This is a genomic window from Mesorhizobium sp. WSM4816, from assembly GCF_055811535.1.
Genome location: NZ_JBVVQR010000003.1, coordinates 1 through 55,757 on the forward strand (window position 1 = coordinate 1; position 55,757 = coordinate 55,757).

Here is a 55,757-nt window from a genome sequence, read left to right on the forward strand (position 1 = left end):
GGCCGGCCGGCGGGGATTCTGGGCGTGGGCGGTTGGGAGCTGGTGCCTCTTGGCGTCCAGCCGCTCCAGCATGCAACTGACCATTGCTTGGCATCAGGCCATCGCCTCCTGACAGTCGAAGCTGGGCGAAATCGCGGGCCAAACTTGCATGGCGTAGAGACCCTGCACATGGCCAAGTACCCGAACTCGCCGCCAGGCAATTAGTCGTGCAGATGCAACTCAGAACTTGCGGCTCAAATGCGACGAGCCTGCCAGCCCGAACCGCCACTCGACATCCACAGCCTTGGAGATGCCGATCCGGCGTCCCGTCAAGATGGAGCTGGCTCTGTCCGACGATAGCTTGAACTGGAACGGGAGCTCGTCCAATGGCAGCCCGTCATATGATGCATCGACAGCAAGCGCCCGGCAAAGGCGACCGGGTCCCGAACAAAGAAATCGAAGGTCATCAACGCCGCGATTGGCCCGCATCAGGTCGAGCTTTGATTGCGGTTCGATCGCGCGCACAAGGACAGCACTACCGGGAAGGCAGACGGCATTCAGGCACCAATGCAGACCATAGGAGCGATAGACGTATGCGCTCCCTGGGGCGCCGAACATTGCGCTGTTTCGCGAAGTCCGCCCACAAAAACTGTGTGAGGCTGGGTCATCGGCGCGATAGGCTTCCGTTTCGACGACGATCCCGCCCACGCCGTGCACAAGAAGCGTCGCGCCAATAATATCGCGAGCGACAACGCAGGCGTCCCGGGCAAAGAACTGACGGTTCGTGATCAACGCCTGCACCAGATCACGACCGCGCCGAAACGTGGGGCCATCAAAAACGTTCCCGCTCTGGCTGCAAAAGGCCAATCCACCAAGGCCAAACTCGCGATCATCAGCATCGCGGCGCTTCCTGCTGAACTCGGATAGGTCTGATCGCCAATGTATGCGGGTCGATTGGTTATTCAACAGCGCCTAGAGACCCAGAAGACCGTGCCTGGCGCGTTTGCGATACCGCCTGGGTTAGGTGGCCCGGAGAAACTCTTCGTGCGCTGCTCAGGAGCAATACCACGAGGGAACGTGACAGGCTCTGCGATCGTTGAAGGCTTTTGATCGAGCCATATCATGCCATCGACCTCGATACGAAAAATGGCCTACGATCCCGACAGCAGAATCCTCTCGGTGTGGTTCGTCGCCAGCGACAAGCGTTACGAGTTTGAGGAAGTGCCGCCGGCGACCTTCGCCGCGTTCAAAGCCGCCTTTGCGAAAGGCCGCTTTTTTAACGAGCACATCCGCAATCGCTTCCGGTACCGTCAGGTTGCGGCCGGCAACGATGCAAGCTGTTGAACATTCCAACGGCCGATTGGTGGACGCAGCGCAGCCGGCGCGCGTAGGATTTTCTTACGATCCCCGCCCACGCTGCAAGAAGTCGTAGTAGGCACGCTGCACCTGGCGCCATCCAATCAGCCGCGGTCCTTGGTCCAATCGAATCGACGGCCGATGTGCAAAGGTCGAGCGTGGAATAGCTGTGCGGTTTGGGGGTGCGGGATTTTAGGCGCTTGATTGCTTGCTCACGTATCGTCTGCGGCAATGCGATCCAACAGCTTACGGGATGCCAGTATCAGGCGGCAGGACCATATTCCTATTGGCTCAGCAAGGGGCGACTGAGAATTTTCCCCAAGGCTAGTTCTCTGCCTCAAGCGATTTTCGCGCAACTGAGCGCAGCGCGCATCTCTGCTACTTTTTTCTGTCGCCGATCTTGTCCGGTCTGGACAGTATATGACGCGACGCTAATTTGATGCCGATGGCACCTTTTCTGTTGAGCCTCGTTTCGATTTTATTTTGCTGCACGCATCTCCAAGCGCAAGCGTGGCAGCTTTTTGGCGTCAGGCAGTTTGGCTTCATATTCGATGTTCCCCCTGGCTTTGTCCTGACACAGCGTTCGGACCAGGGCGCGGAATTTCGGGGCGAAAACGATGCCGTTCTTACCGTGTGGGGCGCAAGGCTCGGCGAGCACAGTTTTCGCGCCGAGATCGAGCACCGCATGGTCGAGGATGAAAAGGAGGGCTGGAAACTGACTTATAGGCGCGTCACGCCCAGACGGGCCAGCTACTCGGGTATCAAGAACGAACAGATCCGATATGTCCGCGCCATTGCGGTCTGCAACGACCGTGCCGCGCTCTTTGTCATAAATTACAGCAGCGATGAAAAAATCCCGTACGATCCGATTGTGGTGCGAATGGTGCGATCACTGAAGGCGGAAGGTTGCTGAGAACCGTTAAACAGTCCATCCATTTCAAACCCGTCGTGGCGCTTTCCGCCGTTGCTTCGAAGACTGATCGTCAGCCGGTCCAACGCCATCCTTCTTCACAATCATTCCTGACTACGAAGGCCCGCAGCGGGCGCGCAATCGCGATTAGAAGCCAACCTTCTACCAGAGTTGGGCGCGGGCGGTAGTAGCGAAAAGTCCTAAGCGCTGCCGTCCGTCTCGCTTTCCTCATCGATCCTCCGGACCGGCAGATAGGTGTTCGCTTCCAGCCATTCGCGCAACACGATCAGAACGAGTTCCGACCGGCCAGACACCCCGGCACGCCGTCAGTCGCACGCGGCGGGCGGTTTGCTCCAGTCCGGAAATTCCGATTTGGAGGCCGCCATTGCATAGCTGCTGCGGTCAGGCTTGCCTTCACAACCCTCGCCCAGGCCAGGCCGGACACCCGCGCCATGACCTGCCAACAGACGCAGGCGCTGATCCAGAGCCATGGCTCGGCGGTGCTGACCACCGGCCCGAACACCTATGCCCTCTACGTCCGCCGGTATAGCAATGCGTGCGACTGGTCGGAAACCCCAGCGGTAGGGTTTGTGCCGACGCTCGATGGCCAGTGCTTGGTTCATCGATGCAGAGAGCCGCTCTACACTCCTCCCGGCTGACGGTGACGAGCATAGCTATTCTGCTGCGCCTTTCGGCAGGAAGCCCCTTAGCTTCAAGGTCGTCCAGTGAGTTTCTCGACATAGGCAGCGACCATGCGCCTGTCTGCCTTTGGGTCCTTGGAACGGAGTCGCATCATCGGCGTTACCGGCCAGCCAAACGCTGCCAACGATAGGAGGAACGCGCGTGATCGAGTTGACCGAGACGGAAAAGCGCTTTCTCAAGCGCGTTGATACCATCACTCACGTTCCCTGGTCGAACAAAGTCACAGCCGCAGATGCCAAAGGCAAGCCCATGCGTATCGCAAGGGCAACGTTTGTCCGATTAAGAGACGACGGCATCATCATCCGATCTACTAGCGACCTGACCTCGAACACCTACGTCATTAACCCTGCACCCGTGACGCCACAAGTGGAGGAAGTGCAGGAAGCGTCCTGATCGGGCGGGCACGGGCGGCGCGTCAATCCTTCTTCAGCCGCTGCCGGCCGCTTCCGCCGAATACCTTGCCGCGCTCGAGGAAATCGCGTGGATCGCTGCGGAATGGAAACACCGCTGGCCGCTCGCGCCCGACGAAATCACCTCCGCGCGGGGACTACATAGATGGCGAGCGTGATATCTCCGGGCGGTTCCTTAAACGCCCAGGAGAAGAGCACGTCCGTTGTGTCCGTGATATCCGAAACCTCGCCGCCATAGTGGCCTGGGACCGCCCGCTGCGAAGCAACGCGAGTGAGGCTATGCGAGCTAGGCGAGCGGCCTGGCTCGCAAGAGCAAAGAGAGAGCTCAAGATTGGCAAGCTCTATCAGGTTCAAACCGCCCGCCTTCGCAAGACTTCAGGGATGGACCAGGCGAAGGCGAGGGCGGCGGCTGCGAAGAAGTCACTTTCAGATCTGGTGACCGCTATCATGGAGCAGCCCGGAACGACCATGGAGGGGATGCTGATCAAGGCGCAGGCGGTCACCACCTTCAATAAGTCGATTGCGAGCAAGTTCTACTTGGACGGCGAGCGTTGGGCTGAACAGTTGGCAGCGTCGGTTCTCCAGTTGGCTTCCACAGGGGACGCATCAGCATGAGCGCCGGCATCAAGACGAAGGCGCTGGCTGCATTTGTGCAACAGTGCCTTGATCCGCTGCCCGATGCCGTCCTCATCGACACGCACCACAACCAGCTCATGCGTCAGGCGCGCCGCCTCCCTTGGCGCAAGGCTGATGCTGTCACCAGCCTGACAAGAGCGGAAACGGATTACTGGTGCGCGAAAAGCATTCACGCGATGTACGTCCTAGAGGACGAAAATCGATCTAGCGTCTATTCTCACAAACGGACGCTCAGCGTCGAAAGGAGCCGGCAAGCTGTGGCGGATCAAATCCGAGTTCCAGCACCCGATCTCCTGGCGGTCCAGTCGAAGCGAGAAGCCGCAAAGGACCGCTATCTGCCGATCGGCGAGGACGAAGTCGCCAAGCTCATCGCGGCGGACGAGGCGTTTCTTGCAGCGCATCCGATCACGAAGCAACCCCGTAGAAAGAGCGACCATCACTGAACCGGACAAAAACTATCATAGCCCGCTGCCTCACGGTGGCGGGCTTTTCTTTGCGTGAACCTCCAATTAGGATTGACACCTAGCGGCATTTCTCCCTCGCCCCGTCATGACCGAACCGTAACCTCGACCGGCAAGGGGGAGCGCTGGTTTTGCAGCGAGGCAGAAGCCCGAGCGGCCGGCTGGCGAAAAGCGCGACGGTGGCGTTCGCCTTGCTCCTGTCCCGCAGCTATTGCGCGACTTTGGTTCCGTTGACGCCCGGCAATCATGGAAGGCCGAGGGGCGAGTGATCGAGTTCCGGTTCCCATAGCACACTAGCCCAGCACTAAGCCTGCAATCAAAACGGCAAATCCGATAGAAAGCGGGACCGCCAAAAGCCAGCCCGCCTCCAAAACGCTATTTTCTTGCCGATCCATAACAGTCTCCTCTTTGATGCTGCCCCTGATTACGAAAGCCATTGGGAGCGGTTCGGTTCCGACGATTTTGCCAAGGACCCGGGGAGATGGCACCACCGGGTGCTCGCGTTCGTCCTCACCATTCGCGTGTTCGGCATCGCATCGCGTCGCGTCAGGTCGACGCTGTTCGAACCGCTCGCGCGGTGATAAGCGGTTGAGGATCTGAGTCCTGCTTAAAGGTACCGCAATTGCTCATCGCGTTCGCCATATCTGTAGGTCTCGCACTGGTAACGGTTCTGATGCACTATGAAGTGCTAAATATCGCCGGAACGATGAGGCGTCGTTTTTCACTTCCGATGCGGGTTGATCTGCTGCTCTTGGTCGTCGCAGCAATCATTGCTCACGTGGTGGGGATCTGTCTTTTCGCGCTCGCCTACGCCTGGATGCACCACCATCCAGACCTTGGAGGTCTCGCAGGCTTGTTTTCCGGAAGCGCAGCGGATTTCTTCTATTTCTCGGTTACCTGCTACACGACGATCGGCTTTGGCGAAGTCTATGCCACTGGGCCGATGCGAATCGTTGCTGCCTTGGAGGGTCTCAACGGACTCGTCCTGATCGCTTGGTCAGCATCGTTCGCATACGCATCGACTTCGGATCTGTGGAAGCGGAAGCAAGACTGACGCGCGTTGCAGAGGTCGTGTTCCTTCGTCATAGCTGTTCGCGCCGAAAGGTGCGGCGGGCTTTTTCGTTCGGGCGCCAAGGAGCTTGTAACCGTTTACCTGAATGTTCCCCATAGGGGCTTATTCAAAATTTCGCCACTGCACCGCTATCAGAACGGCCCGTTGCTATAGCGTGGTAATCGAGGCCATTACCAATGGCTTAGCCCATTTTAAATAACGGGGTTCCCAGTTAATCCACTGCCGCTGATAAACAGCAGGGAAACAGCGAGCAGCCTGCGGCCCAGACCCTTTTGAACCTTTTGAGTGTTCCCTGTAGGGCGCCCATAGAAAATTTCGGCCAGCTGATAGGCGATGCCTCTCTGGTGCGGCTTACGGCGCTCTAGGCACCTCAAAGTGGTCCCGTCGCCATCGCGATCCAGCTTGGAAATGTGCGGAACCGTACGAAGCGGATTGCACGGCAACCAACGCGGTGGCCGGGCATTAATTTAGCAAAGCATCAAATAGGAAAGCATCGGGAGGAAGACCATGCTGCACCTTAACATGCCTGGCGAATTTGAGGTCGGCGATGAGGTTGCGCTAGCAGGTACCGTCATCTCCATTCTCCCTAGCGGCCGAGCTAGAGTGAGCATTCCATCCTATGACCATCCTTACACGCTAGAGCCGCCACCCAAAGCACGGGCCGGCGACCGAGTAGTTCTTGTTGGGGACGTCACCCGCATCGATCGCGGAGCAGACAAACTCACCGTGCGGATTGACTGCGGCGGCGTGATTACGGTCGACAGGTCGGCAATCACTCGGCTGAGGAAGCACCGCCGGGCTTCAGCCGGTTGACGCTACGGCGACACAACGGCCTGCGCTCGTCGGCATACGGAACATGCAAGCGTATCGTGCCTCAAGCCAATCTAACTTCGTGGGACCTAGGCCCGCGCTAAAAAGTCCGAACATTTCCCATCCCCTCGCCTTTCGGCAAATCTGGCGGAAAACGGAGACTAGGCAAATTTTGCGACCCCCAAAAAGCGCCTCGGGGTGCCCCGGCGGTGCCCCGAACGATTTCAGGGCAACAGGCCCCCGAGGGGGAGAATGCTAATCAACTGAAATCATTATAGAACTTTTGGTGGAGCCAATCGGAATCGAACCGACGACCTCTTGAATGCCATTCAAGCGCTCTCCCAACTGAGCTATGGCCCCACTCCGGCAGTCAACCGGCGCCGTTGCCGGCGAAGAGATCCGGCGCGGGTTGAGACCGCGCCGTTAGTGCAGGCGGCTTCTAACCCCGCCTTCCGTCAATATCAAGCCTTTAAGAGCCGCTTTTTATCAAGAACCCGCGAAAGTCGGCGGGCGCTGTGTGAGAGGCCGGATCAGACTTCGTCGTCGTCGTCGCCGACGCCGATCATGTCGGCGACATCGTCGTCCTCTTCCTCTTCGTCGGCGAGGAAGGTATCGTCGTCGTCGCCGAGGTCCACATCGTCCTCGTCATCGCCGAGATCGGGAAGATCGTCGGGCTTCGCATCCTCGTCGGCCTCTTCGAGCGAGACGACCTCGACGCCCTCTTCCTCCTCGGCGTCGACTTCCTTCTCGGCAACTTCCTCTTCCTCCTCAAGGGCGGCAATCTTGCCTTCCTCGAAATAAGAGCGGGGATAATTCTTGCCGGTATAGGGCGAGACGATCGGATCCTTGTTCAGATCGTAGAATTTTTGACCCGTCTCGGGGTCGATGCGTTTGGTGCCAAGTTCGGGTTTTGCCACAGCAAGCCTCGTCGATGAAAGTTTGGTCCCCATAACCACAGTTTACGGCGCTGTCAAAGCCTAAAGCCAGCGTCACAAATCCCCGCGTTGAGCGACCTCTTGCAAGGGGATGACCATTTCCGCCCGCCGTGATACGAGACCGCGCAAACCAGAAGAAAAAGGCCGGCCACCGGCGTTTTTCACCCAAGGAAAACCCATGTCGCATACTGCCGCCCCGAAACCGGCCACCGCCCGTAAATCGCCAGCGCTTTCAGGCACAGCACGGGTGCCCGGCGACAAGTCGATCTCGCACCGCTCGTTCATGTTCGGCGGCCTCGCCTCCGGCGAAACCCGCATCACCGGCCTGCTGGAAGGCGAGGACGTGATGCGCACGGGCGCCGCGATGAAGGCAATGGGCACGCATATAGAGAAGCGCGGCGCTGAATGGGTGATCCGCGGCACCGGCAACGGCGCGCTGCTGCAGCCGGAAGGCCCGCTCGATTTCGGCAACGCCGGCACCGGCTCGCGCCTCACCATGGGCCTGGTCGGCACCTACGACATGGAGACGACCTTCATCGGCGACGCCTCGCTGTCCGGCCGGCCGATGGGTCGCGTGCTGGAGCCGCTGCGCCAGATGGGCGTGCAGGTGCTGAAGGCGACGCCCGGCGACCGCATGCCGATCACGCTGCGCGGCCCCAAACACGCCGCGCCGATCACCTACCGCGTGCCGATGGCCTCGGCCCAGGTGAAGTCGGCGGTGCTGCTCGCCGGGCTGAACACGCCCGGCATCACCACCGTCATCGAGCCGGTGATGACGCGCGACCACACCGAGAAGATGCTGAAGGGATTCGGCGCCAATCTGTCGGTCGAGACCGACGAGCGCGGTGTGCGCCACATCTTCATCGAGGGCCAGGGCAAGCTCACCGGCCAGACGATCGCTGTGCCGGGCGACCCGTCATCGGCCGGATTCCCGCTGGTGGCGGCGCTGATCGTGCCGGGCTCGGACATTACAATCGAAAACGTGCTGATGAACCCGACCCGCACCGGTCTTTTGTTGACGCTACAGGAAATGGGCGCCCGGATCGACGTTCTCGAGCCGCGCAATGAAGGCGGCGAGGATGTCGCCGATCTGCGGGTGCGCTACTCCGAGCTGAAAGGCGTCACCGTGCCGCCCGAACGGGCGCCGACGATGATCGATGAATATCCGGTGCTTGCTGTCGCGGCGAGCTTTGCCGAGGGCGAGACGCTGATGCAGGGACTGGAAGAGCTGCGGGTGAAGGAATCGGACCGGCTGTCGGCGGTCGCCGAAGGGCTGAAGCTCAATGGCGTCGACTGTACCGAGGGCGAAGCCACACTGGCCGTGCGTGGAAAACCCGGCGGCAAGGGGCTTGGCCAACATCCGAACGGAAAGAGCACCATCGTCCAGACCCATCTCGACCACCGCATTGCCATGAGCTTTCTCGTCATGGGACTGGCAACGGAAAAGCCTGTCACCATCGACGACCAGGCGATGATCGCGACCAGCTTTCCGGAGTTCATGGGGCTTATGAAGGGCCTGGGGGCGGAGATTGATTGATGCTGCGAGACTGGCCAGTGTTAGCGGGCTGTCTTGGGGCCGCGTTGGTCCCTTATCTGATCGAAGGCGTCGTTTTCAAAAAGCGTGTCGGCATTTTTGCTGTTCTTTTTTGGCTTTTGGCCCTGCAATTTTTGACCATGTACCTGTTCGCCTATGCAGGCGAGTTTCTAGAAAATAACGACTGGGTCTTTCTTGCAGTAATTTTCAAAGCGTTTGGAGCAATGGCCTTTATGACAATTGGCGTAATACCTTTCATTGCGTTGCCATTATCGGTTTTGATCGCCTTGGCGGTACTGGCGTTCCGTCTGTTTAGGCAAGCTAGATGAGTCCAACCTTCACCATCGCCATCGACGGCCCAGCAGGCGCGGGCAAAGGCACCCTTGCCCGCCGACTGGCCGACCATTACCGGCTGAACCTGCTCGACACCGGCCTCACCTATCGCGCGGTGGCGCATGCGCTGCTTCGGCTCGGCCTGCCGCTCGACAATGTCTCGGCCGCCGAGACCGCTGCCCGGCAGGTCGACCTGGCCAAGCTCGACCGGTCGGTGCTGACGGCGCATGCGGTCGGCGAAGCGGCTTCGAAAGTGGCTGTCATCCCTTCGGTGCGGCGCATACTGGTCGAAAAGCAGCGCGAATTCGCCAAGGCGCCGCCGGGCGCCGTGCTTGACGGCCGCGACATCGGCACCGTGGTCTGTCCCGACGCCGACATAAAACTCTATGTGACGGCGAGCGCCGAGGTGCGGGCACAACGCAGGCTGGCCGAGATCGAGAGCATCGGCGGCACCGCCGATTTCGACGATATCCTCGCCGATATCCTGCGCCGCGACGAGCGCGACATGGGTCGCGCCGACTCGCCGCTGAAGCCGGCCGCCGACGCGCACTTGCTCGACACGTCGGAAATGGCTATAGAGGCCGCGTTCCTGGCGGCCAAGGCGATCATCGACGACGTTCTGGCCAAGAGAAACAAAGCCTGAGCCGGGTTTCCTGCCGTTGCCGATTGCCGGCGGCGAAAAGATACCCATATCGGGCACGAACCAGCCTGCCAGCATTCTTCATGCGCCGGAATTGCCGCTTAGGCGGCCAAGGGCTTTTTTGAGGCCCGGAACGCCGGCAGGCCAACGCAACGCTAACCCACGGCGCCCGCCCCGCTTGAGATGCGGGGCATTCCAGGAGAAACTATGTCAGTTGCAAATCCCACTCGCGATGATTTCGCGAGCCTGCTCGAAGAATCTTTTTCCGCCGGCCATTCCGGCGAAGGCCAAGTCGTCAAGGGCACGATCACTGCGATCGAAAAGGACATGGCAATCATCGACGTCGGCCTCAAGGTCGAAGGTCGCGTGCCGCTGAAGGAATTCGGCGTCAAGGGCAAGGATTCGACGCTTAAGGTCGGCGACACGGTCGAGGTCTATGTCGAGCGCATCGAGAACGCGCTTGGCGAAGCGATGCTGTCGCGTGAGAAGGCCCGCCGCGAAGAGAGCTGGGTCCGTCTCGAAGAGAAGTTCACCAAGGGCGAGCGCGTCGAAGGCGTCATCTTCAACCAGGTCAAGGGCGGCTTCACCGTCGATCTCGACGGCGCCGTGGCCTTCTTGCCGCGCAGCCAGGTCGACATCCGTCCGATCCGCGACGTCTCGCCGCTGATGCACAATCCGCAGCCTTTCGAGATCCTCAAGATGGATCGCCGCCGCGGCAACATCGTGGTGTCGCGCCGCACCGTGCTCGAGGAGAGCCGCGCCGAACAGCGTTCGGAAATCGTGCAGAACCTCGAAGAGGGCCAGGTGGTCGAGGGCGTCGTCAAGAACATCACCGACTATGGTGCGTTCGTCGACCTCGGCGGCATCGACGGCCTGTTGCATGTCACCGATATGGCATGGCGCCGCGTCAACCATCCGACCGAAATCCTCAACATCGGCCAGACGGTCAAGGTGCAGATCATCCGCATCAACCAGGAAACCCACCGCATCTCGCTCGGCATGAAGCAGCTCGAGAGCGATCCGTGGTCCGAGATCGGAACGAAATTCCCGATCGGCAAGAAGATCAAGGGCACCGTCACCAACATCACCGACTACGGCGCATTCGTCGAACTGGAGCCGGGCATCGAGGGTCTCATCCACGTTTCGGAAATGTCGTGGACGAAGAAGAATGTACATCCCGGCAAGATCCTGTCGACGACGCAGGAAGTCGACGTGGTGGTGCTCGAGGTCGATCCGGCCAAGCGCCGCATCTCGCTCGGCCTCAAGCAGACGCTCGAGAACCCGTGGCAGGCTTTCGCCAGCAGCCATCCGGTCGGCAGCCAGGTCGAGGGCGAGGTCAAGAACAAGACCGAGTTCGGCCTGTTCATCGGCCTCGAAGGCGATGTCGACGGCATGGTCCATCTTTCCGACCTCGACTGGACGCGTCCGGGCGAGCAGGTGATCGAGGAGTACAATCGCGGCGACATCGTCAAGGCGCAGGTGCTCGACGTCGACATCGACAAGGAGCGCATCTCGCTCGGCATCAAGCAGCTGGCCAAGGATACGGCCGGCGAGGCGGCGACCTCGGGCGAACTGCGCAAGAACGCGGTCGTCACCTGCGAGGTCACCGGCGTCAAGGATGGCGGCCTGGAAGTGCGGCTGGTCGACAGCGGCATCGAGACCTTCATCAAGCGCTCCGACCTCAGCCGTGACCGCGACGAGCAGCGCCCCGAGCGCTTCACGGTCGGCCAGAAGGTCGATGCCCGCGTCATCGCCTTCGACAAGAAGACCCGCAAGCTGCAGGTCTCGATCAAGGCGCTGGAAATCGCCGAAGAGAAGGAAGCGGTCGCCCAGTACGGCTCGACCGACTCCGGCGCTTCGCTGGGCGACATCCTGGGCGCCGCGCTGAAGAAGCAGGGTAGCTAGGTCCACTAACGCCGCGTCTCGCGCGGCCTGTTAAAAAACCCCGCCGGAGCGATCCGGCGGGGTTTTGTTTGACCATGGTCAGAGCATCGTAACCCCAAACCTGGCAAACCGGTTTTGGGAGATCCGCGCTCAAACAAAGAGATATATCAGGCCCTGCCGTAAAGCGGCACCAGTGTGCCGCTCATCGCCAGATTGGCCGGCGAAGCGAGGTAGGCGATCGCTTCCGCTGCCGCTTCGAGGCTGACCCATTTGCCGAAATCGGCGGCCGGCATGTCAGCCCGGTTGGCCGGCGTATCGAGGGTCGAGGGCGCGACCGCATTGACCAGGATGCCCTTGCCCTTGAGTTCTTCCGCCATCGCCACCGTCATTGCCGCGACCGCTGCCTTGCTGGCGGCATAGGCGATCATGCCGGAACCGCGCCGCAGGTCGAGCCCGGCACGCGCCGAGATATTGACGATGCGGCCCGACACGGAAGATTCCAGCATTGAGCGGATCGCCGCGCGGCAGCACAGGAAGGTGGTGCGGGCGTTGGTGTCCATCATTTCGGCAAAAGACGCGGGCTCGATCTTCTCGACCGGCGCGGCGGTGAAGCCGCCGGCCAGATGGATGGATGCCCACAAATCCGTAACACTGGCGAAGAACGCATCGACCTTGGCGGGATCGGCGAGATCGACATTGTGCGCCAGCCTGACACGCTCATGTGCCGGGAAGGGAAAATGCGCGGGCGCGGCGGCATGGGCGTTCGGCACATGGCAGATCGCGCCCTGCTCCAGCAGTTTGCCGACAACCGTGCCACCGAGCGCTCCGGTGCCGCCGGTCACCACAACATGCCTGCCGTCCAGTGTATCCGTCATCTACGACCGCTCCTGTCACTCTTATGCCGCACCGCCGCCGAAGGTCGCGCCTTTCGCGCAATCACTCAACCGAAATCTTGATGACGCAGCGCCGCTTGTGCGCGTCAGAACGTCGGCCATCCGACGCGGATCGCGTTCCCAGGCAGACGCTGCCACAGCACTCAATCGATGGTGATCTCGATGACATACGGCAGTTGGGTCGCCCGCGCGCGCTTGAGTGCGTCTGCCAGATGACCGATGCCGGCGAGCCGCTCGGCGGCAATGCCATAGGCCTCGGCCAACTTGCAGAAATCAGGCGGCGCCGGCGAGACGCCGACCGGCTCGACGCCGACATCGAGCATCGAGGTTTCGATTTCGCGATAGCCGAGATTGTTCCAGACGACGAAGATCACCGGCGCCGCAGCGTCGAGCGCGGCGCCCAGTTCCGGCAGCGTGAACTGGAAACCACCGTCGCCGGTGAGACAAACGACCGGCGCATCAGGCACGGCAAGGGCTGCGCCGATCGCCGCCGGCGGACCATAGCCCAGCGCGCCGAAGCCGGTGGCGGCGTTGAACCAGCCGCCCGGACGGTCGTGATCGTAATAGAGGTTGGCGGCATAGACCGGCTGGGTCGAATCGCCGACGATGATCGAACCCGGCAATGCATCGCGGATCATCTCGACGGCGCGGGTTTGCGCCTGGAGGGCCGGGGCCATTTCGGCAAAGGCTGCTTGCCTTGTCGCAGCGGCGCGAGACTGGCCGTCGCCCGATGGCGGCTGGTCCGTACCAATCTCGACAACCAGCGCCTCGAGTGCTGCGCCGCAATCGGCATGGATCGAAATCCGGGCGGGCCGGCGGGCAAGCTGGTCGGCGCCGATGTCGATGCGGATCAGATTGGACGGCAGGACAAAGCCACCGTCGCCATATCCGTCGTAGTCGGTCGGGCCGAATTCGGTGCCGGCGGCAATGACCAGATCGGCCTCGGCCATCAATGCACGCACCGCCTTCAGACTGGGGCTGGCCGGCACGCCGAGCGGATGGCGGTGCAGCAGGCCGCGGGCATTGGCCGTCTGGACAACCGGCGCTCCCAGCCTTTCGGCAAGGCGCTGCAACGGCGCTTCGGCTCTCTTGGCGCCGCCGCCGGCAAGGACCAGCGGGCGGCGGGCAGCCGCGCAAAGTTTTGCCGCCTCTGCTATATCAGCCGGATTCGGCTCGGGCGGCGCGACATTCGTCAGCAAAGCGGCGATGCCGCCGGCCGGCTTGACCATGATATCGGTCGGGATCTCGATGTGCACCGGGCCCGGACGCGACGACGAAAACAGGGCGAAGGCGCGGGCAAGAACGCCCGGCAGTTCTTCGGCGTCGGTGACACGGTGCGAAAACAGCGCGACCTTTTCCATCATGCCGCGCTGGTCGGGCAGTTCGTGCAGATGGCCAAGGCCTTTGCCCAGTGTCGGCGTGGCGTTGACGCCCGAGATCACCAGCATCGGAACCGAATCGGCACGGGCCTGGCCCATGGCGGTGATGGTGTTGGTCAGCCCCGGTCCGGTGATGACGAAGGCGATGCCGGGCCTGCCGCCGGCGCGCGCATAGCCGTCGGCCATGAACCCGGCGCCCTGTTCATGACGCGGGGTGACGTGGCGAATCTTCGAGCGCGCCAAGCCGCGATAGAGTTCGACCGTATGCACACCCGGAATGCCGAAGACCGTATCGACATCATGGGCTTCGAGCAAAGTGATGAGCGCTTCGCCGACTGTCGTCATTGCCTGAGCACCGGACGTGTGAGGCAGGTCGGTCCGCCCTCGCAGGCGATGCACAGTGCGTCCGCCTCGAAGGTTGAAACCCTGCAGCCGGCGGCCGCCATGGCCGCCGCCGTCTTCGGGAAGCCGGCAACGGCGATCACCTCGCGCGGCGCGGTCGGCAGCACATTCAGGCTGAGGCCGTTGGAGGCGAAGAACTCCCCGGCGTCGCCTTCGACCAGGCGAATGCCTCGCGCCCGCAGCATCTGGTAGAAGGCAGCCGGCAAAAGCGGTGCATAGACCAGCGCCAGATCGTCGGCGAGCGGACTGATCACCGACATCAGATGCAGGCAGGCGTCCTCGCCATGCCAGAGCGGCAGGTCGTAGCCATAGACCTGAATACCCTTGGGGGTGAGCAGGTTGGCGAGTTGCTGGATGCCGTCCTGGTTGGTGCGCACACCGCGGCCGACGGCCAGGGTCCCTGAATCCACCCAGACGCAATCACCGCCCTCGACCTGTCCGGGAGGCTCGATGCGGCCGAGGATTGGTACGCCCATGCGCTTGTAGGCCGCCTCGTGCAGGCCGGGCTCGGCACGGCGCAGCGCCTTGCCCATGGCGAGGATGATGGCGCCGTGGTCGGTCATCAACGATGGATCATGCGTGAAGACCGAATCGGCAAGCCCGTCATCGGCGTCGGTCAGCCATTCGATCGCGGCGCCGGACGCAAGAACCAGCGTCGTCAGCGCCTCATGCTGGGCGGCGGCCTTTTGCGGATCGAAGCCCGCACCATAGTGCCATTCCGATGCTTTGGCGCGGGCCATAGCGCTTGCGGCGGACCGCATCAGCACGCGCTGCAGGGGCCCGGCCATGGACTGCGACCCGTATTCTTTTGCCAACAAGTGCTCCTTAAACGCCCATCCCAGCCAATAGCCACTCAGCGAGCCGTGATCAATGGTCCAAAAAGCATGGTTGACGGAGGCAAGCGGAACGGTACATCTTGAAAATGAGAAGTCTGTCCAGTGATGGTAATGGGTAAAAAATTCCAGCAGCGACGGGTCCAGCCACTTCGTGAGGCACCCCAAAGGTGATAGCGCAAGGCACGGCCCCCGCCCTGAAGCACACGGCGCAGAACGACGCTGCCGAAGCCATCCATGTCGAGAACCTGCATAAAAGATTCGGCGAACTGCATGTGCTGAAGGGTGTTTCGCTGTCGGCGCGCGACGGTGAGGTCATCGCCATCATCGGCGGCAGCGGCTCGGGCAAATCGACGCTGCTGCGCTGCATCAATTGCCTGGAGAACCCGACCAGCGGCATCGTTCGCGTCAATGGCGAAGAGATCCGGATGAAGGCCGACAGCCACGGCCACACCGTTCCCGCCGACCGCAAGCAGATCGAGCGCATCCGCTCCAAGCTCGGCATGGTCTTCCAGAATTTCAATCTGTGGAGCCACATGACGCTCATCGAGAACGTCATCGAGGTTCCGGTGCATGTTCTGGGCGTCAAGCGCGATGTGGCCATCGCCGATGCGGAAAAGCTGCTTGCCCGCGTCGGCCTGGCCGAAAAGCGCGATGTCTATCCGGCCTATCTGTCAGGCGGCCAGCAGCAGCGTGCGGCCATCGCCCGGGCGCTGGCCATCAATCCGCGCGTCATGCTGTTCGACGAGCCGACCTCGGCGCTCGACCCGGAACTGATCGGCGAGGTGCTGAAGGTGATCGGCGACCTGGCACGCGAAGGCCGCACCATGGTGCTGGTCACCCATGAGATGAAGTTCGCTCGCGAGGTCGCGACACATGTCGTCTATCTCTACAACGGACTGGTCGAGGAAGAAGGGCCGCCGGAGCAGATTTTTGGCGCGCCGAAATCCGAAAGGCTGAAGCAATTCATCCGCAACATCGGTTAAGCCGAGGCGGATGAAAACGGGAACAACAACAAACTGGGAGTATTGATATGAAGACGGTTCTGAAGACATTTGCCGCAGCGCTTCTGCTCGGCGTCGCCGCGATGAGCATGGCAAAGGCCGAGCCGGTCAAGATCGGCGTCGCTGCCGAACCCTATCCGCCGTTCACCTCGCCGGATGCTTCCGGCAAATGGGTTGGCTGGGAGATCGAATTCATCGACGCGGTCTGCGCCGAGCAGAAACTCGATTGCGTCATCACCCCCGTCGCCTGGGACGGAATCATCCCGGCGCTGACGACCAAGAAGATTGACGTCATCGCCAGTTCCATGTCGATCACCGACGAGCGCAAGAAGACGATCGACTTCTCCGACAAATATTACAACACCCCGACAGCTATCATCGGACCGAAGGACCAGAAGTTCGGCGCTACCCCGGAAGATCTCAAGGGCAAGATCATCGGCGTCCAGGTTTCGACCGTGCATGCCGACTACGTCAAGAAGCACTTCACCGAAGCCGCGGAAATCAAGGAATATCAGACCCAGGACGAAGCCAATCAGGATCTTGCCGCCGGCCGTGTCGATGCCGTGCAGGCCGATTCCATCGCGCTCGATGCCTTCCTGAAATCGGATCAGGGCAAGCAATGCTGCGATCTGAAGGGCACGGTCGCGCCGGATCTGGCGATCCTCGGGCCCGGCGTCGGCGCCGGTGTCCGCAAGGAGGACACCGAGTTGAAGGAGAAGATCAACGCCGGCATCAAGGCGATCCGCGCCAACGGCAAATATGACGAGATTTCGAAGAAATACTTCGATTTCGACATCTATGGCGCCGACCCACAGTCGAATTGACGGCGTGCATCCCCGAGCGAACAACCACGCGGCGCAGACAGCGCGCCGTGTGGCTTCGTCGAGCTCTACCTATGCAAGCTTTCCGCTGACGGCATCGCCCGTGGTTTTGGCGCCAGCAATTCGGGGGCGACGCTGATCGACGCATTTCTTCCGGCCTCTGTGGCCCGCATCATCGAACTGCTTTCGCCGACGCCACCCGGGTGGGGCGGAACGCTTCTGGTCGGACTGCTCCACTCGGTCGAGATCGCTGCCGGTGCGTTCGGTCTCGGCCTCGTCATCGGCATTTGCGGTGCGTATGGCAAGCTCTATGGCGGGCCTGTGGTGCGCGATCTGCTGGCAGTCTATACGACGATCGTCCGCGCCGTGCCGGAGCTGGTGCTGATCCTGCTGCTCTATTATGCCGGCACCGATTTGATCAACCAGTTGCTGACGGCAATGGGATATCAGCGCATCGATATCAGCGGGCTGGTGGCCGGCATTGCCGTGCTCGGCTTCGTCCAGGGCGCATATTCGACCGAGGTGATGCGCGGCGCGATCCTTGCCATCCCGCAGGGACAGATCGAAGCCGCGCGCGCCTATGGCATGTCTCCCGGCCTGCTGCTGCGACGCATCACGCTGCCGGCGATGCTGCCTTTCGCCATACCCGGCCTTGCCAATCTCTGGCTGATCGCCACCAAGGACACCGCCCTGCTGGCGGTCGTCGGCTTCTTCGAACTGACATTGGCCACCCGGCAAGCGGCGGGCGTGACCAAAGCCTATCTTACCTTCTTCCTCGCCGCGGGCGTGATCTATCTTCTGTTGACGCTGGTCTCCAATCTGATCATCGGCCGCATCGAGGTCTGGGCTCGGCGCGGCATGCCCTCGCTCAAGGAGGCGCGTTGATGGCTGTCGAAGCGACCATCGTCAACGTAGCCGCCCGCGCGTCGCTGTGGTTGCAGCCGCACCGCATCGTGCTGATTGTGACTGGACTGGGGCTGGTTTTCGCGGCCGCTTTTTTCATGCGCTGGGACTGGCTGCCGCAATATTACGAAATGGCGCTTGTCGGCCTCTGGCGCACGCTCTGGATCCTCGCCGTCACCTGCACACTGGGCTTCCTGCTCGCCGTGCCGCTCGGGCTGGCGCAGGCTGCCGGCCCGTTCTGGCTCGCGGCGCCTGCAAAGGCCTTCTGCACCGTCATCAGGGGAACGCCACTGCTGCTGCAGCTCTGGCTGCTCTACTATGGGCTCGGCTCGCTGTTTCCACAGTACCCATGGGTACGCGAGTCCTGGATGTGGCCGTATCTCAGGCAAGCATGGCCCTATGGCGTCCTGGCGCTGACCTTGTCCTTCGCCGGTTACGAGGGGGAAGTGATGCGGGGTGCCTTCGCCGGCGTGCCGAAAGGACAGTTGGAAGCGGCGCGCGCCTTCGGCATGAGCCGCTGGAAGATCCTGCGGCGGATCTGGCTGCCACAAGCCTTCTACCGGGCGCTGCCGACGCTGACCGGCGAAACCGTGCTGCAACTGAAATCGACGCCGCTGGTGGCGACCATCAGCGTGATCGACATATTCGCCGTCTCGTCAAAGGTGCGGCAGAGCACTTTCCTCACCTATGAACCCTTGCTGCTCCTGGCGTTGATCTATATGGCGATCACCGGCATCCTGGTCTTCGCCCTCGGCAAGATCGAGGCGCGGATCCCGAACAAGATTGGTTGATAGGGGAGTAGGGGAGTAGGGGAGTAGGGGAGTAGGGTCAGCCACTATTCACACATACACATTTCCATCCTATTCGCATCACGCTCACTATTCCCCTATTCCCCTATTCCCCTATTCCCTTACTCCCCTACTCCCCTAGGATCGCTACGATGCAACTCAGTCTCGACCAGGCGACAGGGCTGTGCCGGATGGCGGCGCTCGGCGCCGGCGCCAATGAGGAAGCGGCGCAGTCGCTTGCAGCCTCCGTGGTGGCGGCCGAGGCAGAAGGTCTGTCGACGGTCGGACTGTCGCATTTCATCGACTATCTCGAAGCGCTGGAGGCCGGCCGCATCGATGGCAAGGCCGAGCCGGTCATCACCAGGCCGGCTTTGGCGATCTATCTCTCCGACGCGCGCGGCGGTCTGGCGCATACCGGCTTCGACCGCACCATCGACGATCTCGCCAAGGCGGCGCGCCTGTTCGGCGTTGCCATCTTTTCGCAGAAGAACGCCTATACATGCGGCGCGCTCGGCTATTTCACAGGGCGGCTGGCCGCGCAGGGGCTGGTGTCCTTCGCCGCAACCAATGGACCGGCCGTGCTTGCCGGCTCCGGCTCGGTCAAGCCGGTCTATTGCACCAACCCGATGTCCTTCGCTGCGCCCGCCGCCGACGGTGCGCCGCTGGTGATCGACCAGTCGTCGAGCGCCACCGCCTTTGTCAACATCCGCAAGGCGGCTGACGACGGCAAGAGAATTCCAGAAGGCTGGGCACTGGACGCGAGCGGCAACCCGACCACCGATCCCGCCGCCGCCATGAAAGGCGCAATGCTTGCCTTCGGCGGCCAGCGTGGCGCCAACATCGCGCTGATGGTCGAAGTGCTGGCGGCGGGCCTGTCGGGCGCCAACTGGTCACTCGATGCGCCATGGTTCACCGACGGACCGGACAGTCCCGGAACCGGCCTCTTCGTTCTGGCCGTCGAGCCCAAGCTGCTCGATCCAAATTTCGAGAAGCGCATGAAAGATCAACTCGACCGGTTGCGCCGCCGCTACGGCGTGCATGTCCCCGGCCGTGCCCGGGCCGAAGCGGCGGAGAAGGCAGCGGCACGGGGCATAACGGCTCCGAAAGCCGTGGTGCAGCGCATCTCCGAATTCGCGGCCCGGTATTCTTCCTGAAGACGTCCACACCTTCGGATAGTTGATCGCGCGACAGCGGGCGTACTTGCCGTTACGCCCAGGCTGCCTCGTCGAACCACGTTTCGGAAACAGCGGAAACCCTCGCGTCGGCTGGGTTTTTCCGCGCTCTCCCGCATCTGACCAGTAACATGCATTTCCCGGTCAACTTTTGTTCATTTGACTTTGGCTGGGGTGGCGGCTGTTTGCGCGGAGCAGCAGAAGAGGAACCCCAATGGCCGCAAGCACCCACAATCCCAGCACCAATCTTGTCGTTCCGGCCCTTGGCAACCTCTATGCGGCGCTGAACACTACCTCTGAAACCATCCTGCGCGCCGTGGCCGGCATCTTTCTCACCATCCATGGCTCTGGCAAGATCATCGACCCGCTCGGCGCCGCCGAGATGGTCGAAGGCCTCGGCTTCTATCCTGGCGCGTTCTGGTCGGTGCTGCTGGCCTGCACCGAGTTCTTCGGCGGCATTTTCATCGCCATCGGTCTCTTGACCCGCCCGGCCGCCTTCGCCGGAATGTTCGTGCTCCTGGTCACCGTCTGGTTCCACTGGGTCACCCTGGGCGAGGGCTTTTCGGGTGCCGAAAAATCGCTGCTGTGGGCGACGATACTGTTCTTCTTCGTCATCCGCGGCGGCAACCGCCAATCGGTCGACGCGCGCATCGGCAGGGCGTTCTGAACCAGCCGACACCGCGGCAAACGGCGACAAAGGATCGCCCTTTGCCTTCGGCGCGAAACGGATTATGAACGGCTTCAGCCAAGCCCAGTAATCTGGAAAGCGCGCCGGAGCCAGCCATGACCGAAATCCTGCAGACCCCAAAGCTCGTCGTCGTGTTCGGCGGCTCCGGCTTTGTCGGCCGCCATGTGGTGCGGGCGCTGGCCCGGCGTGGCTATCGCATCAGGGTCGCCTGCCGCCGGCCCGATCTCGCCGGCCATCTGCAGCCGCTCGGCAATGTCGGCCAGATCCAGCCGGTGCAGGCCAATGTTCGCGTGCGCTGGTCGGTCGACCGCGCCGTGCAGGGCGCCGACCATGTCGTCAATTTGGTAGCCATCCTGCATGAGAGCGGCCGGCAGAAGTTCACGCCCGTCCACGAGTTCGGCGCACGCGCGGTCGCCGAAGCGGCGCGCGCCGTCGGCGCCGGGCTCACCCATATCTCGGCGCTGGGCACCGATCTGAACGCGCAATCCGAGTATGCGCGCACCAAGGCGCTCGGTGAAAAAGCGGTCCTGGAAACGATCGAGGATGCGGTCATCTTGCGGCCCTCGATCAATTTCGGCCCCGAGGACAGCTTCTTCAACCGCTTCGCCAGCATGGCGCGCTATTCGCCGGTCCTGCCTCTGATCGGCGGCGGGCGGACCAAATTCCAGCCGGTCTATGTCGGCGATGTCGCCGAAGCGGTGGCGCGCTCGGTCGACGGCAAAGTCCAGGGTGGCCGGATCTACGAGCTTGGCGGACCTCAGGTGCTCACCTTCAAGCAATGCATGCAGGAAATGCTTGCCATGATCGACCGCAAGCGGTTGCTGGTGTCGGTGCCGTGGTGGGTGGCGAACATGCAGGCATCGATCCTCGGGCTTTTGCCCAATCCGTTGCTGACCAAGGATCAGGTCCTGCAGTTGCGCGGGGACAACATCGTCTCGGAAGCGGCCATCAGGGAAAACCGGACGCTCGCCGGTCTCGATATCCAGCCACAGCCGATCGGCAGCATCCTGCCGAGCTATCTCTGGCGCTACCGGCCCGCCGGCCAGTTCCAGCGCAAGACGGCGGAATAGCCAATCAGGCGGCTCAAAGCCGCCGCGTGACCTGCATCGGCAGGCCGCCCTGCGGTTGCGTCGTCAGTTTCTGCACCGGCCACGGTTTGGTTTCGGCGGTGGTATCGAAGCGGAAGCGCGACAGCATGATCGCCAGAGCGATGATCGCCTCCTGCATGGCAGAGCTGGCGCCGATGCAGACGCGAGGACCGGCGCCGAACGGCAAATACTGAAAACGGTCGATCTTCTCGCGATTTCCCGGATGGAAACGTTCGGGCATGAAGGCGTCGGGCCTGTCCCACAGCTTGCGATGGCGGTGGACGACCCAGGGCATGACCAGCACCGCGGCACGCCTCGGTATGTAGAGGCCGTTCCAGGTTTCGGGCTCGATCGGCTCGCGGTTGATCAACGGCGCCGGCGGATAGAGCCTGAGCGCCTCGTCGAAGGCGGCACGGGTGAACGGCATGGCGTCGAACCACTTTGTCGGGTCGGGCTCGCGCGCCAGCACGGCGTCGATCTCGCGCTCGACCTTTTCGCGCTCCCAAGGCGCTTCGGCCAGGCAATAGAGCGTCCAGCCGAGCGCACGCGCCGTGGTCTCGTGACCGGCGCCGATGAAGGTGATGATGTTGTCCTCGACCTCGGCGCGCGTCAGCCCGTCCGGTCCCTCCGCCTTGAGCAAAAGCGTGAGGAAATCTTGCGGCACCTTGTCCGGATCGTGCTTGACCCGCTCTTCGCGCATCTTGACGGTGTCGGTGACGATCTTGCGGAAGTAGGCCATGGTTTTGCGGCCGCGGATGCGGGTCAGGCGCGGCAGCCAGTCTGGCGCCCGCAACAGGTCGAGCGGATCGACGCGGCCCATGGTTTCGAACAGCCGGTCGATCTCCTTGGCGAAGCTGCCCGGCTCACCCGATATCTCACCGGAAAACAGCGTCTCGGCCAGGATGTCGAAGGTAAGCAGCGTCATGTCGTGGGCGATGTCCGACGTGCCGCCGCCCTCGTAGCGGGTGACGAACTCCCGCGTACGCCTCAGCATCGGCTCGGCAAAACCGAAGATGTGGCGCGGCGTGAACACCGGCGCCATCGCCTTGCGTGAACGCCTCCAGACCTCACCCTCGGCGGTCAGCAGGCCATCGCGCAGGATCGGCCGCAGGATCATCTGGCGCACCGTCGCCATCTTGTAGTTTTTGGCATTGTCGACCAGCACGTGGCGAATGAGGCCGGGATCGTTGGCGATGACCAGCGGCCCGCCGATGCCGGTCACCGAAATCCAAGGCTGGTTGTAGGTCGGCTCGCCCCACAGTTCGAGCGGATTGCGATAGACGATGCGGATCATCTCCAGCGTCGAAGGCGGCGACGTGCGCGGCTTCGGCGCCGGCGGGACAAAGGGGGCGGGCTGACTGTCCATGGCGTGCTCCGCTGGTGAACTCAATGTAGTGGCTGGCAAGCCAAGCGTCCATGTTGCTGAACGGCAAGGGCGAAGCGCCCGCTCTCCGGAAATGTCACCGGGGCACAGGAGAGTAGATGATCGTCGGGAACAGGTCGGCCCGCTTTTGTGCGGCCGCTCTGTTCGCAAAACCGGTTCCACTTTTGGGTCCGATGCCGTGGCCCGCCAGGCGTGCTCTTCTTCCATTCGGAAATGCTTGCAAACCTTGGAAAAACCGCCTTTTGCACCTATATCTGGGCCATCAAGGACGCGCGATTCGGAGCCGATTTTTGCGCTGGATGTGCGGCATCAATCAGACAGGTTTTCATGAGCGATCAGATCGACAACGCCAACGGCGCTGAGGCCGAGTACGGCGCCGATTCCATCAAGGTTTTGAAGGGCTTGGACGCCGTCCGCAAGCGGCCCGGCATGTATATCGGCGATACCGACGACGGCTCGGGCCTGCATCACATGGTCTATGAGGTCGTGGACAACGCTATCGACGAGGCGCTGGCCGGCCATGCCGACCTCGTCACGGTGACGCTGAATCCCGACGGTTCGGTGACGGTCATCGACAATGGCCGCGGCATTCCGACCGATATCCACACCGGCGAAGGCATTTCGGCGGCCGAAGTGATCATGACGCAGCTGCATGCCGGCGGCAAGTTCGACCAGAACTCCTACAAGGTGTCCGGTGGCCTCCACGGCGTCGGCGTCTCGGTTGTCAACGCGCTGTCGGCCTGGCTGAAGCTGAAAATCCGCCGCAACGGCCAGATCTACGAGATGAGCTTCTCGCATGGCAATGCCGACGGACCGCTGAGGGTCACCGGCAGCTATGAGCAGCGCAAGGTTGCCGGCACCTATGAGGGGCGCAGCGGCAGCGAGATCACCTTCTTTCCGTCGACCGAGACCTTCACCATGGTCGAGTTCGACTTCGGCACGCTGGAGCACCGGCTGCGCGAACTCGCCTTCCTGAATTCCGGCGTGCGCATCATTTTGACCGATGCCCGTCATGCCGACGTCGTGCGCCATGAGCTGCATTATGATGGCGGGCTCGAGGAGTTCGTCAGATATCTCGACCGCGTCAAGAAGCCGCTGATCGACAAGCCGATTGCTATCAGGGCCGAGCGCGACGGTATCACCGTCGAAGTCGCCATGTGGTGGAACGACAGCTACCACGAGAACGTGCTGGCCTTCACCAACAACATTCCGCAGCGCGACGGCGGAACGCATCTTGCCGGTTTCCGCGGCGCGCTGACGCGCCAGATTACCGGCTATGGCGAATCCACGGGCCTCACCAAAAAGGAGAAGGTGGCGCTGATCGGCGACGATTGCCGCGAAGGACTGACGGCCGTGCTGTCGGTCAAGGTTCCCGACCCGAAATTCTCCTCGCAGACCAAGGACAAGCTGGTCTCGTCCGAAGTCCGTCCGGTGGTGGAAGGGCTCGTCAACGAGGCGCTCGGCACCTGGCTCGAAGAGCACCCGACCGAGGGCAAGGTTGTCATCGAGAAGGTCATCCAGGCGGCAGCGGCGCGCGAAGCCGCGCGCAAGGCGCGCGACATCACCCGCAAGAGCTCGCTCGGCGTCACTTCGCTGCCCGGCAAGCTGGCCGACTGCCAGGAACGTGACCCGGCGAAGTCCGAAATCTTCATCGTCGAGGGCGACAGCGCCGGCGGCTCGGCCAAGGGCGGCCGTTCGCGCCAGAACCAGGCCATTCTTCCGCTGCGCGGCAAGATCCTCAACGTCGAGCGGGCCCGGTTCGACCGTATGCTCGGCTCCGACATGATCGGCACGCTGATCACGGCGCTCGGCACCTCGATCGGCAAGGACGAGTTCAACGCAGACAAATTGCGCTACCACAAGATCATCCTGATGACCGACGCCGACGTCGACGGCGCCCACATCCGCACCTTGCTGCTGACCTTCTTCTTCCGGCAGATGCCGGAGCTGATCGAGCGCGGGCATCTCTACATCGCCCAGCCGCCGCTCTACAAAGTGACGCGCGGCAAGAGCTCGCAATACATCAAGGACGAAAGCGCCTTCGAGGAATTCCTGATCGGCTCAGGACTGGAAGAGGCGTCGCTTGCGCTCAGCACCGGCGAGGTGCGGGCCGGGCAGGACCTGCGCAGCGCCATCGACGATGCGCTGGCAGTGCGCCAGCTCATCAACGGGCTGCACACCCGCTATAACAGAGGCGTGGTCGAGCAGGCGGCGATCGCCGGCGCGCTCAATCCGGATGTCTTCGTCGATCTCGGCCGGGCCAACGCGATGGCCGAGCGTGTCGCCCGGCGCCTCGACATCATCGCCGAGGACACCGAACGCGGCTGGACCGGCCGCATGTCGACCTCAAACGAAGGGGTCGGCGGTTATGTGTTCGAGCGCACGGTGCGCAGCGTCAAGGAGTTCGCGCATCTCGATCTGGCGCTGATCAATTCGGCCGACGCCCGCCAACTCGACCGCTATGCGCCGCGCCTAGCAGAAGTCTATGGCGAGCCGCCGGTGCTGCGCCGCAAGGATGTGTCCGAAACCATCTCGGGACCGCTGGCGCTGCTCAATGCCGTGTTTGCCACCGGCCGCAAGGGCCTGACCATGCAGCGCTACAAGGGCCTCGGCGAAATGAATGCCGAGCAGCTCTGGGAGACCACGCTCGACCCGAATGTGCGCTCGCTTTTACAAGTCAAGGTCAATGACGCCACCGATGCGGACAGTCTGTTCTCGCGGCTGATGGGCGACGAAGTCGAGCCCAGGCGCGAGTTCATCCAGGAAAACGCGCTGTCGGTCGCCAACCTGGATATTTAGAGCCCAAGCAGCTGCTCAGCTTCGGACACTTAAGGTATTGGTAGGCCCAGGCCCACCAACGATCCCTGCTGCGTCGCAACAAAGGATCATGAGGGCCGGTCGGAACGGAAGAGCATCCAAGGCATTGTAATCGATCACAATCGCCGCAGGAGGCACTCATGGGACGTGGCATTTTGCTCTGGCTTCTCGGAGTCCCGATTCCGATCATTATTCTCATCATGCTTTTCGCACGTTAGGGGGCTGACATGCAGTCAACCCTAACGGCTGTCGACGTTTCCGCACCGACGGAATCCTCTTCTACCGCTGTCAGCTGGGGGCCAATCGTGGCCGGCGCCTTTGCTGCCTCGACGCTAACATTGATCCTGATGCTGCTCGGCTCCGGGCTCGGGCTGACGATGGTTTCGCCGTGGTCCGGCTTGAGCACCTCAGTCACAACTTTCGCGGCCTCCACGGCTGCGTGGCTGATCATCGTGCAGTGGCTGTCGTCGGCCGTAGGCGGTTATCTTGCCGGGCGCCTACGCACCAAATGGGTCGGCGTCCACACCGATGAGGTCTTTTTCCGCGATACCGCACACGGCTTCCTCGCCTGGGCGCTTGCAACGTTGCTCGTCGCCGGTGTGCTCGGCTCGGCGCTCTCCGCAGCTGTCGGAACCGGCGTCCACGCCGCTTCGACAGTCGCGTCGGGCGCGGCAATGGGCGCTTCGGCAGGTGCTACCGCAAACGCCGGAGACGCCGCGACCGACAACGCAACGTCGTACTTCGTCGATGCGTTGTTCCGCCCGGCCGATGCGGCCAGGCTTGCTGCCGCCAACCCGGAGAGCGATGCGGCGGCGACGGCGCAGGCCTCGCGCATTTTGATCGCGAGCGCAGCAGCAGGCGAAGTGTCAGCCGACGACAAGACCTATCTGTCGCAGTTGGTAGCCGCCCGCACCGGGCTGTCGGAACCCGATGCCAGGGCCCGTGTCGATGCCGTGCTTGCCAGGGTCGAAGAGGCGAAGGTCCAGGCCCAGCAGGCTGCCGATACCGCCAGGAAAGCCGGTGCCACCTTCGCGCTGCTTGGCGCTCTGTCCCTGGTCGTCGGCGCTTTCATCGCAAGCGCCGCAGCAGCACTTGGGGGCAGGCAGCGCGACGACGAGGAGGCGGTCTTCCTGACCGACCGTTGATCGGTGCTTGAGGGGTTCTATCGACGCCGAGACTTTCCCCGGCATCGACCGGTTGTTTTAACGACGTCATCGCCATGAACTGCGCGCTGATTCGCCCAAACGAGCGTGGCCCTATCTTCCGGCAGAAGTCGTCGGTGCCGGCTGGCTTGGCTCCAGTTTGCGGCCGAGATCGACGCCGTCACGCAGCACGTCGATATGCGAGCGCCGCGGGGTGCCGGCGGCAGGCTGCTGGTCCTCCACACCGAATCCAGGATTTTTTGCCCAGGTGCGGGTGGCACACCGCGTACCGTTACTGACTTTGGGTTCAACCTATTCAGGTTGGGCTGAGCGTCCCCCGATACGCCACGACCAGGCCGATCAGCGGCATCGAAATTTCCACATCGAAGCAGAATTGCCCGTCCCGTTCCGTTTCGAAGCTCGAGCCTTTGGGAAGGAGGAAGCCGGGCATTGGAATACCCAGCAGCGACCATCGTCTCGGAACCAGGGTCAGACGATCGCCGTCCACCACCAGAGCCAACGCGAAGGACGCGATCCCAAACCGTTCCATCAGAAGATGCTGGTCCCTCCCAGTGCCGGCCGACTGAATCGAAGAAAAACACTTGCCGTCGAAACTTCGCATCCAGTGTTCAGAGCCGTTCTCGGGCGAAAATGTCACCGTGACCGGCACCCGTGGCGCAGCTTTCGGGAAGCCGACAAGCGCCGCCACGAACGCGGCCGCCGGGCGGGGACCGCGTCGTACCTCGGCGAAGCCCGTCCATTGGCGGGTGGCGGTGCTGCCATGCAACTCCTGAAGGCGCGGAGCAAGTGAGGAGAAGGCGGATCCGAGAATCCCGCAGTACAGGGGCGCAACATTCTCGTGTCCCCGAAACCCGGTGAATATCTTCCGGCTTTGGAACAGCGCCTCATAGTCGGCAAGCTCAAGGGCGCGGACCCCGGACCGTGCTCCGGCCTCCGGACGAGTGCCCGTCAGCAATTTACGGATGATCGCTTCGATGGCCATCGATGGGATGTATGGCCCGTCATCCCCTTCGGCCAAAAGATGCCAGCTCCGTTCGGCGTCCTGCCCATCCGTGGTGCCGTACGCGCTGACGAACATACCGCCGCGATGCTCGCCAAAACGCATTCGGTTGAGCACCGCGTAGAAGAGACGCGAGAAAGGTTCCAGCGACGAGAGCCTGAACCTCGCGCGCGCCTTCGCCAGGAGGTTGAGTGTCCGGTGCAAGAATTCCGGGACTGGCCCGGCTCCCATCCAGATATCGGTCATTGAGGGATGCTCGGGCGGGATGACCTGCAAGTCCGGCACGTCCACCAGCGAGAAACGGATGTTCCGGAGCGGCAGCCGGCCCGGCACCGCGATGGTGAAGCGCATGCTTTCAGCCAGAGCGATGCCATGCGATTGCACCCCATGTCGTCGCAGCTTCACCGGAGCGCCGGCATAGCCCACCACCGCACGCATGATGCCGTTCCAACATTATGGGACCAATCGCTATCGTGTGATTTCGGCCTGCATCGACGCTGGCATCGACTATCTCGACTTTGCCGACGCCGCCGACTTTGTGTTCGGCGTGCCTCAGTTCGACGCGCAAGCAAAGGACGCAGGCATATTCATTCTATCGGGCATCAGCAGCTTTCCTGTGCTGACCGCCGCCGTCCTGCGCGAGATGGCGAAGACGATGGACATCGTCTCTGTGAAAGGCGGCAGGCGCCCGCCGAAAACGCCGGATCCGCCCAGGATCAGGATGTTCATGCGTGCTGCGCTCTCTTGGCTCACAGAAGTCTGTCTCCATGTTCCGGCGGTATTGGCATGCTCCGGCGCGCCAATCCGCTTTATGCTTCGGGTCGTTCCAGTTTTCGGCCGAGATCGACGGCGTCACGCAGCACGCCGATATGAGAGCGCGGCGGCGTGCCGGCGGCTGCCGCGACCTCGACGCCGGTCGCCTTCAGCGGCGACCAGTAGAGCCTGTGCGTGAAGATGCGGCCAAGCGAACTGCGCAGCTCGATCTGAATGTTCTCCACGCCGGGGCCGAAATTCTCCGCCATCGGTCCTGAGATCGGGTCGCCGGTCAGCCACCCATTGCCCCTGTCGAAGATGTTGGTCCAGCGCGTCGCGGCAAACACCGCACCGTGATGCACCGCCCGCTGCGGCTTGCCCGAACGGCTGCGCCCTTCCTGGTAGAGGACGGTTCCACCGGCCGCCGTGTCGGCGATTGGCGGACATGCCGAGAACAGCCGCTCAGCGATGCCGCGCCTGAATTCGGCGAGATTGTAGGTCACCAGAAATTCGCTGGGTCAGCGGACTGCCGAGCGTGACGAAATCGCTGATCTTCCAAGGCAATGGATGATCGGCGTCGCTGGCGCAGAGGTTGCGGTAGAGTTCCCATTGGGCGCGCCGGAATCCGGAAAAATCGTCCAAGCTGTCCGGCCACGCAGAACCATCTGACTTGAGCGTCGACTTGTCGACGGCGCGGATCGCTTTCAGTCTCGCCTTGTCGCGGGCGGCTTCCAGCTTTCGTGGCCTGAAATCGGCCCACAATATCTGCAGCAGATCGTAGGCGATAATCGATCCCAGGCTGTGCGAGACCAGAACGATGCGGTCGTAGCCGTCGTCCAGCATGAGGCGCCTCAACAGCGACAAACCACGGTCGCGGACAAGCGCGCGCTTCTCGACTGTTGCCGCTTCAGCCCGTACATAGGCGGCCACATCACCGAAATAAGGAAGACCGAACCGGTCCACCGACCAGACGACGAACGAGGCCAGGATCGTGACGAGCATGCCCGTGGTCCAGTAAATATGCCCTCGCAAGGTCGAGGTTGCGAGCACGAATGCCGCGCCCAGGACTGCTATGACGGCCAGAAGGGTGACGACATAGAGCCCGCGGGCGTCGCGCGGAATGTCGGCGGGCTTGCGCCAGAGCAGATTCGTCACCCAGGCGGCAAGCCGGCTCCGCGTCGTGCCTTGCGTGATGTCGGCCCAGTAAAGCTCGTAGAAATCAGTGCGGCGGCCATCGACATCATAAGGGGTGGTGATCCGGCGAAGTTCGTGCGAGTTCGTCCGGCTGTCAGGCGTGATCCAGCTCTGGTTGATCTTCTCGCCGCCTGGGTTGGCCGGATCCGCGACTTGGGCATAAAACGGCGCGCGGGCGGGATCATGGCTCCAAACAGCCTGAACAAATTCCCTCAGCGTGCCCATCGGTCGCTGTTCGCCCATGCCATGCACGATGACCACGGCCTGGCTGAGCTTGCGCGGCGCCTTTCCGGGGGCCGGCAGGCTGGCCTTCGCGGGCGAGCCGGACTTGGTCGGCGAAGCGACAGGCTGGGGGCCAGACACCGGTGCCTCCGTTGGTGACAAATCTGTCCATCGGAACAGAACTTGCCCATCGTAGTGCTGAATCCGAAGCAAGTGCAAAAAGCGTCGCAGATATCTGTCGCAAATCGCCGACTTTGCGGGAGGGTTTTGCGACAGGAATTTGTTGAAGAGTTCAACGCTGGCGATTTTGTCGCGAAACTTAGGACTGTGACTTCCGGCGCCGTTTGTCGCGCCGCCATGAAGCATCGGCAAGCCGCCGTTGCCGACAGCCGCCTGATCCGCTACTCCGTCCTCCCGGGCAGCACGTCGTTCAATCCCGCAAGTCAGGCATAGCGCCTGCTTCACAGCCAGTACGAAAGAGAACGCATATGCCTCATAACCCCACCTCCGCCAGCCACGCGGCTTCAAGCGCGCCGCGCATCCGCGACTGGTCGCTGTCCTGGCAGATCGGGGCGGTCGTCCTGGGAACCGTATTTCTGGCGCTGGCGTCTTACATCGACGTGCCTATGGTTCCGGTGCCCGTGACCATGCAGACCTTTGCGGTCACCCTGATCGGTGCGGTCTACGGCTGGAGACTCGGCGCGGCCACGATCGTTGCATGGTTGGTCGAAGGCGCGATCGGGTTGCCGGTTTTATCTGGGGGCGCTGCCGGTGCGCATCACTTTGTCGGCCCGACCGCCGGATACCTCTTTGCCTTCCCCGTGGTCGCGCGCTCACGGGATGGCTGGCGGAGCGCGGCTGGAACGGCAACCGCCCCTGGCTGGCGTTCGTCTCCATGCTCCTGGGCAACGCGCTTTGCCTCGTGCTGGGCGCGGCATGGCTTTCCGTCGCCATTGGCATCGAACAGGCAATTGTCCACGGCGTCGCGCCGTTCCTGATCGGCGGGGCGCTCAAGTCGGCATTGGCCGCGGTGACGCTCAAGCTCATGACCCGCGCGCAAAAATGACCGTTCGGCTGCGGCCGCACCATCTCCTTTGCCTGCTGACTTACGCAGGCAAGGGTTACAGCGCTGCGTTCGTCGCCAATTTCGACGCGATCGCGGCTCGGCTCTCCGCAGGCGAACACATGCTGATCGTCTCCGGGCCTGACGATATTTGCGCGCCCCTGCTCGGTGAGGCGGAGCCGCACTGCCTTCGCGACAGCGTGACGGAGCGCGACCGTCAGGCGGCGGCCAGTGTTGGTACGCTTCTGGGGTACTCGATTGCCGAGGACATGGAACTTCAGCTCCATCCCTCGGTTCTGCGAACTATGCGCGATGCGTTCTCTTCGGGCCGTACCCGGGGTGCTTGCGGCGGGTGCGAGTGGTTTGACCTTTGCAGTTCAATCGCCGCGTCAGACTATGGAACGGTGGCGCTCCGGTGAAAGGCAACGCTCGCAGTGGGACGATTGTCGGGGTCGCCAACCCGGATCAATGATCCATGGCCTTGACGATCTCTTCGGTCATCTTCTTGGCGTCGCCCAAGAGCATCATGGTGCCGTCCTTGTAGAACAGCGTGTTGTCGATGCCGGCATAGCCGGAGCCGAGCGAGCGCTTGACGAACAGACAGGTGCGAGCCTTGTCGACGTCGAGGATCGGCATGCCGTAGATCGGCGACGACTTGTCGTCGCGGGCGGACGGGTTCGTGACGTCATTGGCGCCGATGACATAGGCGACGTCGGCCTGCGCGAATTCGGAGTTGATGTCCTCGAGCTCGAACACTTCGTCGTAAGGCACGTTGGCTTCGGCCAGGAGCACGTTCATGTGGCCGGGCATGCGGCCGGCGACCGGGTGAATGGCGTACTTCACGTCGACGCCATTGGCCTTGAGCTTGTCGGCCATCTCGCGCAGCGCATGCTGCGCCTGGGCGACCGCCATGCCGTAGCCAGGCACGATGACAACCTTCTGCGCGTTCATCATCAGATAGGCGGCATCGTCGGCGGAGCCCTGCTTGACCGTGCGCTCGATGCCGTCGTCGGCAGTGGCGGAAGTCTCGCCGCCGAAGCCGCCGAGGATGACCGAGATGAACGACCGGTTCATGCCCTTGCACATGATGTAGGACAGGATCGCGCCGGACGAGCCGACCAGCGCGCCGGTGATGATCAGCGCCAGATTGCCCAGTGTGAAGCCGAGTGCCGCAGCCGCCCAGCCCGAATAGGAATTCAGCATCGAGACGACCACCGGCATGTCGGCGCCGCCGATCGGGATGATGAGCAGGACGCCAAGGACAAGCGACGCCGCCACGATCAGCCAGAACACCAGCTTGGACTCGGTGGTGACGAGCAGCACGATCAGCACGATCAGCCCGATGCCGAGGGCGGCGTTGATGAAATGGCGGCCACCGATCATGATCGGCTTGCCCGACATGCGGCCGTCGAGTTTTAGGAAGGCGATGACCGAGCCGGTGAAGGTGATGGCGCCGATGGCGACGCCGATGCTCATCTCGATCAGCGCCTGGGCGTGGATGTCGGCGACCGTGCCGATGTCAAAACTTTCCGGAGCATAGACGGCGGCAGCCGCCACCATGACGGCGGCAAGGCCAACCAGCGAATGGAAGGCGGCGACCAGCTGCGGCATCGAGGTCATGGCGATGCGCCGTGCAGTGACCGCGCCGACCGAGCCGCCGATCAAAAGACCGAGCACGATGAGGCCGAAGCCTCCCGCCGAAGGGGTCGCCAGCGCCAGCGTGGTGGCAATGGCGATGCCCATGCCGATCATGCCGTACATGTTGCCCTGGCGGCTCGTGGTCGGATGCGACAGGCCGCGCAATGCCAGGATGAACAGAATGCCGGAGACCAGATAGAGGAAGGAGGCGAAGTTGGCGTTCATGGCGCTCTACTTGTCCTTCTTCTTGTACATCGCCAGCATGCGCTGGGTGACGAGAAAGCCGCCGAAGATGTTGACCGAGACCAGCATCAGCGCGACGAAACCGAAGCCGGTGGCGATGCCGGACGCCGAGATGCCGACGGCAAGCAGCGCGCCGACGACGATGACTGAGGAAATGGCGTTGGTGACGGCCATCAGCGGCGTGTGCAGCGCCGGCGTCACCGACCAGACGACGTAATAGCCGACGAAGATCGCCAGCACGAAAATGGCGAAGCGGAAGACGAACGGATCGATCGCCCCGCCGGACAGCGCGTGCGCGGCGTCGCCCGCCGCATCTGTGCCGCCTGGAGCTGTGGCCAGATCCTGCACCGCGAGACGGACGGCGGCGGTCGCCTGGTCGAGTTGGTCGAGGGCTTTCTGCAAGGTCTGGTCCATCACGCGATCCCTTTCGACTTATTGGCGGGCGATTTGGGTGCGGCAGCTTTCCTGGATGCGGCAGTTTTCTTTGGCAGGGCTGGATTTTTTGCAGCGGCGGGCTTCGCAGGCTCGGCCGAGGCGATCATCACCGCCGGCTTGCCGGCGAAGGCCGGATGCACGACTTGGCCGCCATCGGTCAGCATCGTCGCCTTGGCCAATTCGTCGTCGCGGTTGATGGCAAGCGTCTTGGTGGTCTTGTCGACCAGCGTCTCGAGGAACGCAAAGAGGTTCCTTGCGTAGAGCAGCGAGGCGGAGGCAGCGACGCGGCCCGGCACGTTGGGATGGCCGACGATTTTCACGCCGTTGGCCGTGGTCACCACCTGCCCGGGCACGGCACCCTCGACATTGCCGCCGCGCTCGACCGCCAGGTCGACGATCACCGAGCCCGGCTTCATCGAGGCGACCATCGCGGCCGAAACGAGCTTCGGCGCCGGACGGCCGGGAATCAGCGCCGTGGTGATGACGATGTCCTGCTTGGCGATGTGCTCGGCAGTCAGCGCGGCTTGCTTGGCCTGGTATTCCCTGGACATTTCCTTGGCGTAGCCGCCAGCCGTCTCGGCCGCCTTGAACTCCTCGTCCTCGACCGCCAGGAACTTTGCGCCGAGCGAGGCGACCTGTTCCTTGGCGGCGGGACGCACGTCGGTGGCGGTGACCACGGCACCGAGACGACGCGCAGTAGCGATCGCCTGCAGGCCGGCGACGCCGACGCCCATGACGAAAGCTTTCGCCGCCGGCACCGTGCCCGCCGCCGTCATCATCATCGGCAGCGCCCGGTCATATTCGGCAGCCGCATCGATCACCGCCTGGTAGCCGGCGAGGTTGGCCTGACTGGACAGGACGTCCATTGATTGGGCGCGCGTGATGCGCGGCATGAACTCCATCGAGAAGGCGGTGACGCCGGCCCTTGCCAGTGCATCGACGGCAGCATCGTTGCCATAGGGATCCATGATGGCGATGACGGCACTGCCCGGGCGATAGGCCTTCAGCTCCGCCCCTTCAGGCCGGCGCACCTTCAGCACCACATCAGCCTTGGCGACATCGCTGGCCTTACCGATCACAGCGCCGGCCTTGGCGAACTCCTCGTCGGGAATGCGCGATGCCGTGCCGGCGCCGCTTTCGACGATGACGTCAAACCCCAGCCCCGCCAGCCGCTTCACCGTGTCGGGCGAGGCAGCAACGCGTGGCTCGTTCGCATCGAGCTCACGAGGGATGAAAACCGTCTGTCCCACCGCATGATCCTTTCGGCTGGAACCTGTCTGCGCAGGACGCCGACCGAACTTCCGGCGATGTCGCGGGCAAGGGGATTTTGAAGAATTTACCGGAGAATGAAAGCGCCGACGGCGAGGATCAGAACGAACAGGACAAAGCCCGAGAAGAAGCCGCCCGCAAAGAAACCGAAAGCCATTGCCAGAAGCACGGCGGCGCAAAACAGCGACCCGTATTTGGCGAGCATGATAAAGCCGGCATAGGTGCGGTCGTGCTCGGCATAGTCCATCTTCGCGCCTAGTTCGACAGGACCGGTCGGCGAGTGATCAGCCATAGGAATACCCCTTCGAAGACATCTTTCAGGCACATAGCGAAAAGCCAGGCCGAGGGCAATGGCGCTATTGCCGCATCGCTGGAGACAACAGCCTCAAAAGAAAATTGGAGCCGCCAGATGCAGGATTTCGTTTCGGAGGCGCTCGCGGCTGCCGCCCTCGCGCTTGCTTTCCGGCTACCGCGCCTGCCGACATTTTTCAGCCGGCGAGTTGCGGAAACAGCCCAAGCAGGCCGACGACGATCAGGTAGAGCGCGACGATGTAGTTGAGGAGTCGCGGCATCACCAGGATCAGCACGCCGGCAATCAGCGAGATCAACGGAGTGAGCGCGAGCGTGGGAATGGTCATGTCGGGTTCCTCTCTATAGAATTTCCGCCGAAGCGACGCAGATTGACGTCGCCCACGCACCACCGGCGCGCCTCCCAGAAACCAGAAGCGGCCTGAAAGTTCCAGCCGCGCTTTAAATTTGCCAATTGTCAGGCGGCTTCGCGGTAGTATTTGGCGGTCGGCAGAATGGTCAGCGGCGCGAGTTCACCGGCACCAGGTGTCTCAAACAGCATGCGCTGTTCCATCGGCGTCGACCGGAAGAATGGGAACCGGGAGAAAGACCGTTCGCGAATGGCGCTGACGTCGGCTCGGTAGAGCACGACCTTGTAATTCAAGCCCGGATAATTGCGTAACTCGCCAATTTGCTCGGAACAGTAAATGCGACGATAGAAGCCTGCATGTTCCGGGCGGATGGTGGAGAGACAATAAGGCGCGTCGAAGTAGAAGCATGCCATGCCAGCGAGGCGCAGCGTCAGATACGGAATTTGCGGATAGACCCGCGACCAGTCCGGATCGGCGGCAAAGCGGCTGGGATCGGCAAAATGCAGACCAGACGCCAGCATGGGGCGCAATATGTCGCCATAAACCGTCGTGGAAGGCGACTGCGGCGTGGCGCTGCAGGCATGGTGAATACGCAGCGTACTGACCAGAACGCCGTCGATATAGATTCCGAACTTGGAGCAATTGGCCGCTTCGTCGAGCTCGTCATGCACAATATGGTCGGGATTCTCCGGGACCATATCGCTCAGACGGTAAGATTTGTAGCGCAACCTGTAAATGTCTTCGAGATCTTCGCCCTTGTCGCAGCGGCGATATTCCGTCCGCTCGAGCATCGCCGAGACGTTCCTGGCAAAGCCGGACATATCGTCAGACGCATTAGTCCCGTCCGCACCCGCCGCCTGGCGAGGCGAAGTCAACTCGACAATCATCAACTCGTTCCCCGCAACTGCCGCCGCGATCAACACTACGATAGGGCCGTATGATGTAAAGATGAAAACAAGATAGAAATCATTTACCGGCTATTAAGGTTAATAATCGGCAGAATTATACTGAAGTACCAGGTCTTCCGGCGAATTCAGCGATGCGTCGCCTCGCTGGCCGTCTTGATGTCCTTGGCGAAGGGCCAGACCGTACTCGCCATCGTTTCGATGCCGGATGCGCTGAGCGCCGAGCCGAACAGGAATCCCTGAACCAGGTCCGGCTTGACCTGCAAGGCCAGGATCTTGAGCTGCTCGAAAGTCTCGACGCCCTCGACAGTCACCGAAAGCCCCAGCGGCCGTGACAGATTGACGATGCCCTTGAGCAGTTCGAGCGAACGGCTGTTCTGGGTGACGTCCATCAGGAATGAACGGTCGATCTTGATCTTGTCGAGCGGCAGTTTGTGGAGATAGCTCAGGCTCGAATAGCCGGTGCCGAAATCGTCGAGCGCGATGCGCACGCCAAGCCGCTTCAATTCCTCGATATACTGACGCGTCAGCGACTTGTCGTCGAGCAGCGCCGTCTCGGTGACCTCGATCTCCAGACGGCCGGCGGCGAGGCCGGAGCTGGCGAGCGCATCGCGAACCTTTTGCACAACGTCGCGGTTGCGAAAGTCCTTGGCCGAGAGATTGACCGAGACACTGGTCCGTGCTGGCCATTTGGCGCATTCGATGCACGCTGCATGCAGGACGAAGGTGCTGATCTCGGAGATGATGCCCATTTCCTCCGCCAGCGGAATGAAGATGCTGGGCGAGATCGGTCCGAGATCGGGGTGGTCCCAACGGCACAGCGCCTCGCAGCTGGCTATGCGCATCGTGCTCATCGCCACGATCGGCTGGTAAACCACCCGCAACCCCTTGCTTTCCACCGCAGTGCGCAGATCCGCCTTCATCAGCTGACGGCTGCGGAAAGCGGCATCCATCGATGCCTCGAACAGCCGCCAGGTGTTCTTGCCGAGTTCCTTGGCCTTGTAGAGCGCCAGGTCCGCCTTGACGATCATGGCGTCGACATCGGTATCCCTGACCCGCGACAGCACCGCGCCACCGCTGGCCTGGATACGCAGTCCGTGGCCGGCGACGTCGACCTCGCCCTGCAGTTCAATGAAAATCCCGTCGATTTGGCTGGTCAGGTGGCTCTCGTCCTCAACGCGGTCGAAGAAGGCCATGAACTCGTCGCCGCCGAAACGGCTGATGGTGACGCCTGGTCCGGCGATCGCTGCCAGCCGCTCCGCGACGGCGTAGATCAATCCGTCGCCGACCGGGTGGCCAAGCGTGTCGTTGACGCTCTTGAAGTCGTCGAGGTCGAGCACGGCGAGCCCGCAGAGACGCTCGAGGTCACCGGATGCCATGGCCTCTCCGATCAGCTCGTGGAAATAGGCGCGGTTGGGCAGGCCGGTGAGGCTGTCGTAGCGCGCCATGAAGCGGATCTTGCCTTCTGCCTCGACGCGGGCCGTCACATCCTCGAAGGTGATGACGCCCAGTTCCTGGCTGCCCTCACGCGCCGAGAACTCATAGTGCTGCCCGTTCGCGAGCGAGACGAGAACCTTGCGGTCGCGGCCCTCGCGCAGGGCGCGCGTAAGCTGGGCTTCGATGTAGCGGCAGTCCTTCGGCGCCAGCATGCCGCCGGCAACGCCGCGCATCAGCAGGCCGTGGATCGATCGCCCGAGCAGCGCGTCGGGCGACTTGAGCGACATCAGATGCGCGGCTTCGGCGTTGGCCACCACCACCCGGCCGTCAGGGCCGAGCATGACAAGCCCGTGCGACATGGTGTTCAGCGCCCGATTGAAGCGCTGGGCGAGACGGTTCGCCTTCTTCTCTTCGGACAAAGCGGCGAAAAGCACCTCCCTGACCACATCGGCGAAGCGTTTGATCGCGAATAGGAAGGGAGCCGACATCAGACCGAGGATCACATGGTAGACATCGCCACGCAGGATAAAGCCCAGCGAGATCGACCACGTCATGGTCATGATGAAGATCATGACCATCCTCGGGGAGCCGTAATTGCGGCCGGCGATCGCCGTGGCGGACGCCAGCGTAACGCAGACAGCGGCGATTTCGGCATAGTTGTCATGCGCCAAGTAGATGCCGGCGAAACAGAAGGCGCCCAGCATTAAACCATGCATGGAGCCATAGAAAATGTAATCATTTTCGCGGCGGCGCGCCTCCTCCCAATTCCTGGGTGACGGGGCGTGGCGGTATTTTCTGATGTTACGCAGGCGCAGAAATGCGACGATCAGAAATCCGGCGACCACCGCAATATAGATCGGATCCCTGGTCTTCCAGTAGACCAGCGCGACCAGCAGGGTTTGGGCAAAGAATCCAATCGAAAGCGTCAGGCTGTCGCGGAACAGAGTTTCCACGAACGGAATGTAGACGTCGACCGGGATCTCGTTTTTTCTTTTCAGATTCACGCCTGAGTCCCACCCTGGGGAGGCAAGCTGTGTCACATCAGCCTTAAGAAAGATTTAGAGAGGCGGTTCCGGGCCTCACCATCAGGTCGGCTAACGCCAGGGAAGCTACCCTTCAGGTAAACAAGACATCGATCACTCGGCGGCCTGGAGTTCCGGCCGAGCCGGTGTCTTCGCCAGGCGATCGACCAGCCTCAGGCGCTCGCCGGCGGCCTTTTCGGCGCTGGCCCGCCTGACGTGACCATAGCCGCGAATGAGCGCCGGCACTGAGGCAAGCGCTGCCGCGGCCTCGACCTTGCCTGGCACCAGCGCGCCGGCGACAAGCTCCAGGTCGGCCTCGTATTGCGCAAGAAGCTGCCGTTCCATACGCCTTTCGGAGCTGTAGCCGAACACATCAAAGACCGTGCCGCGCAAGCCTTTCATCGCTGCCAGCAGGCGGAACCCCTTCATCATCCAGGGACCGAAGCTCGACTTCCTCGGCTTGCCGTCCTTGCCGCGCCTGGCCATGATCGGCGGCGCGAGATGGAATTCGAGTTTGTCGTAGCTCTGGAACTGCTTGCCCAGTTCAGCGGCAAAGGAGCCATCGGTGTAGAGCCTTGCCACCTCGTATTCGTCCTTGATCGCCATCAGCTTGAACAGGTTCCTCGCGGCGGCTTCGGTCACATCAGTCGAATCGGGCGCCACGCTGGCTTCGGCCTTGCGCAGCACGGCCACTCTGTCGGCATAGCGCTTGCCATAAGCGGCGTTCTGATAGGCGGTGAGGAAGGCGACGCGGCGGGCAATGACGTCATCGAGCGTCTCGGCGACAGCGGTGTTCTGTGCAGCCGTGCCCGGCTGGACGACGAGGGCGCGCACGAAATCCGGCTGGTGGGCGGCGCGGCGGCCCCAGCGGAAGGCTGAGACGTTCATCGCCACCGACTGGCCGTTGAGCTCGATCGCCTTTTCGACTGCCTCGGCAGACAGCGGCAAGCCGCCATGCTGAAAGGCGAAGCCGAGCATGAACATGTTGGCGCCGAGCGAGCTGCCGAACAGCGCGGTGGCGGTGCGGGTGGCGTCGAAAAAATGCGCCTTGTCGTCGCCGGCGGCAGTGCGGATCGCCTTTTTCAGCCGCTCAACGGGCAGCGAGAAATCGGCCGACCGGGTAAACTCGCCGGGCATGATCTCCGCGGTGTTGGCGAGGAAGATCGTGTGGCCTTCGCGCACCGCGGCGAGCACCTTTTGGGCGCCCGACACGACGAGGTCGCAGCCAAGCACAAGGTCTGCCTTGCCGGCCGAAACGCGGATGGCATGGATATCGTCCGGGCTGCGCGCGATACGGACATGGGTGAACACCGAGCCGCCCTTCTGGGCAAGGCCGGCCATGTCGATCATGCCGCAGCCCTTGTCTTCGAGATGAGCCGCCATGCCAAGCACCGCGCCGATGGTGACGACGCCGGTGCCGCCGACGCCGTCGATGATCGCCGCCCAGCCTTGGTCGCCGAGCGGGAATTCCGCGGGCGCGGGCACGCCGTCGAGCGGATCGGTGGTGCCGGCCATACCCTCGGCCTTCCTGATCTTGGCGCCATGCACGGTGACGAAGGACGGACAGAAGCCGTTGATGCAGGAGAAATCCTTGTTGCAGCTCGACTGATCGATCTTGCGCTTGCGGCCGAATTCGGTCTCGACCGGCTGGATCGACACACAATTCGACTGCACCCCACAATCGCCGCAGCCTTCGCAGACCAGTTCGTTGATGAAGACGCGCTTGTCGGGATCGGGGAAGGTGCCGCGCTTGCGGCGGCGGCGCTTTTCGGCGGCGCAGGTCTGGTCGTAGATCAGCACGGATGTGCCTCTGACCGCGCGCAATTCGCGCTGCACGAGGTCGAGGTCGTCGCGGTGATGGATGGTGGCGCCGGCGGGGAATTCGACCTTGCCGGTATATTTGGCCGGTTCGTCGGTGACGATGGCGATCCGCCCGACGCCCTCGGCCCGCACCTGCCTGGCAATCATGTCCACGGTCAGGCCACCCTCGTGCGGCTGGCCGCCGGTCATGGCGACGGCGTCATTGTAGAGGATCTTGTAGGTGATGTTGGCGTCGGTCGACAGCGCGAAGCGGATCGCCAGCGCGCCGGAGTGGTTGTAGGTGCCGTCGCCGAGATTCTGGAAGATGTGGTCGCGCTTCGAGAACGGCGCCTGGCCGACCCATTGCGCGCCCTCACCGCCCATGGCGGTGAAACCTACGGTGTCGCGATCCATCCACAGCGCCATGAAATGGCAGCCGATGCCAGCGGCGGCGAGCGAGCCGTCGGGCACCTTGGTCGAGGAATTGTGCGGACAGCCGGAGCAGAAGAAGGGCGTGCGCGAGGCAATGTCTGTTGTCTCGGCGAGCATCGCCTGGAACTGGCGAAGTTTCGCCACCCGCGCGGCGATCTCGTCCGACGGACCGATCGTCCGCAAGATTCTCTCGCCGAGCGCGATGGCGATGTCGTTGGGATCGAGCGCGCCCTTGGCCGGGAACAGCCCGTCGCCGCGCTCGTCTCTCTTGCCGACGATGACCGGGTGCATGGCGGTGCCGTAAAGGTTCTCGCGCAGTTGCACCTCGATCAGCGAGCGTTTCTCCTCGACGACGACGATGGTCTCGAGTCCGCGAGCGAAGTCGGCGATGTGCTGCAGGTCGAGCGGCCACGGGCAGCCAACCTTGAACAGCCTGATACCGATGCGGTTGGCGGCGGCTTCGTCGACGCCGATGTCTTCCAGCGCCTGGCGAACGTCGAGATAGCTCTTGCCGACGGTGACGATGCCAAGCTTCGGGCCACTGCCGCCGGAATAGACGATCCGATTCAGCCCGTTGGCGTGGATAAAGGCCGAAGCGGCGGCGCGTTTGTATTCATGCAGTCGCTCCTCCTGGCCGAGCATGTCGATCTCGTTGCGGATGTTGAGGCCGCCGGGCGGCATCTCGAAGTCCGGGACGACGATATCAAGCCGTTCGAGCGCGGCATCGACCGAAGCCGTCGATTCGATGTTGTCCTTGACGCATTTGATCGCCGCCCAGGTGCCGGCGAAGCGCGACATGGCAATGCCATAGAGCCCATAGTCGATGATCTCCTGGACCCCGGCCGGATTGAGGATCGGCACCATGGTGTCGACAAACAGGAACTCGGTCGCGTGCGCGTTGGTCGAGGATTCGGCCATGTGGTCGTCGCCCATCAGGGCGAGCACGCCGCCATGTCTTGACGAGCCGGCAAGATTGGCATGGCGGAAGACGTCGCCGGAGCGGTCGACGCCCGGTCCCTTGCCGTACCAGACCGAAAAGACGCCGTCATGCGTGCCCTCGCCCAGCAATTCGGCCTGCTGCGATCCCCAGCAGGCGGTGGCCGCGAGTTCCTCGTTGAGGCCGGGCTGGAAGACGATGTCCGACTGGGCGAGCTGCTTCTTGGCCTTCCAAAGCTGCATGTCGAGGCCGCCGAGCGGCGAGCCGCGATAGCCGGAGACGAAGCCAGCGGTGTTCAGGCCAACCCGGCGGTCGCGCTCGCGCTGCATCAAAAGCATTCGGATGACCGCCTGCGCGCCGGAAAGGAAGATGCGCTCCTTTCGCAGGTCGAACTTGTCGTCGAGCGCGACATCATGCAGCGTCATCAGGCATTTCCTCTGCGGAGGCCGCAGTTCGAGCGCAGCCAACGTCGGAGTTGGAGGCTGCAGTGTTTCTCCCCTTGCCGGGCAGGTCAAACAAAATCGAAGATGCCAGGCGAAGCGCAACAAACGATCCGGTCCACGCCCGATTCTGTAAGAAACGCGCACCAATTGGTCCCTCGGCGCCAAGAATATTCCGACCGCGACCGATACCGGCGATGTCGCGTCAGCCGGCCTTCGAACAGTCGGGCTTGGGCGCGCCCGGCAGCTTGCCGTCCGGATGGCCGGCAAGCTCTGGATTGGGCGTATAGAGCTGATCGATGACCAGCGGCCGGTCGGGCAGGACCGATTGGTCCTGCGTCGACATCAGCGTGGTGTCGATCTTCTGGAGGATTGCACCGTTGGCATCCTTGATGCTGATCGATATCGCATAGGGCTTGTCCTTGACGATGCAGGAAAGCGCCGGGCTCTCCAGCGACACCTTGCCGAGCTTCGGCCAGACTTTCTGTTCGACGATCAGCGGCTCGCCGCCTGCTGGATTCTGGAAGCTGGCGACCGCCGCCTGTCCTTCTCCCATCGGCTGCAGCGGTCTCAGCGTGACGACAAAGGTTGCCCTTGCGAGGCGATAATTGAAGACGACCAGCCTGCCGGAAATCTCGAACAATCTGCCTTCGCCGTCCTTGCCGGTATCGCGGCAGGCGCCGAGCGTTGCCGCGGCCACGAGCATGGCGCCGACAACGATCAGGCGCAAGATTTTCCTAGACATTGGCGGTCCCTCTGGCTGCCGTTCGGCGGCGATAGTGGCGACTTGCCTTCTGGCGGTTGCCGCACACCGCCATGTCGCACCAACGACGGCTGGAATTGCGGCTTCGGTCGAGAAACAACCAGCTGCAATTGGGGCAGATCCTCAGCCTTGCGACGGTGTCAGCCTGCAGCAGCGACAGTGCGGAAACCGCCAGTGCCGCCTCGAAGGCGATGGGCGTCGCCGGCTCGCCGAACGGCCGTCCCGGCGCACCGATCTCGGTGCGGCCGTCCGCGAGACCGTCGGCGCAGGCCTTCAGGAAGCCAGGCAGATCGCCTGTAGTGACCGCGCCCTTCGACACCGCACGACGAAACAGCCGGTCGGTCGTCTCGCGGATCGCCAGCACGACCGGCGCGATCCTGCCCGGGAACGGCGCTTCGAGCCGCCTGCCGCCAAGCTCGGCGGCGCGAAAGACGCTTGCCGCGTCGGCGAAACGGGCGATCTCCGCCGGATCCTTGAACCGGTCGAAGGTTTTCCGGGGATCGCCGCGCAGCACGACGGTGTTCGCCGTGTCGAGCGCAAGAAGGCCGCCAGTGAAGCGGTGCGGGGTCCAGGAAACCGTCATGGGCGCCATTTCTAACCGATAAGCTGCGTTTGACAAGTTAGATTGCCGATGCAAATCTGCTTCGCACGGACGCGGTTCTCCGCGATCCAAGGACATTGGCATGCTCTATTTCTTCCAGCAGGTGCTGAACGGGCTGCATTCCGGCGCGCTCTATGCCCTGCTCGCCTTCGGCTATGTGCTGACCAACGGCATCCTGCACCGGACGAACCTCGCCTATGGGGCGCTGTTCGCCTTTTGCGGACAGACGATGATTCTCACCGCGGCCTTCGGCTATCAGGCCCTGTGGCTGACCCTGTTCGCGGCCGTCGCGCTCGGTATTGTCGCGGCGTTCCTGTATGCGGGGCTGATCAGCCATGTCCTGTCGCGCAGCATCTTCGAGCCGCTGGCCGACCGCACGCCCAATGCGATCGTGGTGACGACGCTAGGCATATTGCTGCTGCTGTCGGAGGCAAGCCGCATCGCCGCTGACACGCATGATCTGTGGCTGCCGCCAATGCTGGCCCAGCCCATCGTTTTTGCGAACGGGGCCAACTTCAATGCCACCCTGACGCTTATCCAATTGCTCGACTGCGGGATCGTCGTGGCAACCATTGTGCTCGCCTCCTGGGCGTTCGCCCGCTCGAGTTTCGGCCGGCGCTGGCGCGCCGTGTCCGACGACGCCAAAGCCGCCGCCATGTGCGGCGTCAACGTGCGCGCGGTGTTTCGGCACGCGGTGCTCGCCGGCGGCCTTTGCGCGGCGCTGGCCGGTGTCCTCGCCGGCCTTTACTATGGGAACATCAGCTTCGGCTCCGGCCTGGTCTATGGGCTGAAAATCCTGTTCGTGACGGCGGTGGGCGGCTATCTCTCGCCGTCGCGGGCAGCACTTGGCGCTGCCGCTTTCGGCATGGCCGAATCGCTGTGGGCCGGCTACTTCCCGGTCGAGTGGCGCGACGCTTGGATGTATCTGTTCCTCGTCGCCATGCTGGTGCTGATCGGCGCCGGGCGAGACCAGAGCAAGATCGTCTGACTGCGCCAACCTGGGTAGCGCTGGTCGCAGACGCCACTTTGATTTTTGCGCATGATTCCTCCCGCGGCTGTTTCGCCCCTTCCCCATGCCACAAGATTGTTTTACTCGGTCTGCCCTGTGTTGACCCGCCGGTCCACGCACGGCATACCGTTGGGCCACATCGAAGCGGCGGAAAACAAGCGGGAATCGGCGCGTCGCTAACACTTTGAGTCACGCATCGTGCTTTCCGAAAATCGACACCGATTTTCGGGCCGAAGCGTAAAGGGAGGAATGTATGGCAGGGCTTCTCACTCTATCCAGAACGATTGACCGTGTGAACGAGTTCATCGGCAAATGGGTGTCGTGGCTGATCCTGCTGGCAATCCTGGTCAGTGCCGCCAATGCAGTCATCCGAAAGACGTTCGACATGTCGTCGAACGCGTGGCTGGAATTGCAGTGGTATTTGTTCGGCGCCGCCTTCATGCTGGCCGCTGCCTACACGCTTAAGCAGAACGACCATATCCGCATCGACATCGTCTACGGCATGTTCTCGCGCCGCGTGCAGCACTGGATCGACCTTTTCGGCCATCTCTTCTTCCTGATGCCGTTCGTGACGCTGATGGTGATCTATTTCGTCCCCTATGTGTCACTGTCGTTTCACAGCGGCGAAATGTCGAACAATTCCGGCGGGCTGATCATCTGGCCGGCGAAGGCGATTCTGCTGGCCGGCTTTTTCCTGCTTGCGCTGCAGGGCATCTCGGAGATCATCAAGAAGATCGCCATCATGCGCGGCGACATGGACGATCCCACACCGTTCATATCGGTGCATGAACAGGCCGAGCTCGAAGCGAAGGCGCTCGCCGAAGAGGTGCGCTCGTGATCGAGTTCATCGCCCAGAACATGGCGCCGATCATGTTCGCCTCGCTGGTCATCTTCCTGCTGATCGGCTACCCGGTCGCCTTCTCACTCGCCGCCAACGGCCTGCTGTTCTTCTTCATCGGTGTTGTGCTGTCACCCTATTCGGGCGGATCGATCAATCTCGCCTGGCCGCTGCTGCACGCGCTGCCGGATAATTTCTACGGCAGCCGGGTAATGTCGAACGACACGCTGCTGGCCATCCCGTTCTTCACTTTCATGGGCATCGTGCTCGAACGATCGGGCATGGCCGAGGACCTTCTCGACACGATCGGCCAATTGTTCGGACCGATCCGCGGTGGCCTCGCCTATGCCGTGATCTTCGTCGGCGCGCTGCTTGCCGCAACCACGGGCGTGGTGGCTGCCTCCGTCATCGCCATGGGCCTGATCTCGCTGCCGATCATGCTGCGCTACGGCTATGACCGCCGAGTGGCGTCCGGCGTCATTGCCGCGTCGGGCACGCTCGCCCAGATCATTCCGCCCTCGCTGGTGCTGATCGTTCTGGCCGACCAGCTCGGTCGCTCGGTCGGCGACATGTATGCGGGTGCGCTGATCCCGGGGATGGTTCTGACCGGCCTTTACACGACGTATATCGTGGTCATGTCGATCATTCGGCCGAACTCGATGCCGGCCCTGCCGCTGGAGGCCCGCACCCTCGGCCACGGTGTCCTGTCGCTGCTGGTCGCGGTGCTGGCGGCAGTCGTGGTTTCCTACGCGGCCTATCGCTATCTGGCGCCCTCGCAGGGCCAAAACGCCGACATCCTCGGCGCCACCATCGGCGTGATCCTCATCTATGTCGTGGCAATCGCCGACCAGCGCCTGAAGATCAACATGATGTCGCGGCTGGCGCAGCAGGTGATCATCGTGCTGATCCCGCCACTGGCGCTCATCTTCCTGGTGTTGGGCACCATCTTCCTCGGCATCGCCACGCCGACCGAAGGCGGCGCCATGGGCGCTGTCGGCGCGCTGATCATGGCAGCGATGAAGGGGCGGCTGTCGCTGGACGTGATCAAGCAGGCGCTGGCGTCGACGACGCGGCTATCCTCCTTCGTGCTGTTCATCCTGATCGGCGCGCGCGTGTTCTCGCTCACTTTCTACGGTGTCAACGGCCATATCTGGGTCGAACACCTCCTGACATCGCTGCCGGGCGGCGAGATCGGTTTCCTGATCGGCGTCAACATCCTCGTCTTCCTGCTCGCCTTCTTCCTCGATTTCTTCGAGCTCGCCTTCATCATCGTGCCGCTCTTGGCGCCGGCCGCCGACAAGCTCGGAATCGACCTGATCTGGTTCGGCGTGCTGCTCGGCGTCAACATGCAGACCAGCTTCATGCACCCGCCATTCGGCTTCGCGCTGTTCTACCTGCGTTCGGTCGCCGCCCGGGTGCCCTATCTCGATCGCCTCACCGGCAAAAAGATCGCGCCGGTAACCACCGGCCAGATCTATTGGGGGGCGGTGCCCTTCGTTTGCATCCAGGTGATCATGATCGGCTTGACCATCGCCTTCCCGCAAATGGTGATGCACTACAAGGGCACGGCAGCGGACCCGGGCACGATCGACTACCAGGTGCCGGAAACGCCGAGCCTGTCGCCGCTCGGCGTCCCGCCTGCGGATGGCGGCACGGCGCCGACTGCGCCTGCACCGGATCTGTCGCAGCCGCCGAATTTCGGTGAAACGCCGGCTGCCAAGCCGGCTGCGCCAGCGCCCGATCTGTCGCAACCACCGAGTTTCAATTGACGCCGGAGGCTCTACAGACATGAAAGCGGTGCGGCTGGAGGGCGTCGGCAGCATCGCCCTTCGGGAGGTCGACAAGCCGGTGGCCGGGCCGGACGATCTCCTGGTGCGGATCGAGGCATGCGGCGTCTGCGGCACTGACCGGCATCTTTTCCATGGCGAATTTCCCTGTGCGCCGCCGGTGACGCTCGGACATGAATTCTCCGGGATCGTCGAGGCGATTGGAACCGCCGTGTCCGGCTTTTCGGTCGGCGATCGCGTCACCGGCGACCCCAACATCGCCTGCGGGCGCTGTCCGCACTGCCACGCCGGTCGCGTAAATCTTTGCCAAAATCTGGTTGCCATCGGCATCCGCCGCGACGGCGGCTTCGCCGAATATGTCGTGCTGCCTCACAAGCAGGCCTTCTTCCTCCCGGAAGACCTGAAGCCGACGCATGGCGCGTTTTGCGAGCCGCTTGGCTGCTGCCTGCATGGCGTGGACCTGGCGCAGGTCAGACCCGGCTCCTCGGTCGCCGTGCTGGGCGGCGGCGTGATCGGCCTGCTCACCGTGCAACTGGCGAGGCTTGCCGGCGCGACGACAATCATCCTGTCGACGCGTCAGGCCTCGCGGCGTGCCCTTGCCAAAGAATTGGGCGCGACGGCAACGGTCGATCCAATCGCTTGCGATATCATCGACACGGTCGTCGGTCCGTCGGGCCTCATGCCGGGCGGCGTCGATGTGGTGTTCGAATGTGCTGGCGTAAGAGAGACGGTCGAGCAATCGATGCGGCTCGCCAGGGCCGGTGGCACGGTTGTCGTTGTCGGCGTGATGCCTCAAGGCATGAAAGCAGAATTCGAACCTTTCGACCTGTTGTTCCGGGAATTGAGGATATTGGGCTCTTTCCTCAATCCGTTTACGCATCGCCGAGCTGCCGATCTCATCGCCTCGGGTGCGATCGAGATCGACAAGCTTATCTCCCGGCAGGTGACGCTTGAGGAGGCGGCTGCGGTGATCGCCAATCCGCCTGCGCCAGGCGAGGTCAAGGTGCTGGTGCTGCCGCGCTGATCAGCAAATAGAAGCGCTTCGGCGCCACGCGTCCGAAGAACGCGTGGCGCCGAACTGTCGTCAGAGTTTGGCGGAGCGCTGCTGGACCATCATGAAGGTATCGTAATTGTACTCGGCCACCTGCGCCCAGAGATAGTGCTCCTTGCGGAACGCCTTGATCGAGTCCCATATCTTCTTGAACGGCGCGTTTGAGGCTTCCATCTCGGCATAGACCTCGTTTGCCTTTTCGAAGCAGGCTGCCAGGATTTCCGGGCTGAACGGACGCAATTTGGCGCCCGCTGACACCAGCCGCCTGACGGCCGCCGGATTCAGAAAGTCGTATTTCTGCAGCATGTTGGCGTCGGCGGCCTGCGCGGCGGTGCGCACCAGCGCCTTGTAGGCCGGCGAAAGCTCCTCGTATTTCGCCTTGTTGAACATCAGATGGACGGTCGGCCCGCCTTCCCACCAGCCAGGATAATAATAATTGGGAGCGACCTTGTAGAAGCCGAGCTTCTCATCGTCATAAGGGCCGACCCATTCGGCGGCGTCGATTGTGCCTTTTTCCAGCGCTGGATAGATGTCGCCGCCGGCGATCTGCTGCGGCACGACGCCGAGCCTTTGCACCACTTTGCCGGCAAAGCCACCGATGCGCATCTTGAGGCCCGAAAGGTCGGCGACGGTGTTGATTTCCTTGCGGAACCAGCCGCCCATCTGCACGCCGGTGTTGCCGCCCGGCAAGCCAAAAAGGCCCTGCGTGGCGAGAAACTCGTTGAACAGGTCGATGCCGCCGCCGTGGTAGTGCCAGGCATTGATGCCGCGCGCGTTGAGCGAGAACGGAACCGCGGCACCCAAAGCCCAGGTCGGGTCCTTGCCCCAATAATAATATGCCACCGTATGGCAGGCCTCGACGGTGCCGGCGGTGGTGGCATCCGCGACCTGCAGGCCGGGCACCAGTTCACCGGCAGCGAAGACCTGCACCTGGAAGTTGCCGTCGGTCGCCTCTGAGAGCATCTTGGAAAAGACCTCGGCGCCGCCATAGATCGTATCGAGGGACTTCGGGAAGGACGACGCCAGGCGCCATGTCACTTTCGGGTTGTTTTGGGCGATAGCCGGCGCGGCAAGCGCCGCCGTAGCCGCCGCAACGCCGACACCGGTCACACCGGCCTTGCGGATGAATGATCGACGATCCATGAAGTCCTCCCTATTGGATCAACAGACCGACGTTCGGGAGATGCTCTGTGCCCCGGATCGGCTTCGCGGCAGACAATACACGGGCAAGAAGTCGAGTCCAGCCATGGGAGCCGGTTTTGCCGGCGGCGTTTTCGCGAAATACGCGGGCGCGAACACGCCTCCTGCAACTTAAGTCTAACGCCCCTTCCGTGGCCCATGCGAGATGCCGAACTTGTCATGGCAAAGCGCCGTCGGATCGCCTATTTTAAAGGCAGAACAATCCTTGCACTGAATGGACCCGGATTAAAAATGCAGCAGCCGCTAGTCGCCATATCGACCGACGTCCGCCAGTTCGACAACTACACCTGGCATGCCGCTCCGCAGCAATATCTGGAGGCGGCGCTTTCGGCGGCCGGCGTGTTCCCGGTGCTGGTGCCGTCCTTCGGCGACCGGCTCGATTTCGATGAACTCCTGTCATTGGTCGACGGCGTCATGATCACCGGCTCGAAGTCCAATGTTCATCCCTCGCACTACGGCGGCGATGCCAGCGAGGCCAACGGCCCCTACGATCCGGCCCGCGACGCCACGACGCTGCCGCTGATCCGCAAGGCAGTGGAGCGCGGCGTGCCGCTGCTCGCCATCTGCCGCGGCATCCAGGAGATGAATGTGGCGCTGGGCGGCACGCTTGCCACAGAAATCCAGGAGCGCGAGGGATCGCTGGACCATCGGGCACCGGCGAGCGACAATCAGGACGAACGCTTCGCCATCCGCCAGACCATTTCGATCAAGTCCGGAAGCTGCCTCGCCGGCGTGTTCGGGGGAGGCGACATCATGGTCAATTCGGTGCACCGCCAGGCCATCGACCGGCTCGGCCCGAAGCTGCAGATAGAGGCGGTCGCCAGCGACGGCACGGTCGAGGCGGTTTCGGTGCGCGACGCCCGCGCTTTCGCCGTCGGCGTCCAGTGGCATCCCGAATACTGGGTCAAGTCGGACAGCGTCTCAGCAAGGATATTCCGCGCCTTCGGCGACGCGGTGCGCCTGCACGCCGCGGCGAAATCCGGCGCGTGGGCCGCCGCGGAATAGTTCGTCGGACGTCAACGTCAATCGCTGCTGGCCGCCAGCGACAGCAGCGGCAGGGCTGGTGCGTAGGATTCATAACCGTCGCCATCGGCGACGCCGAAAGTGACGATCGGGTCGATGCCGTTCGCGCTGAAGGTGACCGTGCCGTCATCCTGCTCGCGCCAGAATTTCGCGCGCTCGATGCCGGGCAAGACCCGGTGGCAATTCGCAGTGACTGTCAACAGCGACAGGCCATGCGCAACCTCAGTGCCGCGCTTGACCGCGCAGGACGCTTCGTCGCCATTGGCCACCAGCCGGTAGTCGCCGGGCGACTGCGCTGACTCATCGGCTGTGCGGCCTTCGCCTCCGCCGCTGTGAAACAGCTGAACGCTGCCGAACAGCGCGACCACCGCTATCAATGCAGCAAGTGCTTTCATCTGCGTTCTCCGGGTGTTTGGCGATAGATAAAGATGATTTCAAAGCGTTAAACCGTGGTTAACAAATAGGAAAGCGTGCCGCTCAGCTGCGCGCCTTGAGCTTTTCCGTTTCCGGCACCGGCGTCAACGCCCTCCCTTTCGAAAACCAGGAAATCAGATTGTCGACGCACAGATCGGCCATGGCGCGGCGGGTATGTTCCGAAGCCGAGCCGACATGCGGCAAAAGTGAAGTGTTGGGGGCGGCGAGCAGCGCCGGCGGCACGTTCGGCTCGTCGGCGAAGACATCGAGCCCGGCAGCGGCGATGGTGTCGCCGGCAAGCGCCGCGGCAAGTGCTGCCTCGTCGACCGTGCTGCCGCGACCGATGTTGACGAAGACGCCATTCGGGCCGAGCGCCGACAGGATCTCGGCGTTGACCGCTTTTTCCGTCGAGGCGCCGCCGGGCGCCACCGAGATCAGCGTATCGACCGCCTCGGCAAGGCCCTTCAGCGTGCCGTGGTATTCGTAGGGCAAACCTTCGACCTGGCGCCGGTTGTGATAGGCGATCGGCAACCCAAAGGCCTCCAGCCGGCGCGCAATGGCGAGACCGATGCGGCCCATGCCGAAAATACCGACACGACGGCCGCGCAAGGTCAGCCGACTTAGCGGATAGTTGCCATTGCGTGCCCAACTGCCGTCGCGCAGCCAGGTCTCGGCGCGCGGCAGCTCACGGACGGTGTTGATCAAAAGCCCGATCGCCGTATCGGCGACCTCCTCGGTCAGCACATCCGGCGTGTTGGTGACCATGACGCCGCGCTGCGCTGCGTGACGGGCATCGACCGAATCATAGCCGACGCCGAAATTGGCGATGATCTCGAGATTCGGCAGCGCGTCGATGAGGGCTGCGTTGATCCCGCCAAAGGCGGCAATGCCGCGCACCGTCCGGCGCATCTCGTCGGTGACCAGCGACGCATCAGGCCGTTCGATCCAGGCACGGCTGAACGTCCGGTCGATGCGGCCGACCGCGTGGTCGTTGAATTGGCCCGGCACCAGAATGGCGACTGCTTGCTGCTGTTCGGCTTTTGTCATGCACGTTCCACTGGTTTGCCGGTCGACTGGCGCACATGCAGTTCCGGCTTGATGAGTTCCTGCGACGGTCGCACCATCTGCCCATTGAGCTTGTCGAGCAGCGCGCTGGCGGCGCGGCGGCCGACTTCACGCTGGCCATTCCACACGGTGGTCAGCGCCGGCGTCGCGATCGCCGCTTCCTCGAGATCGTCGTAGCCGGTCACGGATATGTCAATGCCCGGCACCAGTCCGGCGCGTGCAATGCCGTTCATCAGGCCGATGGCGACGAGGTCGTTCCAGCAGCAGGCCGCGGTCGGCTTGTCCTTCAGCGCCAGGAACTGCCCGGCGGCCTCGAAGCCAGCCTGTTTGGTGCGCGGGCCGGGGATGCGCCAGGACGGCCTGACCTCCAGCCCTGCCGCCTCCATGGCGTTGAGATAGCCCTGGTAGCGGTCGCGGCCGGTCGAGGTCTGGTCGGTGCCGCCGATCATGGCGATGCGTTTATGGCCGAGCGAGATCAGATGGTTGGTGGCTAGCCCGGTGCCATAGGCGTCGTCGCCACGAAACACCGGCACGTCAGCGCCTTCGACCGTGCGTGCGATCAGCACCGCCGGCAGGCCGTTTTCCTCGGCCATGAAGATGTCTTCGGGCGGCGTGCCGATGGCCGGCGACATGATGACGCCGTCGGCGCCAAGCTGCAGAAGCGTGTCTATGAAGGTGCGCTGCTTTTCGAGCTGGTCGTAATGGTTCGACAGGATGAAGGTCTGCCGGCTGCGGTCGAGCTCGCTTTCGATCGAGCGTAGGATCTCGGCGAAAAAGGGATTCATGATGTCGTGGACGACGACGCCGACGATGCCCGAACGCGAGGTGCGCAGGCTGGCGGCGCGGCGATTGTAGATATAGCCGATGGCGCGGGCATGTTCCTTGATGCGGTCGCGGGTGATTCCAGCAACCAGCGGGCTGTCGCGCAGGGCCAGCGAGACCGTGGCCGTGGACACACCGAGCGCATCCGCGATCGTCGAAAGCTTGATCTTCTGTGCCAGCGCCTTGCGCTCCCCCGACGATCCAGAGCTGATCCATGATCTCCAGCGAAAACCGGATGCCCGTTTTCGGGATCATGGTCTAAACAGTTTAAATGCGGCCTTATGCCACCCTTCCGAAACAAATCAAAGTTTTTTTGCCAGCGCATCCACCTCGACGTCGAGGGCAGCGCGGTTGCGCACGCGAAGCCGGTGCTCGCGATGAACGATATAAAAGCCGCTGGCGACGATGACGAGCACCGAAGACACCGAGCGTCAACAGGATGAACCAGTGTCGATATGCATCAGGGATGCATGCGGGCACCCTTGGTGATCTTGTCGACAAGCTTCCTTTCGGCGCGCAGCGCGATTCCGACGACCTTGGCATCGTCGGGTGCGAACTCGGCAAAGACGGCGCGGTTCGCCGCGTCGTGGCCGGTCGAAAACATTTCGTCGACGTAGAGCGAGGTCGTCACACCGCGCTCCAGCGCCCGCCGGTGGATCGCACTGAGCGTCGAGCGATCGGCCGAAAGCACGATGATCGGCTGGATCGAGAGCGGATTGTAGATATTGCCGGCGCGGTCGCGATAGGGTTCGCCGACGATGTCGCTATACTGCGCGACGATGCCGCTGGTCAGGAACGCGGTTACGTTGAGCTTTTGCCAGACGGGAAGGTCGTCCTGCAGCACGATTGCAAATTTCGTGTCGAACATGAGACAATTGCCATTCGAGGTTTGCGATGTCACACGGTCTAGATGGCGAGGCCTTTCAGGGTCTTGGACGTTTGTGCGTTGACGCGGCTGAGAACTGCGTCATCTCGGCGCCCGATTGCGTCGGAATGGAGCGTATCGAGGCCCGGTTCCACGGCAGCGCCTTCGATCTCCATCGTCACGATACCTACGCCATCGGCGTGACGCTGCATGGCGTCCAGACTTTCCGGTATCGCGGCGCGACGCATCACAGCCTGCCCGGCCAGATTATCGTGCTCCATCCCGACGAATTGCACGATGGTGGCGCCGGCACTGAAGACGGTTTGCGTTACAGGATACTTTATCTGGAGCCGTCCATCGTGCTGGACTGCCTCGATCAGACAGGCGCATCGCTGCCTTTCGTCAGGAATGCCGTGGTGACGGATCCTGTTTTCCGCACGCGGCTGCTTTCGGCGCTGGGGCCGTTGGACCAGAAGCTGGACGATCTGTTTGTCGCCGACTTCGTTGCGCAATTGATGCAAAGCCTGGCACGGCATTCAGGCCTGCCGGCGAAACCGATCCCAAGGACAGCGTGGCGGGCTGTCAGCCTGGCACGCGACTATCTGGAAGAAAATGTTTTCCGTACCGTCCGTTCCGAGGAGCTGGAGGCGATCACCGGGCTCGATCGCTACGCCCTGTCGCGGCATTTCCCTGCCGCTTTCTCCACCAGTCCGCACCGCTTTCTCTTGATGCGCCGGCTTCAACGAGCACGCCGCATGATCGAGGCGAGCGAGTCATTGGCGCAGATCGCAATAGCGGCCGGTTTCAACGACCAAAGTCATTTCAGCAGGCACTTCAAGAAGGCGTTCGGTGTCACGCCGGGCCGCTGGTCGGCATTGGTGCATGGATCGTCAGCAGCCGCTGCCTGATGGCGTCAGCCGCGGATCATTCGTCGGCGTCGATCTCGTCATCGACGAGAACCATCTCTCCGTTCGAGAGGTTCGCCTCAACGCGGGCGAGCAGCTTGAACAGCGCCTTCTGGTCCTTTTTATCGAGCCCCTTCAGCGCCTGCTTCTCGGTCTTCTTCACCGATTTCTCGATGGCATGAATGATTTCGCGGCCAGTGTCGGTCAGAAAGATATGGGCCTGGCGGGCATCGGCGGAAGAAGCGCGTTTTTCCAGAAAGCCCTGCGCCTGCAGCCGGTTGATGGTCTTGGTGATGGTCGGCGGGCGAACACCGAGGCGACCAGCAAGATTGCCGGGCGTCTGCCCGTCCTCACGGTCGAGCGCCAGCATGATCTGGTCCTGGCCGGCATAGAAGCCGTGCGCCAAAAGCCGCGCGGCGAGTGCCGTACGCGCCAGCCGCGCCGCCGAATGCAGCCGGCTCATTGTCGCAGTCTTGTCCGCCTTGGCCATGGCTATCCCTCTTCGGCCGAACCGGTGTGGACAGCATAGAGGCAGCCGCCCGGTTGGCAATGACGATCAAAAAAGATCCGGCTTTGCAAAACAGCTTTGCCGGCAAGCAATGCGGTGTCCGCCGAGGCTAATGCCAGATGTTTATTTCAGTTAGATGACAAACGACTTTTCAGCTGAGGTGGACGGGTTCGGCAGGAGCGCCGCACACCCGGTGCGGGACTCAATCAGCCCTCACCGCGACGATCATCAGGGCCTGGTAGGCGTCCGCCACCTCACGCAGCGCCACCTGCGAAAGCGGCCCGGCGCGCCGCGCGATACCGTCCCTGGCGTTCGACGTATCCCGCTTGCCGGACCGGTCGGTGTAGGGCGCGACAGTAGTGAATATCTGTTCGCTCAGGCCGTCGGGGAAAAACAGCTGGCCGGTCATCACCGAATTGTCGTTGGGGAAGACTTTGAAATGGATGTGGGTGGTGCGGCC

54 protein-coding genes, 1 tRNA gene and 3 pseudogenes (1 of these 58 running past the window's edge) are annotated in these 55,757 nt (G+C 62.6%); 28 read left to right on the top strand and 30 right to left on the bottom strand.

The window, feature by feature from the left end; all coding sequences use genetic code 11:
• Positions 1-219 precede the first annotated feature (219 nt).
• Complete coding sequence (locus tag AC0L3H_RS04235) at positions 220-780, bottom strand: DNA-3-methyladenine glycosylase (protein ID WP_473495453.1); 561 nt, start codon at positions 778-780, stop codon at positions 220-222.
• 321 nt (positions 781-1,101) lie between these two features.
• Here AC0L3H_RS04235 and AC0L3H_RS04240 point away from each other — a divergent pair, with 321 nt between their 5' ends.
• From AC0L3H_RS04240 to AC0L3H_RS04270, 7 genes are all read left to right on the top strand, one after another.
• Positions 1,102-1,323, top strand: a complete 222-nt coding sequence (locus tag AC0L3H_RS04240) for a KTSC domain-containing protein (RefSeq protein ID WP_287055059.1) — start codon at positions 1,102-1,104, stop codon at positions 1,321-1,323.
• Between the two features lie 451 nt (positions 1,324-1,774).
• Positions 1,775-2,248, top strand: a complete 474-nt coding sequence (locus tag AC0L3H_RS04245; protein ID WP_473584623.1) for a hypothetical protein — start codon at positions 1,775-1,777, stop codon at positions 2,246-2,248.
• An 840-nt stretch (positions 2,249-3,088) separates the two neighbouring features.
• Positions 3,089-3,340 (top strand): hypothetical protein, encoded by a 252-nt coding sequence (locus AC0L3H_RS04250; protein WP_128171165.1) that lies wholly within the window; start codon positions 3,089-3,091, stop codon positions 3,338-3,340.
• Positions 3,341-3,738: 398 nt separating this feature from the next.
• Positions 3,739-3,972: a hypothetical protein gene (locus AC0L3H_RS04255; RefSeq protein WP_473584624.1), complete on the top strand. Its 234-nt coding sequence runs from the start codon at positions 3,739-3,741 to the stop codon at positions 3,970-3,972.
• Positions 3,969-4,436: a hypothetical protein gene (locus tag AC0L3H_RS04260; RefSeq protein ID WP_473584625.1), complete on the top strand. Its 468-nt coding sequence runs from the start codon at positions 3,969-3,971 to the stop codon at positions 4,434-4,436. The genes AC0L3H_RS04255 and AC0L3H_RS04260 overlap by 4 nt, the downstream gene beginning before the upstream one ends.
• A 401-nt stretch (positions 4,437-4,837) precedes the next feature.
• Positions 4,838-5,035 carry a hypothetical protein gene (locus AC0L3H_RS04265; RefSeq protein ID WP_139172573.1) on the top strand — a complete coding sequence of 66 codons (198 nt, stop codon included), beginning with the start codon at positions 4,838-4,840 and terminating at the stop codon, positions 5,033-5,035.
• A gap of 41 nt (positions 5,036-5,076) precedes the next feature.
• Positions 5,077-5,508 carry a potassium channel family protein gene (locus AC0L3H_RS04270; RefSeq protein WP_287051658.1) on the top strand — a complete coding sequence of 144 codons (432 nt, stop codon included), beginning with the start codon at positions 5,077-5,079 and terminating at the stop codon, positions 5,506-5,508.
• A 1,112-nt stretch (positions 5,509-6,620) separates the two neighbouring features.
• Here the strand turns inward: AC0L3H_RS04270 and AC0L3H_RS04275 are convergent.
• Positions 6,621-6,696 (bottom strand) — tRNA-Ala (locus AC0L3H_RS04275).
• Between the two features lie 170 nt (positions 6,697-6,866).
• On the bottom strand, positions 6,867-7,253 hold the full coding sequence (locus tag AC0L3H_RS04280) for a TIGR02300 family protein (RefSeq protein WP_027151510.1): 387 nt from the start codon (positions 7,251-7,253) through the stop codon (positions 6,867-6,869).
• A gap of 196 nt (positions 7,254-7,449) precedes the next feature.
• On the opposite strand from AC0L3H_RS04280, the gene aroA reads away from it, so the two are divergent.
• The 4 genes from aroA (at position 7,450) to rpsA (ending at position 11,683) form a co-directional block, all read left to right on the top strand.
• On the top strand, positions 7,450-8,808 hold the full coding sequence (aroA, locus tag AC0L3H_RS04285) for a 3-phosphoshikimate 1-carboxyvinyltransferase (RefSeq protein WP_473584626.1): 1,359 nt from the start codon (positions 7,450-7,452) through the stop codon (positions 8,806-8,808).
• Positions 8,808-9,134, top strand: a complete 327-nt coding sequence (locus AC0L3H_RS04290) for a hypothetical protein (RefSeq protein WP_473584627.1) — start codon at positions 8,808-8,810, stop codon at positions 9,132-9,134. Before aroA ends, AC0L3H_RS04290 begins: the two co-directional genes overlap by 1 nt.
• Positions 9,131-9,781 (top strand): (d)CMP kinase, encoded by a 651-nt coding sequence (gene cmk / locus AC0L3H_RS04295; RefSeq protein ID WP_287344923.1) that lies wholly within the window; start codon positions 9,131-9,133, stop codon positions 9,779-9,781. Before AC0L3H_RS04290 ends, cmk begins: the two co-directional genes overlap by 4 nt.
• Positions 9,782-9,985: 204 nt before the next feature.
• Positions 9,986-11,683 (top strand): 30S ribosomal protein S1, encoded by a 1,698-nt coding sequence (gene rpsA / locus AC0L3H_RS04300; protein WP_027151507.1) that lies wholly within the window; start codon positions 9,986-9,988, stop codon positions 11,681-11,683.
• A 146-nt stretch (positions 11,684-11,829) separates the two neighbouring features.
• Here the strand turns inward: rpsA and AC0L3H_RS04305 are convergent, their stop codons facing one another.
• The 3 genes from AC0L3H_RS04305 to AC0L3H_RS04315 form a co-directional block, all read right to left on the bottom strand.
• On the bottom strand, positions 11,830-12,537 hold the full coding sequence (locus AC0L3H_RS04305) for an SDR family NAD(P)-dependent oxidoreductase (RefSeq protein WP_473584629.1): 708 nt from the start codon (positions 12,535-12,537) through the stop codon (positions 11,830-11,832).
• Positions 12,538-12,698: 161 nt separating this feature from the next.
• Entirely contained in the window at positions 12,699-14,279 is a 1,581-nt protein-coding gene (locus AC0L3H_RS04310) for a 5-guanidino-2-oxopentanoate decarboxylase (RefSeq protein WP_473584630.1), read from the bottom strand.
• A complete protein-coding gene (locus AC0L3H_RS04315; RefSeq protein WP_473584850.1) occupies positions 14,276-15,124 on the bottom strand; it encodes a dimethylarginine dimethylaminohydrolase family protein in 849 nt (282 codons plus the stop codon). The genes AC0L3H_RS04310 and AC0L3H_RS04315 overlap by 4 nt, the downstream gene beginning before the upstream one ends.
• 218 nt (positions 15,125-15,342) lie before the next feature.
• On the opposite strand from AC0L3H_RS04315, the gene AC0L3H_RS04320 reads away from it, so the two are divergent.
• From AC0L3H_RS04320 to AC0L3H_RS04350, 7 genes are all read left to right on the top strand, one after another.
• Entirely contained in the window at positions 15,343-16,155 is an 813-nt protein-coding gene (locus tag AC0L3H_RS04320; protein ID WP_473495454.1) for an ABC transporter ATP-binding protein, read from the top strand.
• Between the two features lie 47 nt (positions 16,156-16,202).
• Positions 16,203-16,997 (top strand): transporter substrate-binding domain-containing protein, encoded by a 795-nt coding sequence (locus AC0L3H_RS04325; RefSeq protein WP_128168366.1) that lies wholly within the window; start codon positions 16,203-16,205, stop codon positions 16,995-16,997.
• 159 nt (positions 16,998-17,156) lie between these two features.
• A complete protein-coding gene (locus AC0L3H_RS04330) occupies positions 17,157-17,879 on the top strand; it encodes an ABC transporter permease (protein WP_208602491.1) in 723 nt (240 codons plus the stop codon).
• Entirely contained in the window at positions 17,879-18,688 is an 810-nt protein-coding gene (locus AC0L3H_RS04335; RefSeq protein WP_473495433.1) for an ABC transporter permease, read from the top strand. Before AC0L3H_RS04330 ends, AC0L3H_RS04335 begins: the two co-directional genes overlap by 1 nt.
• Positions 18,689-18,837: 149 nt before the next feature.
• Entirely contained in the window at positions 18,838-19,839 is a 1,002-nt protein-coding gene (locus AC0L3H_RS04340) for an Ldh family oxidoreductase (RefSeq protein WP_473495400.1), read from the top strand.
• Between the two features lie 232 nt (positions 19,840-20,071).
• Complete coding sequence (locus AC0L3H_RS04345; protein ID WP_473584631.1) at positions 20,072-20,524, top strand: DoxX family protein; 453 nt, start codon at positions 20,072-20,074, stop codon at positions 20,522-20,524.
• A gap of 116 nt (positions 20,525-20,640) precedes the next feature.
• Positions 20,641-21,615: a complex I NDUFA9 subunit family protein gene (locus tag AC0L3H_RS04350; RefSeq protein WP_473584632.1), complete on the top strand. Its 975-nt coding sequence runs from the start codon at positions 20,641-20,643 to the stop codon at positions 21,613-21,615.
• 13 nt (positions 21,616-21,628) lie between these two features.
• On the opposite strand, the gene AC0L3H_RS04355 is transcribed toward AC0L3H_RS04350, so the two are convergent.
• A complete protein-coding gene (locus tag AC0L3H_RS04355; protein WP_473584633.1) occupies positions 21,629-22,999 on the bottom strand; it encodes a cytochrome P450 in 1,371 nt (456 codons plus the stop codon).
• Positions 23,000-23,344: 345 nt separating this feature from the next.
• On the opposite strand from AC0L3H_RS04355, the gene gyrB reads away from it, so the two are divergent.
• Positions 23,345-25,816, top strand: coding sequence for a DNA topoisomerase (ATP-hydrolyzing) subunit B (gene gyrB / locus AC0L3H_RS04360; protein WP_473495397.1), 2,472 nt, complete (start codon positions 23,345-23,347; stop codon positions 25,814-25,816).
• 245 nt (positions 25,817-26,061) lie between these two features.
• Complete coding sequence (locus tag AC0L3H_RS04365; RefSeq protein ID WP_091592732.1) at positions 26,062-26,979, top strand: hypothetical protein; 918 nt, start codon at positions 26,062-26,064, stop codon at positions 26,977-26,979.
• Positions 26,980-27,292: 313 nt separating this feature from the next.
• On the opposite strand, the gene AC0L3H_RS04370 is transcribed toward AC0L3H_RS04365, so the two are convergent.
• The 4 genes from AC0L3H_RS04370 to AC0L3H_RS04385 form a co-directional block, all read right to left on the bottom strand.
• Positions 27,293-28,435, bottom strand: coding sequence for a DUF4166 domain-containing protein (locus AC0L3H_RS04370; protein ID WP_473584634.1), 1,143 nt, complete (start codon positions 28,433-28,435; stop codon positions 27,293-27,295).
• 114 nt (positions 28,436-28,549) lie between these two features.
• On the bottom strand, positions 28,550-28,750 hold the full coding sequence (locus tag AC0L3H_RS04375) for a hypothetical protein (RefSeq protein WP_473584635.1): 201 nt from the start codon (positions 28,748-28,750) through the stop codon (positions 28,550-28,552).
• 56 nt (positions 28,751-28,806) lie between these two features.
• Complete coding sequence (locus AC0L3H_RS04380) at positions 28,807-29,253, bottom strand: hypothetical protein (protein ID WP_473584636.1); 447 nt, start codon at positions 29,251-29,253, stop codon at positions 28,807-28,809.
• Positions 29,213-30,307: a hypothetical protein gene (locus AC0L3H_RS04385; RefSeq protein ID WP_473584637.1), complete on the bottom strand. Its 1,095-nt coding sequence runs from the start codon at positions 30,305-30,307 to the stop codon at positions 29,213-29,215. The genes AC0L3H_RS04380 and AC0L3H_RS04385 overlap by 41 nt, the downstream gene beginning before the upstream one ends.
• A gap of 347 nt (positions 30,308-30,654) precedes the next feature.
• On the opposite strand from AC0L3H_RS04385, the pseudogene AC0L3H_RS04390 reads away from it, so the two are divergent.
• Positions 30,655-31,232, top strand: a pseudogene (locus tag AC0L3H_RS04390) (biotin transporter BioY).
• Positions 31,229-31,648, top strand: a complete 420-nt coding sequence (locus tag AC0L3H_RS04395; protein ID WP_473495392.1) for a DUF1284 domain-containing protein — start codon at positions 31,229-31,231, stop codon at positions 31,646-31,648. Before AC0L3H_RS04390 ends, AC0L3H_RS04395 begins: the two are co-directional and overlap by 4 nt.
• A gap of 46 nt (positions 31,649-31,694) precedes the next feature.
• On the opposite strand, the gene AC0L3H_RS04400 is transcribed toward AC0L3H_RS04395, so the two are convergent.
• The 10 genes from AC0L3H_RS04400 to AC0L3H_RS04445 all read right to left on the bottom strand — a co-directional run bounded on the left by AC0L3H_RS04400 (position 31,695) and on the right by AC0L3H_RS04445 (position 43,792).
• Entirely contained in the window at positions 31,695-33,092 is a 1,398-nt protein-coding gene (locus AC0L3H_RS04400) for an NAD(P)(+) transhydrogenase (Re/Si-specific) subunit beta (protein WP_473495391.1), read from the bottom strand.
• Between the two features lie 6 nt (positions 33,093-33,098).
• On the bottom strand, positions 33,099-33,524 hold the full coding sequence (locus AC0L3H_RS04405) for an NAD(P) transhydrogenase subunit alpha part 2 (protein ID WP_029347614.1): 426 nt from the start codon (positions 33,522-33,524) through the stop codon (positions 33,099-33,101).
• Positions 33,524-34,795 (bottom strand): Re/Si-specific NAD(P)(+) transhydrogenase subunit alpha, encoded by a 1,272-nt coding sequence (locus tag AC0L3H_RS04410; RefSeq protein WP_473584638.1) that lies wholly within the window; start codon positions 34,793-34,795, stop codon positions 33,524-33,526. Before AC0L3H_RS04410 ends, AC0L3H_RS04405 begins: the two co-directional genes overlap by 1 nt.
• 86 nt (positions 34,796-34,881) lie before the next feature.
• Positions 34,882-35,106: an aa3-type cytochrome c oxidase subunit IV gene (locus AC0L3H_RS04415; RefSeq protein ID WP_023796798.1), complete on the bottom strand. Its 225-nt coding sequence runs from the start codon at positions 35,104-35,106 to the stop codon at positions 34,882-34,884.
• Positions 35,107-35,302: 196 nt separating this feature from the next.
• Positions 35,303-35,452, bottom strand: coding sequence for a DUF3096 domain-containing protein (locus AC0L3H_RS04420; RefSeq protein ID WP_023796799.1), 150 nt, complete (start codon positions 35,450-35,452; stop codon positions 35,303-35,305).
• A gap of 128 nt (positions 35,453-35,580) precedes the next feature.
• Positions 35,581-36,360, bottom strand: coding sequence for an N-acyl amino acid synthase FeeM domain-containing protein (locus AC0L3H_RS04425; RefSeq protein ID WP_473584639.1), 780 nt, complete (start codon positions 36,358-36,360; stop codon positions 35,581-35,583).
• Between the two features lie 146 nt (positions 36,361-36,506).
• Entirely contained in the window at positions 36,507-38,819 is a 2,313-nt protein-coding gene (locus AC0L3H_RS04430) for a putative bifunctional diguanylate cyclase/phosphodiesterase (RefSeq protein WP_473495388.1), read from the bottom strand.
• A 132-nt stretch (positions 38,820-38,951) separates the two neighbouring features.
• Positions 38,952-42,431 carry an indolepyruvate ferredoxin oxidoreductase family protein gene (locus tag AC0L3H_RS04435; RefSeq protein ID WP_473584640.1) on the bottom strand — a complete coding sequence of 1,160 codons (3,480 nt, stop codon included), beginning with the start codon at positions 42,429-42,431 and terminating at the stop codon, positions 38,952-38,954.
• 220 nt (positions 42,432-42,651) lie between these two features.
• On the bottom strand, positions 42,652-43,191 hold the full coding sequence (locus tag AC0L3H_RS04440; protein WP_287192321.1) for a hypothetical protein: 540 nt from the start codon (positions 43,189-43,191) through the stop codon (positions 42,652-42,654).
• On the bottom strand, positions 43,184-43,792 hold the full coding sequence (locus tag AC0L3H_RS04445; RefSeq protein WP_473495385.1) for a CGNR zinc finger domain-containing protein: 609 nt from the start codon (positions 43,790-43,792) through the stop codon (positions 43,184-43,186). Before AC0L3H_RS04445 ends, AC0L3H_RS04440 begins: the two co-directional genes overlap by 8 nt.
• Before the next feature lie 100 nt (positions 43,793-43,892).
• On the opposite strand from AC0L3H_RS04445, the gene AC0L3H_RS04450 reads away from it, so the two are divergent.
• From AC0L3H_RS04450 to AC0L3H_RS04465, 4 genes are all read left to right on the top strand, one after another.
• Entirely contained in the window at positions 43,893-44,798 is a 906-nt protein-coding gene (locus AC0L3H_RS04450) for a branched-chain amino acid ABC transporter permease (protein WP_473584641.1), read from the top strand.
• 274 nt (positions 44,799-45,072) lie between these two features.
• Positions 45,073-45,657 carry a TRAP transporter small permease subunit gene (locus tag AC0L3H_RS04455; protein ID WP_287239047.1) on the top strand — a complete coding sequence of 195 codons (585 nt, stop codon included), beginning with the start codon at positions 45,073-45,075 and terminating at the stop codon, positions 45,655-45,657.
• Positions 45,657-47,426 (top strand): TRAP transporter large permease, encoded by a 1,770-nt coding sequence (locus AC0L3H_RS04460; protein ID WP_473584851.1) that lies wholly within the window; start codon positions 45,657-45,659, stop codon positions 47,424-47,426. The genes AC0L3H_RS04455 and AC0L3H_RS04460 overlap by 1 nt, the downstream gene beginning before the upstream one ends.
• Positions 47,427-47,445: 19 nt before the next feature.
• The gene (locus AC0L3H_RS04465) at positions 47,446-48,468 is read left to right on the top strand and encodes a zinc-dependent alcohol dehydrogenase family protein (RefSeq protein WP_473584642.1); all 1,023 of its coding nucleotides are present in this window, start codon (positions 47,446-47,448) and stop codon (positions 48,466-48,468) included.
• A 60-nt stretch (positions 48,469-48,528) separates the two neighbouring features.
• Here AC0L3H_RS04465 and AC0L3H_RS04470 read toward each other — a convergent pair whose 3' ends face one another.
• Positions 48,529-49,638 (bottom strand): TRAP transporter substrate-binding protein, encoded by a 1,110-nt coding sequence (locus tag AC0L3H_RS04470; RefSeq protein WP_473584643.1) that lies wholly within the window; start codon positions 49,636-49,638, stop codon positions 48,529-48,531.
• 288 nt (positions 49,639-49,926) lie between these two features.
• Between AC0L3H_RS04470 and AC0L3H_RS04475 the strand changes: the two genes are divergently transcribed.
• Positions 49,927-50,700, top strand: coding sequence for a gamma-glutamyl-gamma-aminobutyrate hydrolase family protein (locus AC0L3H_RS04475; RefSeq protein WP_473584644.1), 774 nt, complete (start codon positions 49,927-49,929; stop codon positions 50,698-50,700).
• 17 nt (positions 50,701-50,717) lie between these two features.
• On the opposite strand, the gene AC0L3H_RS04480 is transcribed toward AC0L3H_RS04475, so the two are convergent.
• From AC0L3H_RS04480 to AC0L3H_RS04500, 5 genes and pseudogenes are all read right to left on the bottom strand, one after another.
• Positions 50,718-51,113: a hypothetical protein gene (locus AC0L3H_RS04480; protein ID WP_027151474.1), complete on the bottom strand. Its 396-nt coding sequence runs from the start codon at positions 51,111-51,113 to the stop codon at positions 50,718-50,720.
• A gap of 82 nt (positions 51,114-51,195) precedes the next feature.
• Entirely contained in the window at positions 51,196-52,179 is a 984-nt protein-coding gene (locus AC0L3H_RS04485) for a 2-hydroxyacid dehydrogenase (protein WP_128168384.1), read from the bottom strand.
• Positions 52,176-53,198 carry a LacI family DNA-binding transcriptional regulator gene (locus tag AC0L3H_RS04490; RefSeq protein ID WP_077375012.1) on the bottom strand — a complete coding sequence of 341 codons (1,023 nt, stop codon included), beginning with the start codon at positions 53,196-53,198 and terminating at the stop codon, positions 52,176-52,178. Before AC0L3H_RS04490 ends, AC0L3H_RS04485 begins: the two co-directional genes overlap by 4 nt.
• Before the next feature lie 123 nt (positions 53,199-53,321).
• Positions 53,322-53,429, bottom strand: a pseudogene (locus tag AC0L3H_RS04495) (EamA/RhaT family transporter); the annotation flags it as partial.
• A 50-nt stretch (positions 53,430-53,479) separates the two neighbouring features.
• Positions 53,480-53,887: a DUF2000 family protein gene (locus AC0L3H_RS04500; RefSeq protein WP_473584645.1), complete on the bottom strand. Its 408-nt coding sequence runs from the start codon at positions 53,885-53,887 to the stop codon at positions 53,480-53,482.
• 26 nt (positions 53,888-53,913) lie between these two features.
• Between AC0L3H_RS04500 and AC0L3H_RS04505 the strand changes: the two genes are divergently transcribed.
• Positions 53,914-54,792, top strand: a complete 879-nt coding sequence (locus tag AC0L3H_RS04505) for an AraC family transcriptional regulator (protein ID WP_473584646.1) — start codon at positions 53,914-53,916, stop codon at positions 54,790-54,792.
• A gap of 16 nt (positions 54,793-54,808) precedes the next feature.
• On the opposite strand, the gene AC0L3H_RS04510 is transcribed toward AC0L3H_RS04505, so the two are convergent.
• From AC0L3H_RS04510 to AC0L3H_RS04520, 3 genes and pseudogenes are all read right to left on the bottom strand, one after another.
• Positions 54,809-55,279: a MarR family winged helix-turn-helix transcriptional regulator gene (locus tag AC0L3H_RS04510; protein WP_023796815.1), complete on the bottom strand. Its 471-nt coding sequence runs from the start codon at positions 55,277-55,279 to the stop codon at positions 54,809-54,811.
• A 220-nt stretch (positions 55,280-55,499) separates the two neighbouring features.
• Complete coding sequence (locus tag AC0L3H_RS04515) at positions 55,500-55,706, bottom strand: hypothetical protein (RefSeq protein ID WP_473584647.1); 207 nt, start codon at positions 55,704-55,706, stop codon at positions 55,500-55,502.
• 33 nt (positions 55,707-55,739) lie between these two features.
• Positions 55,740-55,757, bottom strand: a pseudogene (locus AC0L3H_RS04520) (dioxygenase family protein) (its annotated part continues 249 nt past the right edge of the window); the annotation flags it as partial.

Bases quoted from the DNA above. Each gene is read 5' to 3' on its own strand.
- AC0L3H_RS04240 (WP_287055059.1), top strand. From the start codon at position 1,102: ATGCCATCGACCTCGATACGAAAAATGGCCTACGATCCCGACAGCAGA.
- AC0L3H_RS04245 (WP_473584623.1), top strand. From the start codon at position 1,775: ATGCCGATGGCACCTTTTCTGTTGAGCCTCGTTTCGATTTTATTTTGC.
- AC0L3H_RS04255 (WP_473584624.1), top strand. From the start codon at position 3,739: ATGGACCAGGCGAAGGCGAGGGCGGCGGCTGCGAAGAAGTCACTTTCA.
- AC0L3H_RS04260 (WP_473584625.1), top strand. From the start codon at position 3,969: ATGAGCGCCGGCATCAAGACGAAGGCGCTGGCTGCATTTGTGCAACAG.
- aroA (WP_473584626.1), top strand. From the start codon at position 7,450: ATGTCGCATACTGCCGCCCCGAAACCGGCCACCGCCCGTAAATCGCCA.
- AC0L3H_RS04290 (WP_473584627.1), top strand. From the start codon at position 8,808: ATGCTGCGAGACTGGCCAGTGTTAGCGGGCTGTCTTGGGGCCGCGTTG.
- cmk (WP_287344923.1), top strand. From the start codon at position 9,131: ATGAGTCCAACCTTCACCATCGCCATCGACGGCCCAGCAGGCGCGGGC.
- rpsA (WP_027151507.1), top strand. From the start codon at position 9,986: ATGTCAGTTGCAAATCCCACTCGCGATGATTTCGCGAGCCTGCTCGAA.
- AC0L3H_RS04305 (WP_473584629.1), bottom strand. From the start codon at position 12,537: ATGACGGATACACTGGACGGCAGGCATGTTGTGGTGACCGGCGGCACC.
- AC0L3H_RS04310 (WP_473584630.1), bottom strand. From the start codon at position 14,279: ATGACGACAGTCGGCGAAGCGCTCATCACTTTGCTCGAAGCCCATGAT.
- AC0L3H_RS04315 (WP_473584850.1), bottom strand. From the start codon at position 15,124: ATGGCCGGGCCCCTGCAGCGCGTGCTGATGCGGTCCGCCGCAAGCGCT.
- AC0L3H_RS04325 (WP_128168366.1), top strand. From the start codon at position 16,203: ATGAAGACGGTTCTGAAGACATTTGCCGCAGCGCTTCTGCTCGGCGTC.
- AC0L3H_RS04335 (WP_473495433.1), top strand. From the start codon at position 17,879: ATGGCTGTCGAAGCGACCATCGTCAACGTAGCCGCCCGCGCGTCGCTG.
- AC0L3H_RS04340 (WP_473495400.1), top strand. From the start codon at position 18,838: ATGCAACTCAGTCTCGACCAGGCGACAGGGCTGTGCCGGATGGCGGCG.
- AC0L3H_RS04345 (WP_473584631.1), top strand. From the start codon at position 20,072: ATGGCCGCAAGCACCCACAATCCCAGCACCAATCTTGTCGTTCCGGCC.
- AC0L3H_RS04350 (WP_473584632.1), top strand. From the start codon at position 20,641: ATGACCGAAATCCTGCAGACCCCAAAGCTCGTCGTCGTGTTCGGCGGC.
- AC0L3H_RS04355 (WP_473584633.1), bottom strand. From the start codon at position 22,999: ATGGACAGTCAGCCCGCCCCCTTTGTCCCGCCGGCGCCGAAGCCGCGC.
- gyrB (WP_473495397.1), top strand. From the start codon at position 23,345: ATGAGCGATCAGATCGACAACGCCAACGGCGCTGAGGCCGAGTACGGC.
- AC0L3H_RS04365 (WP_091592732.1), top strand. From the start codon at position 26,062: ATGCAGTCAACCCTAACGGCTGTCGACGTTTCCGCACCGACGGAATCC.
- AC0L3H_RS04370 (WP_473584634.1), bottom strand. From the start codon at position 28,435: ATGCGTGCGGTGGTGGGCTATGCCGGCGCTCCGGTGAAGCTGCGACGA.
- AC0L3H_RS04395 (WP_473495392.1), top strand. From the start codon at position 31,229: ATGACCGTTCGGCTGCGGCCGCACCATCTCCTTTGCCTGCTGACTTAC.
- AC0L3H_RS04400 (WP_473495391.1), bottom strand. From the start codon at position 33,092: ATGAACGCCAACTTCGCCTCCTTCCTCTATCTGGTCTCCGGCATTCTG.
- AC0L3H_RS04405 (WP_029347614.1), bottom strand. From the start codon at position 33,524: ATGGACCAGACCTTGCAGAAAGCCCTCGACCAACTCGACCAGGCGACC.
- AC0L3H_RS04415 (WP_023796798.1), bottom strand. From the start codon at position 35,106: ATGGCTGATCACTCGCCGACCGGTCCTGTCGAACTAGGCGCGAAGATG.
- AC0L3H_RS04420 (WP_023796799.1), bottom strand. From the start codon at position 35,452: ATGACCATTCCCACGCTCGCGCTCACTCCGTTGATCTCGCTGATTGCC.
- AC0L3H_RS04425 (WP_473584639.1), bottom strand. From the start codon at position 36,360: ATGATTGTCGAGTTGACTTCGCCTCGCCAGGCGGCGGGTGCGGACGGG.
- AC0L3H_RS04435 (WP_473584640.1), bottom strand. From the start codon at position 42,431: ATGACGCTGCATGATGTCGCGCTCGACGACAAGTTCGACCTGCGAAAG.
- AC0L3H_RS04440 (WP_287192321.1), bottom strand. From the start codon at position 43,191: ATGTCTAGGAAAATCTTGCGCCTGATCGTTGTCGGCGCCATGCTCGTG.
- AC0L3H_RS04445 (WP_473495385.1), bottom strand. From the start codon at position 43,792: ATGACGGTTTCCTGGACCCCGCACCGCTTCACTGGCGGCCTTCTTGCG.
- AC0L3H_RS04450 (WP_473584641.1), top strand. From the start codon at position 43,893: ATGCTCTATTTCTTCCAGCAGGTGCTGAACGGGCTGCATTCCGGCGCG.
- AC0L3H_RS04455 (WP_287239047.1), top strand. From the start codon at position 45,073: ATGGCAGGGCTTCTCACTCTATCCAGAACGATTGACCGTGTGAACGAG.
- AC0L3H_RS04465 (WP_473584642.1), top strand. From the start codon at position 47,446: ATGAAAGCGGTGCGGCTGGAGGGCGTCGGCAGCATCGCCCTTCGGGAG.
- AC0L3H_RS04470 (WP_473584643.1), bottom strand. From the start codon at position 49,638: ATGGATCGTCGATCATTCATCCGCAAGGCCGGTGTGACCGGTGTCGGC.
- AC0L3H_RS04475 (WP_473584644.1), top strand. From the start codon at position 49,927: ATGCAGCAGCCGCTAGTCGCCATATCGACCGACGTCCGCCAGTTCGAC.
- AC0L3H_RS04480 (WP_027151474.1), bottom strand. From the start codon at position 51,113: ATGAAAGCACTTGCTGCATTGATAGCGGTGGTCGCGCTGTTCGGCAGC.
- AC0L3H_RS04485 (WP_128168384.1), bottom strand. From the start codon at position 52,179: ATGACAAAAGCCGAACAGCAGCAAGCAGTCGCCATTCTGGTGCCGGGC.
- AC0L3H_RS04500 (WP_473584645.1), bottom strand. From the start codon at position 53,887: ATGTTCGACACGAAATTTGCAATCGTGCTGCAGGACGACCTTCCCGTC.
- AC0L3H_RS04505 (WP_473584646.1), top strand. From the start codon at position 53,914: ATGTCACACGGTCTAGATGGCGAGGCCTTTCAGGGTCTTGGACGTTTG.
- AC0L3H_RS04510 (WP_023796815.1), bottom strand. From the start codon at position 55,279: ATGGCCAAGGCGGACAAGACTGCGACAATGAGCCGGCTGCATTCGGCG.
- AC0L3H_RS04515 (WP_473584647.1), bottom strand. From the start codon at position 55,706: ATGACCGGCCAGCTGTTTTTCCCCGACGGCCTGAGCGAACAGATATTC.